This is a genomic window from Micromonospora sp. R311 (assembly GCF_056780015.1).
This window is the reverse complement of record NZ_JBSWCE010000048.1, coordinates 1-43,671: the sequence shown is the minus strand read 5'-3', so window position 1 is coordinate 43,671 and position 43,671 is coordinate 1. Positions and strand designations below refer to the sequence as shown.

Genomic DNA, 43,671 nt, shown 5'->3' with positions numbered 1-43,671 from the left:
CGGCCACCTCCGAGTGATCCCCCCCAACCACTAACCCCCGCCCACCCGGCCCCCCACCGGCCCCCACCCGCCGGGTCTCCGACGTTGATCATGGAGTTAGCGGCGTTTTCGATCTCCAATGCCGCCGCTAACTCCATGATCAACGGGCTTGGACCCAGGGGGTTAGTGGCCGAGGAGGCGGGAGAAGGTGGCGGCGCGGCGGGAGGGGCGGCCCTTGCGCAGTTCGGCGGCGTCGGCGGAGAACATCAGGCGCAGGCCGGCGTTGACGGCGAGCCAGCGCAGTGGCTCCGGCTCCCACTTGGGCGAGCGGTGGTTGACCCAGGGGAGGGTGGTCAGGTCGGTGCGTTCGCGCCGGATCAGGTCGGCGAGCGTACGGCCGGCGAGGTTGCTGGTGCCGACGCCGTCGCCGACGTAACCGCCGGCCCAGCCGAGCCCGCTCGCCGGGTCGAAACCGACCGAGGCCGACCAGTCCCGGGCCACCCCGAGCGGCCCGCCCCAGGTGTGGGTCACCGGCACGTCCGGGCCGAGCGCCGGGAAGAGTTCGCCGAGCGTCCGGCGCAGCGCCGCGAAGACCCGCGGCTCCCGGTCGTGCCCGGGGACCACCCGGGAGCCGAAGTGGTACGGGGCGCCCCGCCCGCCGAACGCCAGCCGCCCGTCGGCGGTGCGCTGGCCGTAGATGATGACGTGCCGGTGGTCGGAGAAGGTCTCCCGCTCGGCCAGCCCGATCCGGTCCCAGGTCTGCGCCGGCAGCGGCTCGGTGGCGACCATCAGCGAGTAGACCGGCGCCACGGTGCGCCGCTGCCCGGGCAGCATCGGCGTGTATCCCTCGGTGGCCCGGACCACCACCGGCGCCCGTACCGTGCCGGCCGGGGTGACCGCCGCGCCGGGCCGGATCGCCGTCACCCCGGTCCGCTCGTGGATGGTCACCCCGCGCCGCTCCACCGCGCGGGCCAGGCCGCGGACCAGCCGGGCCGGGTGCACCGCGGCGCAGTGCGGGGTGTACGTCCCGCCGAGCACGCCCTCGGCGGCGCACCGGGCCGACGCCTCGCCGGCGTCGAGCAGCGCCAGATCATCCGGCTCGAGTCCGAACGCCCGGGCCTCCCCGACGGCAGCCCGGGCGCGAACGAGCTGCGGGGCGGTCCGGGCGAGCACCACCGTCCCGCCGTACGCCCAGTCGCAGTCGATGCCCTCGGCGGCGACCACCCGGCCGACCTCGCGGACCGTGGCCTGCATGGTGCGCTGCATGGCCAGCGCGGCGTCCCGGCCGTGCCGGCGGGCCAGCGCGGGCAGCGAGGTGGGGAAGAGCGCCGAGCACCAGCCACCGTTGCGCCCGGACGCCCCGTAGCCGGCGATCTCGGCCTCCAGCACGGTGATCCGCAGGGTCGGATCCGCCCCGGCCAGGTAGTACGCCGTCCACAGCCCGGTGTAGCCGGCCCCGACGATCACCACGTCGGCGTCGGCGTCCCCGGGCAGCGGCGGGCGCGGGGTCAGCGGCTCGTCCACGCTGGACAGCCAGTAGGACAGCTCCGGGTAACCCATCACCACTCCGGAGGTGGCAGGTCGAAGCGGAGGGCCGGGTCGGGTTCCGGGCGGCCGTACGACTCCACCAGCGGCAGCACCCCCGCCCAGACCGGGAGGTCCAGGTCTTCGGCCGGGTCGTCCGGCGGGCCGGCACTGATCTTCACCGAGCACTCGGTCAGGGGCAGCGCGAGCACCAGCGTGGCGGCGAGCTCCTTCGCCGACGGCGGCCGGATCACCGCCCAGCGGCCGGGCAACAGGTGCTCGGAGAGCCGCTCCAGCGCCGCCAGCTTCTCCTCTCCGTCCAGGCTGACCGGGGTGCCGAGCACCATCGCGCAGCGGTAGTTCATCGACGACGCGAAGGCGCTGCGGGCCAGCACCAGCCCGTCCAGCAGGGTGACGGTCAGGCAGGCCGGGGCGCCGGCGGCGAGGTGCCGGAACAGGCGGCTGCCGGTGGAGCCGTGCACCAGCACCCGGTCGCCGTCGCGGGCGTAGCCGACCGGCAGCGCGTACGGCTGGTCGCCGTCCACGATCGCCAGGTGGGCGACCCGACCGGCGTCGAGCACCGCGTGCAGGCTCGCCCGGTCGTGCGCCGCCAGCTCGGGCAGCCGGCGTATCCGGGTGCGCGCGGTCCGCCCGACCTCGGCGTCGGCCGGTGGCCGGGCCCCGGCGGACCGGGACCCGGACCCGCCGGTCAGAGGCGTGCCCATGCCTCGGTGAGCACCGCGCGCAGGATCTGCTCGATCTCGTCGAACTGCTGCTGCTCGGCGATCAGCGGCGGGGCGAGCTGCACCACCGGGTCGCCCCGGTCGTCGGCGCGGCAGTAGAGCCCGGCCGAGAAGAGCGCGGTGGAGAGGAAGCCGCGCAGCAGCCGCTCCGACTCGGCCTCGTCGAAGGTCTCCCGGGTGGTCTTGTCCTTGACCAGTTCGATCCCGTAGAAGTAGCCGTCGCCCCGGACGTCGCCGACGATCGGTAGGTCGTGCAGCTTCTCCAGGGTGGCGCGGAACGCCGCCTCGTTGGCCCGGACGTGCCCGACCAGGTCCTCGCGGGCGAAGACCTCCAGATTGGCCAGCGCCACCGCGCAGGAGACCGGGTGCCCGCCGAAGGTCACCCCGTGGGCGAACATGCCGGTCTCGGTGAGGAACGGCTCCATCAGCCGGTCGCTGGCGATCATCGCGCCGAGCGGGGCGTAGCCGGAGGTGATGCCCTTCGCGGTGGTGATGATGTCGGGCTGGTAGCCGTAGCGGACGGCGCCGAAGTATTCGCCGAGCCGGCCCCAGGAGCAGATCACCTCGTCGGAGACGAGCAGCACGTCGTACGCGTCGCAGATCTCGCGGACCCGCTCGAAGTAGCCGGGCGGCGGCGGGAAGCAGCCGCCGGAGTTCTGCACCGGCTCCAGGAAGACCGCCGCGACCGTGTCCGGCCCCTCCCGCTCGATCGCGCGGCCGATCTCGTCGGCGGCCCAGCGGCCGAACGCCTCCGGGTCGTCGCCGTGCTCCGGCGCCCGGTAGAAGTTGGTGTTCGGCACCTTGATCCCGCCGGGCACCAGCGGCTCGAAGTCGCTCTTGATGCCGGGCAGCCCGGTGATCGACAGCGCGCCCATCGAGGTGCCGTGGTAGGCGATGTAGCGGCTGACCACCTTGTACTTGTTCGGCTGGCCGGTGCGCTTGAAGTAGGCCCGGGCCAGCTTCCACGCCGCCTCGACGGCCTCGGAGCCGCCGGTGGTGAAGAAGACCCGGTTCAGGTCGCCGGGGGCCAGCGCCGAGATCTTCTCGGCCAGCTCGACCGCCTTCGGGTGGGCGTACGACCAGAGCGGGAAGTAGGCGAGCTCGCCGGCCTGCTTGGCGGCGGCCTCGGCCAGCTCCGCGCGGCCGTGGCCGGCGTTGACCACGAAGAGCCCGGCGAGCCCGTCGAGGTAGCGGCGGCCCTGGGCGTCCCAGACGTACGCGCCCTCGCCGCGGACGATGGTCGGCACCTCGCCGGCGGAGTAGCTCGCCATCCGGGTGAAGTGCATCCAGAGGTGGTCGGTGGCGTTGGCCATGTCAGCCCCATCGGGTCTCGGGCCGGTCAGGGGACACCGGCCGCTCTGCCCACGGTTATCCCACAGCTCAAGCCCGGAAAGCAAGTGGGATCGGTGGTGTATGGCCGGAACGGCAACGGAATCAGCGAGCAGCCAGAGTGTGGGCAACGGAATCCGTATCGGGTTGACTACGGCTCAGGCGGCCGGGCCGGGATGGTCCGGGGCAGGTGGTGCGCCGCGGGCACTGTCGAGCTGCCCCACCTGTGCGCCCGGGCCCGATGTGCCCGCGCTGCCGGCCCTGCGTGCTCAGGTCCGAGGCGTCTGGTGCGGGTCGGCCCTCGCGCTCGCCGCGACCGCACCTGGTGTGCGGGCCGTCGTTGCGCCCGGCCGTGACCGGGCCGGGTGCGCGGGTCGTGGTTGCGCCCGGCCGTGACCGGGCCGGATGTGTGGACTGTCCTTGCGCCCGGCCGGACCGGGTGTGCGGGCTGTCCAATGCGCCGGCCGGACCGGGTGCAGGGTGCGCCCTGTGGAGCTGAATCGTTTGCGACATCAGGCTGTCGAGGCCGCTTAGGCCGAGTCGTCTGCGACGTCAGCTCCAAAGGGCGTGTCCACCGGATGGCTGGGCAGATCCAGGGCCTTCTCCGGGCACCGGCCGGCCATCGCGGACGCGCGAAACAGATCCCGCCGCAACACGCCGGTTCGCTCGGGACATCGACACGCAGCGTCGCTACTGTGCGCCGGAGCGTGAGTCCCGGGTGGAGGGTGGAGCCGATGGCGAACGAGGCGCTGCGGGTGGCGATGGCCGAGAAGGGCGAGACCGTCGAGTCGTTGGCGGCGAAGGTCGGCGTCGACCCGAAGACGGCCGGCCGGTGGCTCACGTCGGGGCGGATCCCGCATCCGCGCACCCGGCTCGCGGTCGCCGAGGTGCTCGGCCGGGACGCCGCCGAGCTGTGGCCCGAACCCTTCCGCCGCCGCGACCTGCCCTGGTTCCGCCCCTGGGCCGAACTCGAACAGGACGCCGTCTCGATCCGGTCATACGAGCCGTTGTTGGTGCCGGGCCTGTTGCAGACCGAGCGGTACGCCCGTGCGGTGCTGGGGACCGGTGGCCTGCTGCCGGTGGCCGAGGTGGACCAGATCGTGGCGGGCCGGCTGGAGCGGCAGGTGATCCTCTGCCGCGATGAACCTCCGCAACTCGTCGTTGTGATCGACGAGGTGGTGCTGCGCCGTTTGGTCGGCGACCGCGAGGTGATGGCTGAGCAACTGAGCCATCTGGTCGCGATGGCGCAGCGGGAGCAGGTGCAGATCCGTGTGATCCCGGCCGAGAGCCCGTGGCACACCGGGCTGGCTGGGCCATTCGTGCTGGCCCGCCTCCCCGACGGAGCAGAAGTGGCCTATCTGGACAATCAGCTCCGTGGTCAGATGGTGACCGACGGCAGTGACATTGCTAGCCTGAGCCGGAGGTGGGAGAGCGTCACCGGTGAGGCGTTACCCCGCCGCCGGTCGATCGCACTGATCCGGGAAGTGGCGCAGACATGGACCTGACCGACGCCCGCTGGCGTACCGCGACCCGCAGCAGCAACAACGGCGGAAACTGCGTCGAGGTGGCCGACAACCTGCCGGGCCGGGTGCTGGTCCGGGACAGCAAGCACCGCGACGGCGGCACGCTCAGCTTCACCCCCGGCGCCTGGCGCGCGTTCGTCGGGGCGGTCGGGCGTCGGGGAGACAAAGACTGATCAGGCGGTGCCCCAGGTGTAGGTCTGCTTGCGCAGCTTGAGGTAGACGAACGCCTCGGTGGAGAGCACGCCCTCGACCGCGCGCAGCCGCTGGAGGATCTCCAGCAGGTGGTCGTCGTTGCGGCAGACCACCTCGGTGAGCAGGTCGAACGAGCCGGCCGTGATCACCACGTAGTCCACCTCCTCCAGCTCGGCGAGCCGGTCGGCCACCGCCTCCAGGTCGCCGTTGGTTCGCAGTCCGATCATGGCCTGGCGGGGAAAGCCCAGCTGGAGCGGATCGGTCACCGCCACGATCTGCATCACCCCGGCGTCGAGCAGCCGCTGCACCCGCTGCCGCACCGCGGCCTCGGACAGCCCGACCGCCTTGCCGATGGTGGCGTACGGCCGGCGGCCGTCCTCCTGGAGCTGCTCGATGATCTGCTTCGCCACATCGTCGAGCAGAGCGTGACTGGCCCCTTCACGCACGGCTACCCGCCGCCCGCCGTTGCCGTTGTCCTGCTGCCGGTTCGTCATCGACCGCTCCCCATGTCCGTTCCCGGGCTGAGCCTAATGCCCCCGCGCAGTGTGGCGTATTTCGTCGTCCAGAGCTAATCCCGCAACGGAATCCCTTGTAAGGAAGGTCACCTCATGTCAGGATCAGTCGTCCACCGCACCTGACCCTCCCGCCGGCGCGCCCCCCCGTCCTGCCGCCGACGATGACCCCTAGGAGTCGTCACATGCGTACTCCCCACCGATCCCTCACCCGGCGTGGACTGCTCACCGGCACTCTCGGTTCGGCGGCACTGCTCGCCGCCGGCGGCGCGCTGGCCGGCTGCGGCACCAAGGGCGCCCAGCAGACCGAGGCCGGCTGCGTCAGCGACGACCTCTCCGGCACCGAGAAGAAGCTGGCCTTCTCCAACTGGCCGCAGTACATGGACGTCGACGAGAAGGATGAGTCGAAGCGGCCCACCCTCGACGCGTTCATCGCCAAGACCGGCATCGCGGTCACCTACACCGAGGACGTCAACGACAACAACGAGTTCTTCGGCAAGGTGCAGAACCAGCTCGCCGCCTGCCAGGCCACCGAGCGGGACATCATGGTGCTCACCGACTGGATGGCCGCCCGGATGATCCGGCTCGGCTGGATCCAGAAGCTGGACAAGTCCAAGATGCCCAACGTCGAGGCCAACCTGCTGGCGTCGCTGCGCGGGCGCTCCTTCGACAAGGACAACCAGCTCGCCGTGCCGTGGCAGTCCGGACTGGCCGGCCTCGCCTACAACGGCAAGGTGACCAAGGAGATCCGCACGGTCGACGAGCTGCTCACCCGCCCCGACCTCAAGGGCAAGGTGACCGCGCTGTCCGAGATGCGCGACACCATGGGGCTGCTGCTCCAGTCCAACGGCCACGACCCCGCCAACTTCACCGCCGCCCAGTTCGACGACGCGCTGAACAAGCTCAAGAAGGCCGTCGACTCCGGGCAGATCCGCAAGTTCACCGGCAACGACTACGCGCCCGACCTGGCCAAGGGGGACATCGCGGCGTGCATCGGCTGGTCCGGCGACGTCATCCAGCTCGGCTTCGAGGACGAGAAGGTCAAGTTCGTGGTGCCCGAGTCCGGCGTGATGCTCTGGTCGGACAACATGCTCGTGCCGAACAAGGCCACCCACAAGGGCAACGCCGAGCAGCTCATGAACTACTACTACGACCCGGCGGTGGCCGCCCAGCTCGCCGCGTACGTGAACTACATCTGCCCGGTGCAGGGCGCCCAGGCCGAGATGGAGAAGATCGACCCGGAGCTGGCCGCCAACCCGCTGATCTTCCCCGACGAGGCGATGCTCGCGAAGTCCAAGGTCTTCATGGCCCTGGACGAGAAGCAGGAGCGCGAGTACGAAGGCAAGTTCCAGCAGGTCATCGGGGCGTGACGGGAGTGGGCGTGGCATCTGTGGGGCGCGAGACACCGGCCGGCGACCTGCGGCTGGCCAACCTCACCAAGCGGTTCGGCATCTTCACCGCGGTCGACGATCTCAGCCTGACCATCCCGCAGGGCTCGTTCTTCGCCCTGCTCGGCGCGTCCGGCTGCGGCAAGACCACCACGCTGCGGATGATCGCCGGCCTGGAGGAACCGACCAGCGGGCAGGTGCTCCTCGGCGACCGGGACATCGCCCGGCTCCGCCCGTACAAGCGGCCGGTCAACACGGTGTTCCAGAGCTACGCCCTCTTCCCGCACCTGGACATCTTCGAGAACGTGGCGTTCGGCCTGCGCCGGCGCGGCATCCGCAAGGTCGACGACCAGGTCGAGCGGATGCTGGCGCTGGTGCAGCTCGACGGGTACGGCCGGCGCCGCCCGGCCCAGCTCTCCGGTGGCCAGCAGCAGCGGGTCGCGCTGGCCCGGGCGCTGATCAACCATCCGCAGGTGCTCCTGCTGGACGAGCCGCTCGGCGCGCTCGACCTCAAGCTGCGCCGGCAGATGCAGATCGAGCTGAAGCGGATCCAGACCGAGGTCGGGATCACCTTCGTGCACGTCACCCACGACCAGGAGGAGGCCATGACGATGGCCGACACGGTCGCGGTGATGAACGCCGGGAAGATCGAGCAGCTCGGCGCCCCGGCCGAACTCTACGAGTTCCCGGCCACCGCGTTCGTGGCGAACTTCCTCGGCCAGTCCAACCTGCTCGCCGGCGAGGCCGCCGGCGCCGCCGGGGGCGAGGTGCCGGTCGCCGCGCACGGCGCCCGATTCGCCGTGCCCGCCGACCGGGCCCGGGTCGACCGGGGCCCGGTCTATCTGGGCGTACGCCCGGAGAAGCTGCACCTGGTCGGCTCCGCCGACCAGGTCCCCGCCGGGCACCAGCACGTCACCGGGATGGTCACCGACGCCTCCTACGTGGGGGTGAGCACCCAGTACCTGCTGCGCACCGGCTGGGGCAGCGAGCTGTCGGTCTTCGTGGCGAACAGCGGCGCGACCGGCCAGCTGGCGGTCGGCACCGAGGCGGTGGCGCACTGGGACCCCCGGCACGCCTTCCTGCTGCCCCGCGAGCCCGGCGCCGACGACCGGACCAGCCCGGTGCTGGACGAACCGGTGGGGGCCTCCTCGTGAGCGTGCTGGCCCACGTGCCGACCGGGTCGGGGCAGCCGGCGGCGGCGGAGCGGGCCGCCCGGTCCGGGCGGTACCGGTTCCTGCCGTACCTGCTGCTGCTGCCCGGCGCGGCCTGGCTCTTCCTCTTCTTCGCCGTGCCGCTGTTCCAGCTCGCCGCGGCCAGCCTCTACGACCCCAGCGGCTCGCTCTCCACCGGGTACGCGCTGACCTGGGCGTTCGGCAACTACCCGGACGCGTTGCAGGCGTACTGGCCGCAGTTCACCCGGTCCTTCCTCTACGCCGGGATCGCGCTGGTGCTGGCGCTGCTGATGGGCTACCCGCTGGCGTACGCCATCGCGCAGAAGGCCGGCCGGTGGAAGAACCTGCTGCTGGTCTGCGTGATCGCGCCGATGTTCACCAGCTTCCTGGTGCGCACCCTGGCCTGGAAGACCATCCTGTCGGACAACGGAGCTCTGGTCGGGCTGCTGCGCGACGTGCACCTGCTCGGCCCAGACGGCCGGCTGCTGGCCACCCCGGTCGCGGTGGTGCTCGGCCTGACGTACAACTTCCTGCCCTTCCTGGTGCTGCCGCTGTACGCGAGCCTGGAGCGGCTGGACTACCGGCTGCTGGAGGCGGCCAGCGACCTCTACGCCAGCCCGGTGCGGGCGTTCCGCAAGGTCACCCTGCCGCTGTCGATGCCCGGCCTGGTCGCCGGCACGCTGCTCTTCTTCATCCCGGCCAGCGGCGACTACATCAACGCGGAGCTGCTCGGCACCCCGAACGAGTACATGATCGGCAACGTCATCGACTCGGCGTTCCTGGTCCGACTGGACTACCCGCAGGGCGCGGCGCTGTCCTTCCTGCTGATGGCGGCGATCCTCGCGGTGGTCTTCGTCTACCTGCGCCGGGCCGGCACCGAGGAGGTGGTGTGACCGTGGGACACCGCTTCGGTCGCTGGCTGGCCGACCACTGGGTGCTGGGGGTGGGGTTGCTGGTGCTCGGCTACCTCTTCCTGCCCATCGCCGTGGTCGCCGGTCTCTCCTTCAACCGCCCGTCCAGCCGGCTGTCGTACGACTTCCACGAGTTCACCCTGGACAACTGGCGCAACCCGTGCGCCACCTCGGACATGTGCGACGCGGTGGTGCGCAGCGTCCAGATCGGGTTCATCGCCACCGCCGTCGCCACGGTGCTCGGCACCCTGATGGCGTTCGCGCTGGTGCGGCACCGGTTCCGCGGCCGGTCCGGGGTCAACGTGCTGATCTTCCTGCCGATGGCCACCCCGGAGCTGGTGATGGGCACCTCGCTGCTCGCCCTCTTCGTCTCCGCCGGGGTGCCGCAGGGCTTCTGGACCATCGTGATCGCGCACGTGATGTTCTGCGTGTCGTTCGTGGTGGTCACGGTCAAGGCGCGGCTGGCCGGGATGGACTCGCGGCTGGAGGAGGCCGCGATGGACCTCTACGCCAGCGAGTGGCAGACCTTCCGGCGGATCACCCTGCCGCTGGTGATGCCCGGCATCGTGGCCGCCGCGCTGCTCGCCTTCTCGCTGTCGTTCGACGACTTCATCATCACCAACTTCAACGCCGGGACCACCGTCACCTTCCCGATGTACGTCTGGGGCGCCGCCCAGCGGGGCATACCGCCGCAGGTCAACGTCATCGGCACGGCGATGTTCGTGATCGCGCTGCTGCTGGTGCTGGCCAGTTCGCTGCGCGGCCGGCGAGGTCGCCGCGCCGACCTGCGGGTCGGACCGGTGGCCGGCGGGCCGACCCGGCGACCGTCATGACCGGCCCGCATCCCGGCCGGGCGCTCGCCGACGCGGCGCCCGTGCCGTACTGGCTGGACCGTCCGGAACGCCCGGACCCGTTGCCGCCGCTGACCGGCCCCGACACCGCCGACCTGCTGGTGGTCGGCGGCGGGTACGCCGGGCTGTGGAGCGCGCTGCTGGCCAAGCGGGACGACCCCGGCCGGGACGTGCTGCTGGTCGAGGCGGGCACCTGCGGCTGGGCGGCGTCCGGGCGCAACGGCGGGTTCTGCGCCGCCTCGCTCACCCACGGGCTGGCCAACGGCGTCGAGCGCTTCCCCGACGAGATCGACGTGCTGGAGCGGCTCGGCCGGGAGAACCTGGACGCCATCGCGGCGACCGTCGAGGCGTACGGCATCGACTGCGACTTCGCGCGCACCGGCGAGCTGGCGGTCGCGGTCGAGCCGTACCAGCTCGACGGGCTCGCCGAGGAGGCGGAGCTGGCCGGCCGGTACGGCCACGACGTCCGGCTGCTCGACCGGGACCAGGTACGCGCCGAGGTGAACTCGCCGACGTACCTCGGTGGGCTCTGGGACACCGACCGGGTGGCCATGCTCGACCCGGCGAAGCTGGCCTGGGGGCTGCGTCGCGCCTGCCTGACCGAGGGGGTGCGGATCGCCGAGCACACCCGGGTGACCGGGCTGCGCCGCGACGGCGCCGGCCTGCGGGCGAGCACGGCCGGTGGCCGCGACCGGGCGCCCGGCCGGATCCGGGCCGGTCAGGTGGTGCTGGCGACCAACGGATTCCCGCCGCTGCTGCGCCGGCTGCAGGCATGGGTGGTGCCGGTCTACGACTACGCGCTGATGACCGAGCCGCTCGCGGACGACGAGCTGAAGTCGATCGGGTGGGCGAACCGCCAGGGGCTCGCGGACACCGGCAACCAGTTCCACTACTACCGGATCACCGCCGACAACAGGATCCTGTTCGGCGGGTACGACGCCGTCTACCACTACGGCAACCGGGTGGCCCCCGCCCTGGAGCAGAACTGGGACACCTTCTGCACCCTCGGCGCGCACTTCTTCACCACCTTCCCGCAGCTCGACGGCCTGCGGTTCAGCCACCGCTGGGGCGGGGTGATCGACACCTGCACCCGGTTCTGCCCGTTCTTCGGCACCGCGTACGACGGCCGGCTGGCGTACGCGGCCGGGTTCACCGGGCTCGGCGTCGGGGCGACCCGGTTCGGCGCCGGGGTGATGCTCGACCTGCTCGGCGGCGGGGACACCCCGCTGACCCGGCTCGACCTGGTGCGCCGCAAGCCGCTGCCGTTCCCGCCCGAGCCGGCCCGCTCGGTCGGCATCAATCTCACCCGCTGGTCGCTGGCCCGCGCCGACGCGCGCCAGGGCCGGCGCAACCTCTGGCTCCGTACGCTCGATCGTTGTGGTTTGGGGTTCGATTCCTGATGCGCATCCTGCTCGTGGGGGCCGGCGGTGTCGGCTCCGCCGCGGTCGCCATCGCCGCCCGCCGCGCCTTCTTCGAGACCATGGTGGTCGCCGACCACGACCCCGCCCGCGCGGCCCGGGCGGTGGCCGGCCACGGTGACCGGTTCGTCGCCGCCACCGTCGACGCCTCGTCCGCGGACGCGGTGGCCGCGCTCTGCCGGGAGCACCGGATCACCCACGTGCTCAACGCGGTCGACCCGCGCTTCGTCATGCCGATCTTCGACGGGGCGTACGCGGCCGGCGCCGACTACCTCGACATGGCCATGTCGCTGTCCCGGCCGCACCCGGAGCGGCCACACGACGAGACCGGGGTGAAACTCGGCGACGAGCAGTTCGCGGCCGCGGAGAAGTGGTCGGCCGCCGGGCGGCTGGCGCTCTGCGGCATCGGCGTCGAGCCGGGCCTCTCCGACGTCTTCGCCCGGTACGCCGCCGACGAACTCTTCACCGGAATCGACGAGATCGGCGTCCGGGACGGGGCCAACCTGACCGTGGACGGCTACGACTTCGCGCCGTCGTTCTCCATCTGGACCACCATCGAGGAGTGCCTGAACCCCCCGGTGGTCTGGGAGGCCGGCCGGGGCTGGTACACCACCCCGCCCTTCTCCGAGCCGGAGGTCTTCGAGTTCCCCGAGGGGATCGGCCCGGTCGAGTGCGTCAACGTCGAACACGAGGAGGTGCTGCTCATCCCGCGCTGGGTCGACGCGAGGCGGGTCACCTTCAAGTACGGCCTCGGCAACGAGTTCATCGAGGTGCTGAAGACGCTGCACAAGCTCGGCCTCGACTCGACCGCGCCGGTGCGGGTCGGCGGGGTCTCGGTGTCCCCGCGCGACGTCGTCGCGGCCTGCCTGCCCGACCCGGCCACCCTCGGCGACAGGATGCGCGGCAAGACCTGCGCCGGCACCTGGGTGCGTGGGACGGGCGTGGACGGCAGCCCGCGCGAGGTCTACCTCTACCACGTGGTGGACAACGAATGGTCGATGAAGGAGTACGGCCACCAGGCGGTGGTCTGGCAGACCGCGGTGAACCCGGTGGTGGCGCTGGAACTGCTGGCCGGCGGCGCCTGGGCCGGCGTCGGGGTGCTCGGCCCGGAGGCGTTGCCGCCGAAGCCCTTCCTCGACCTGCTCACCGGTTACGGCTCGCCGTGGGGGGTGGCGGAGCGATGACCCGGTACGGCCCGATGTACGGCCCCGACGTCACCTTCCTCGGCGTCCCCCGCTGCTCCCTCGACGAGCCGGCGACGTTCGCCGACGCCGACGTGGTCGTCGTCGGCGCGCCCTTCGACGGCGGCACCTCGCACCGGCCGGGCACCCGGTTCGGGCCGTCCGCCATCCGGCAGGCCTGCTACCTGCCGCACGACGGCTCCCGCCCGTCGCTGGCGCTGCGCGTCGACGGGCTGCGCGACCTGCGGGTGTACGACGCCGGCGACGTGGAGATGTTCTCCGGCGACATCGAGCGGTCCCTGGCCGCCCTGGAGTCCGCGGTCTTCGCGGTCGCCGCGGCCGGCGCCATCCCGATCGTGCTCGGCGGCGACCACTCCATCGCGCTGCCCGACGCCACCGGGGTGGCCCGCCACCACGGGCTCGGCCGGGTGTCGCTGGTGCACTTCGACGCGCACGCCGACACCGGGGACATCGAGTTCGGCTCGCTGCACGGCCACGGCCAGCCGATGCGCCGGCTCATCGAGTCCGGCGCGGTACGCGGCGACCGGTTCCTCCAGATCGGACTGCGCGGCTACTGGCCGGGCCCCGAGGTCCTGTCCTGGATGGCGGAGCAGCGGATGCGGTCGTACGAGATGACCGAACTGGTGTCGCGCGGCCTGGACGAGTGCCTGACCGAGGCGTCCGGGATCGCGGTGGACGAGTGCGAGGGGGTCTTCCTCTCCGTCGACGTGGACGTGGTCGACCCCGGCATGGCACCGGGCACCGGCACCCCCGAGCCGGGCGGGCTGACCTCCCGGCAGCTGCTCGACGCGGTCCGCCGGATCTGTTACGAGCTGCCCGTGGTCGGCGTCGACGTGGTCGAGGTCGCCCCGCCGTACGACCACGCCGACATCACCGCGTACCTGGGCAACCGGGTGGTGCTGGAGGCGCTGTCGGCCATCGCCCGCCGCCGTAACGACGCCGCCGGCGGTCCGGCCTGGGACCCCCGCCAGCCCCTGCTCGACGGCCGCTGACCCCGAGCGCCCGTGCGCTGACCGCACCCACGGCAACCCCGGGAGCCCCGCCTGCGCATCGCCTTCGACCACGGCAACGACCTGCGTCAGATCGGGTGAGCCCGCCACCTGTCTCGGGCAGCCCGCCACGGGTGGAGACGGTGATACCTGTGAGTCATCAAAATGACTCACAGGTATCACGCCTGCGGGTGGTGGCGTCCCCAGCCGTCTCACTCTGCGTTACGTCGCCCGTCCGTCGAGCGGCGGGGTCCGGGTCAGGCGGCCAACTGGGAGCGGATGAGGAAGCGGACGCCTTCCGGGGCTTCGAGGGAGAAGCCGCTGCCCCGGCCGGGGACCACGTCGACCGTGAGCCTGGTGTGTTTCCACAGCTCCCACTGCGCGGTGGACATCCAGAACTCGACCGGCTCCGGGACGCCCTCGATCGTCAGGGCGGCGAGCAGCACGTCCGAGCCGCCGGTGCGGAACTCGCCGGCCGGGTAGCACATCGGGGCGCTGCCGTCGCAGCAGCCGCCGGACTGGTGGAACATCAGCGGCCCGTGCTGCTCCCGCAGCGACCGGATCAGCTCGACCGCGGCCGGCGTCACCGACACCACGTCACCCATCAGAAGAAGCCGAGCTTCTTGGGGGAGTAGCTGACCAGCAGGTTCTTGGTCTGCTGGTAGTGCTCCAGCATCATCTTGTGGTTCTCCCGGCCGATGCCGGACTGCTTGTAGCCGCCGAACGCCGCGTGCGCCGGGTAGGCGTGGTAGCAGTTCGTCCAGACCCGGCCGGCCTGGATCGACCGTCCGGCCCGGTACGCGGTGTTGATGTCCCGGGTCCAGACGCCCGCGCCGAGGCCGTAGAGCGTGTCGTTGGCGATCTTGACCGCGTCGTCGAGGTCGGCGAAGGAGGTCACCGAGACCACCGGACCGAAGATCTCCTCCTGGAAGATCCGCATCGAGTTGTCGCCCTCGAAGATGGTCGGCTCGACGTAGTACCCGCCGGAGAGTTCGCCGTCCAGGTCCGCCCGGGCACCGCCGGTCAGCACCTTCGCGCCCTCCTGCCGCCCGATGTCCAGGTAGGACAGGATCTTCTCGAGCTGGTCGTTGGACGCCTGCGCCCCGATCATCGTGTCGGTGTCCAGCGGGTGCCCCTGCTTCACCCGGCGGGTCCGGTCCACGGCGGCGGCGAGGAAGTCGGCGTAGTGGCCCTGCTGGATCAGCGCCCGGGACGGGCAGGTGCAGACCTCGCCCTGGTTGAGCGCGAACATGGTGAACCCTTCGAGCGCCTTGTCGAAGAAGTCGTCCCGGGACGCGCTGACGTCGTCGAAGAAGATGTTCGGGCTCTTGCCGCCCAGCTCCAGGGTGACCGGCTTGATGTTCTCGCTGGCGTACTGCATGATCAGCCGCCCGGTGGTGGTCTCGCCGGTGAACGCCACCTTGGCCACCCGGGGCGAGGAGGCCAGCGGCTTGCCCGCCTCGACGCCGAAGCCGTTGACGATGTTCACCACGCCCGGCGGCAGCAGGTCGGCCACCAGCGAAAGCCAGTAGTGGATCGACGCCGGGGTCTGCTCGGCCGGCTTGAGCACCACCGCGTTGCCGGCGGCGAGGGCCGGGGCGAGCTTCCAGGTCGCCATCAGGATCGGGAAGTTCCACGGGATGATCTGCCCGACCACGCCGAGCGGCTCGTGGAAGTGGTAGGCGACGGTGTCGTCGTCCAGCTCGCCGAGGGAACCCTCCTGGGCCCGGATCGCCCCGGCGAAGTACCGGAAGTGGTCGATCGCCAGCGGGATGTCGGCGGCCAGGGTCTCCCGGACCGGCTTGCCGTTCTCCCAGGTCTCCGCGATCGCCAGGGATTCCAGGTTCTCCTGCATCCGGTCGGCGATCCGGTTGAGGATCAGCGACCGTTCGGCGACCGGCGTGCGGCCCCACGCGTCAGCGGCGCCGTGCGCGGCGTCGAGCGCCTTCTCGACGTCCTCGGCGGTGCCCCGGGCCACCTCGCAGAAGGTCTGCCCGGTGACCGGCGTGGGGTTCTCGAAGTAGCGACCGCCGTGCGGCGTGACGTACTCGCCGCCGATGAAGTGGTCGTAGCGGGACTGCCAGTGGGTGGGCGCGTCGTAGCGCGTCATGGTTACCTCCGCCGTCCGATCGGGTGACGGCGGAGAAGCTAGTTTCCGGGACGTTGCAGCAACGTTGCGCGCGGCAGGTCGTACTCCCGGGACAGCTGCTCGACGCGGGCCAGCGCGAGCGGCCGGCGCGGCGCGCCCGGCGGCGACGCCGCGGCCAGCGCCTGCCAGGCGGTCAGGTCGTCGGCGCCGGCGGGCGTCGCGGTCCAGGCCGCGAGCAGCGCCGGGTCGCGGGTGGCCAGCACGGCCGCGCGGAGCTGGCCGTCGAGCAGCCGGCGCAGTCGGGTCACCCCCGGCGCGTCCGAGCAGGGCAGCAGCGGCCCGGCGTACGCGTCGAGCGCGCCCGCCGGATCGCCACGTTCCAGCAGCTCGCCGACGGTGCGGAAGTCGGCCCGGACGGTCCCGCGCAACCGGTACGGCCGGGAGTCGAGCAGGTCGGGGCCGAGGATGCGGCGCAGCCGGGACAGCTCCGCGCGCAGGGTCACCGGGTGCAGCCGCTCGTCGCCGTAGAGGTCGAGGCCGAGTTGCTCGCCGGTGCGTCCCTCGGGGTGGTCGAGCAGCAGCACGAGCAGTTCGCTGTGCCGGCGGCCGAGCCGGAGCCGGCGCCCGTCGACCCGCAGCTCCGCCTCGTCCCGGCCGAGCGCGGCGACGGCGACCGTCCCCGGCTCGACCGGCCGGTCGGCGGCGAGCTGTGCCTCGGCGGCCCGGGCGGTGGCCCGGACCAGCGCCAGGCTCTGCGGGTTGGCCAGGTGGTCGCCGCCGGTGATGTCGACCGCCCCGAGCAGCCGCCCGGTGGCCGGGTCGTGGATCGGCGCGGCGGCGCAGGTCCACCGCTGCACCGGCCGGCTGAAGTGCTCGGTGGCGAAGATCTGCACGCTGTGGTCGATCGCCAGGGCGGTGCCCGGGGCGTTGGTGCCGGCGTGCGGCTCGTCCCAGCGCGCTCCGGGAACGAAGTTCATCCGCTCGGCGTGCCGGAGCACCCCCGGATGCCCCTCCACCCAGAGCAGCCTCCCGTTGGCGTCGCAGACCGCCATCAGGTGCGCACCGTCCTGGGCGATGCCACCGAGCAGATCGCGGAAGAGCGGCAGCACCCGGGCGAGCGGGTGGGCGGCGCGGTAGCTCTCCAGCGCGTCGTCGGTCAGGTCGACCGGTGGGGTGGTCTCCGGGTCGAGCAGCGCGGCCGAGCGGCGCCACGAGTGGGCGACCACCTCCCGCAGCCGCCGGTCGGTACGCCGGGCCGCCTCCGGCCCGCCGGCGAGGAACGCCTCGTGGGCGGCGCCGACCTGCGCGATCCGCTCCGCCGGATCCACGCCGAATTCCAGGGCGAGCCACGGGTCGGCCATCGGCGACCTCCTCGCGCCCCATCGTGACGCAGCTCACCCCGGATCGCCAAGTGCGATCCCGGACCGGGGACGGACGCTCCCAGACGGCGTACCGGGGCGGCAAGCTCCCCCGTCCGGCTCGCGGGTGTTTGTGCCGGGATCGCCGCCGTGGAGGATGGCTCCTGCGGGTGCTTACAGAACCCTTAGCTCCAGCCTGAGACGGTGTCCGGGACAACGAGGAACCACGGGGAGAGCAAGCGTGCGGGTGTTGGTGGCGGACGACGAGCGGTTGCTGGCGGACACGGTCGCCGAGGGGCTGCGCCGCCTCTCCATGGCGGTCGACGTCTGCTACGACGGCGACGGCGCGCTGGAGCGGATCGGGGTGAACCGGTACGACGTCGCCGTGCTGGACCGCGACATGCCCGGGCACACCGGCGACGAGGTGTGCCGCAGCATCGCCGACTCGGACGCGGGCACCCGGGTGCTCCTGCTCACCGCCGCGGCCGGCATCCGGGACCGGGTCGAGGGGCTCGGGCTGGGCGCGGACGACTACCTGACCAAGCCCTTCGCCTTCGCCGAGCTGGTCGCCCGGGTGCAGGCCCTCGGCCGGCGCTCCGCCCCGGCGGTCCCGCCCGTGCTGGCCCGGCACGGGGTGGTGCTGGACGTGGCCCGGCACGTCGCGACGCGGGACGGCCGCCCGCTGAACCTGAGCCCGAAGGAGTTCGCCGTGCTGCACGTGCTGATGCGCGCGGGCGGCCGGGTGGTCAGCGCGGAGGAGCTGCTGGAGCAGGCCTGGGACGAGTTCGCCGACCCGTTCACCAACGCCGTCCGGGTCACCGTGATGACGCTGCGCAAGAAGCTCGGCCCGCCGGCCGTCATCCACACCGTGCCGAAGGCCGGCTACCGGATCGGCGGCCCGGAGTGACCCCGCGCCACCGGGTCGCGCTGGTCGGCGTACTCGCCCTGCTCGTCGGGTACAGCCTGCCCGGCCTCGGCAAGTGGCTGCTGAGCTTCGTGTGGCTGCGCGGCCGGGAGTTCTGCGACCTGCCGCTGCCCGGGTCGGGGCTGGTGTGCCAGCCGGCGCGCGACCTCGGCGTGGCCCTGTACCCGCTGACCATGCTCGGTGTGCTCGCGGGCGTGGTGGTCGCGATCTGGGCGGCGGCGGTGTGGTGCCTGCGGCCGGTGCGGGACCTCGCCGAGCCGATCGCGCACGTCGGTCCGCAGAACCTCGGGCACCGGATCCGCCGGCCGGGCCACGACGAGCTGGCCCGGCTGTCCCGGGCGATCGACGAGATGATGGAGCGGATCTCCGCCGGGTACGAGGGGCAGCGACGGTTCGCCGCGAACGCCTCGCACGAGCTGCGTACCCCGCTGGCGGTGCAGCGGACGCTGATCGAGGTCGGCATGGCGCAGTCGCTCACCGCCGAGCAGTTGGAGCTGCTGACCGCCCAGCTGCTGCAGACCAACGAGCGCAACGAACGGCTGATCGAGGGGCTGCTCACGCTGAGCGAGAGCGACCAGGGCCTGCGCTCCCGGACGCCGCAGCGGCTCGACGAGATCGTGGCCGGGGTGCTGGCCGGGTACCAGGACCGGGCCCGGGCGGCCGGCGTGACGATCGGGAGTCACCTCACCCCACGGGTGGTGGCCGGGGAGCGGGTGCTGTTGGAGCGCCTGGTGACCAACCTGGTGGAGAACGCGATCAAGTACAACCGGCCCGGCGGAACCCTCACCGTCGCGGTCGGCGGCACCCCGGCGCTGACCGTCGTCAACACCGGTCAGGTGGTGCCGGCCGAGGCGGTGGCCGGCCTGTTCGAACCGTTCCGGCGGTTGGCCGCGGACCGGACCGGTCACGGCGGCGGCGCGGGCCTCGGCCTGGCCATCGCCCGGTCGATCACCCAGGCGCACGACGGCATCATCGCCGCCCGTCCCGCCGAGTACGGCGGCCTGCGGGTCGAGGTCCGCCTGCCGCACTGACCCGGCCGGCCGGCACACAACCCGGTGAGAAGCCCCTCGGGGGCCGCGCAGCGCGGCACCCCGTCAACCGGCGTGCCCGAAAACCGAAAGGAGACGACATGTCCCAGAGCGACGCACCGGCCCAGGCCGGTCCGGTCCGGGCCGACGTCGAGGAGGCCGCGCGCTGGCTGGCCGGCCAGGTGGTGCGCACCCCGGTGCTGCACTCCCCGGCGATCGACCGGCTGGCCGGCGTCCGGATGCTGATGAAGGCGGAGAACCTGCAGAACGGCGGCTCGTACAAGATGCGCGGCGCGCTGCTGGCGGTCGGTCGGCTCGCCGCGGCCGGCGGGCACGGCGGCGTGGTCGCGCAGAGCACCGGCAACCACGCGGTGGCGGTGGCGCTGGCCGCCCGCCGGCACGGGATGGCCGCCACCGTGGTGCTGCCGGTGGACGCGGCGCCGACCAAGGTCGCCCGGGCGAGGGCGGCGGGTGCGCGGATCGTCCTCGCCGGCACCGCCGAGGAGCGGCTCGCGGTGGCCCGCGACGTCAGCGACGCCACCGGGCATCCCGTCGTCGACGCGTACGACCACCCGGACGTCATCGCCGGTCAGGGCAGCGCCAGCCTGGAGCTGATCGAGGAGGCCGAGCAGGCCGGCACCCCGCTGGACGCGCTGGTGCTGCCGGTCGGCGGCGGCGGTGGGGCGGCCGGCGCCTGCCTGGCCGCCGCCGGTCGGCCGATCGAGGTGTACGGCGTGGAGCCGGTCGGCTGCGACTCGCTGGCCCGGAGCCTGGCGGCCGGCCGGCCCACGCCGGTCGCGCCGGCGCCGACGATCGCCGACGGCCTCCGGCCGTCCTGCGTGGGGGAGCTGCCGTTCGCGATCCTGCGCACCGCGCTGCGCGGGGTCGTCCGGGTGGACGACGAGGAGATCGCGGCGGCGTTCCGGCTGCTGCTGCTGGAGCTGAAGGTGTTGGCCGAACCGTCCGGCGCGGCCGGCCTCGCCGGGGCGCTGCGGATCGCGGCCGACGGCCGGCACCGCACCGTCGGCGTGGTGCTGACCGGCGGAAATGTCGAGGCGGACCTGGTGGCCCGGTTGGCGGCCCACCGGCAGGCCGACGTCACGAGTGTGGAAGGTAGGGCGGCATGAGCGCGCCGGTCCGGATCGGAATCCTGTTCGGTGGCCCGTCCGCGGAGCACGAGGTGTCCTGCGCCTCGGCTCTCGGCGTGGCCCGGGCCCTGGCCGGCGGCGGGTACCGCACGGTCGCCATCGGGGTGACCCGCACCGGGGGCCTCCGGCTGGTGCCGGACGCCGTCCTGGCGGAACTGCGGGACGGCGCCGGGGCGGACCGCGCCATCGACGACCGGTTGGCGGTGACCGGGCCGGCGGTCGAGCTGCGGGCCGGACCCCGCCCCGGGACGGCGGTGGTGTCCGCGGCGAACGCGTCCGGCGCGGTGCACGCCGAGCTGGACGTGGTCTTCCCGGTGCTGCACGGCCCGTTCGGCGAGGACGGCGTGGTCCAGGGGCTGCTCGAGTCGCTGGGCGTGCCGTACGTCGGGTGCGGCATCCTGGCCTCCGCGGTCGGCATGAACAAGGTGGCGATGAAGCGGGCGCTGCGCGCCGAGGCCGTGCCGATCACCCCGCACGTGGCGTTCGACGCGCCCACCTACCGGGCGGCCGACGACCTGGAGAAGCTGGTGGTGGGGCTGCGGCGGCCGCTCTTCGTCAAGCCGGCCAGCATGGGCTCGTCGATCGGGATCTCCCGCGTCGACGAGGGTGACGACCTGGCGGCGGCGGTCGAGGAGGCGTTGCGCCACGACCACCTGGTGCTGGTCGAGCAGGGCGTGACCGGCCGGGAACTGGAGTGCGCGGTGCTCGGCGGGTGGCGGCCCGAGGCGTCGGCGGTGGGCGAGGTGCGGGTCTCCGGCGGCTGGTTCGACTACCGGCAGAAGTACTTCGGCGACGCCGATCCGATGGTCGTCCCGGCCGCGCTGCCAGAGGACGTCACGGACCGGATCCGGGAGCTGTCGCTGCGGGCGTTCGCCGCGATCGGCGGCTGGGGCCTGGCCCGGGTCGACTTCCTCTACGACGAGGCGTCCGGCGACCTCTACGTCAACGAGCTGAACACCATGCCCGGCTTCACCGCGCACTCGATGTACCCGAAGGTGTGGGCGGCCGTCGGCGTCGGCTATCGGGAGATCGTGGACCGGCTGGTCGAGCTGGCCTTCGCCCGGCACGCGGAGCGCTCCGCCACCGCCCGCATCGCCACCGGGAGCCAGCGATGATCCTGCTCGCCGATCCCCGGGTGGCGGCCGTGCCGAGCGCCGACGACGGCGAGCCGCTGGTGGACCTGCGCGAGCTGCCGGAGCTGCGGCTGGATCCCCGGGCGGCCGACCCGGCCGGCGCGTACGCCCGGCTGCGCCGGGGGGTCGCGGACCGGTTGCTGGCCGCGCAGCGCGCGTTGCCGGCCGGTCTGCGCCTGCTGGTCATCGAGGGATACCGGCCGTACCGGGCCCAACTGGAGATCTTCACCGGCTACCGGGAGGAGTTGCGCCGGGCGCACCCGGACTGGTCTCCGGAACGGCTGCACCGGGAGACCACCAAGTTCGTCTCGCCGGTCGAGGTGGCGCCGCACAGCACCGGCGGGGCGGTCGACCTGACCCTGTGCACCGAGGACGGCGTCGAGCTGGACCTGGGCACGGCGGTCGACGCCACCCCCGAGGCCAGCGGCAACGCCTGCTTCACCGACGCGCCGGCCATCCCGGCGGCCGCTCGCCGGCACCGGCGGATCATGGGCGACGCGCTGCGCGGCGCGGGCCTGGTGAACTACCCGACCGAGTGGTGGCACTGGTCGTACGGCGACCGGTACTGGGCGCTGCTGACCGGCGCCCCGCACACCCGCTACGGCCCGGTGTGACCCGGCGGCCGGGGGCGGCTCAGCGGAAGGCGTCGGCGTGGGCGCGGGCCCAGTCGGCGAAGGTCCGGGGCGGCCGGCCGAGCAGCCGCGCGACGGTGTCGGTGACGGTGTACGCGACCGGCGGCGGGTCGCCCTGCCAGGACGCGAGCAGGTCGACCAGTTCGTCGTCGTAGCCCGCCTGCCGCCACCGGGCGCGGGCCTGCTCCTCGGTCAGCTCGACGAAGCGGAGGTCACGGCCGATCGCCTCGGCGACGGTGGCCAGCCGCTGGCGCGGGGTGAGCGCCTGCGGGCCGGTGAGGGTGTAGACCCGGCCGGCGTGCCCGTCGCCGGTGAGCACCTCCGCCGCGACCGCGCCCACGTCGGCCTCGTCGACCTGCGCGCTGCGGACGTCGGCGAACGGCTCGCGTACCTCGCCGGCGTCGCGGATCGACCCGGCCCAGCCGAGGGTGTTGCCCATGAAGTCCACCGGCTGGAGCATCGTCCACTCCAGAGACCCGGCCCGGGCGGCCTCCTCGACCGGGCCGGGTCGGCCGTTCCAGAGCACGGCCAGCCGCCGGACACCGGCCCGCTGCGCGAGGGCGACGATCTCCGGCCCGGTACGGAGCGTGGCATAGTCGTCACCTCCGACGGTCAGCAGGTGCACGCCGACGACGCCCTCGAACGCCGTCGCCAGCGTGGCCGGGTCGGTGAGGTCGCCGGCCACCACCTCCACCCCGGCCGGCAGCACGGCGGCCCGGGCCGGTTCCCTGGTCAGGGCGCGTACCGGCACCCCGCGCGCCAACAGTTCGGACACCACGTGCCGGCCTGCCTTGCCCGTCGCGCCGGTCACCAGATACGTCATGGAACCCCTCCTTTTCCCCGGCTCGACGCTAGAACCTGAACCCGGCTTCAGGTCAACATCCGGGACCGCGGTGAACGGTGCAGCGCTCCCAGTCCGTACCAGGCGTCGAACGACACCACCGGACGACGGGAGAGACAACGGTGAGGGTGCAGCGGAAGCACGTGCTGGCGGCGGGTGTGGCGGTGGTCGCCTCGGCGGTCGTGGCGGTGGGCACCGGGCTCGGATTCGCGGACAGCGCGCCCGCGCGCGCCTCGGTGTGCCAGGGTTCGGTGACCTTCTCGGCCGAGGGCGGAGCGCCGGCGGCGACCAGCGACCGGTTTCCGGTGGGTACCCGGCTGCGGGTGACCAACCTGGACAACAACCGGTCGACCACGGTGACGGTGACCGGCCCGTCGGGCAGTTGCGTGCTGCTCAACGCGGCCGCCATGGACCAGGTGCGCGAGCCGGGCAAGAACGTGATCCGACGCAACGTGGTGGAGCGCCTGGACGGCGGCGCGGCGCAGCCGGGCGGTGGCGCGGCGCAGCCGGGCGGTGGCGCGGCGCAGCCCGGCGGCGGGGCGGCGCAGCCGGGTGGTGGGGTGGCGCAGCCGGGTGCCGGCCAGCCGGGTGGCGCGTCCGCCTGCCCGGGGTCGGTGACCTTCTCGGCCGAGGGCGGGGCGCCGGCGGCGACCAGCGACCGGTTTCCGGTGGGTACCCGGCTGCGGGTGACCAACCTGGACAACAACCGGTCGACCACGGTGACGGTGACCGGCCCGTCGGGCAGTTGCGTGCTGCTCAACGCGACCGCCATGGACCAGGTGCGCGAGCCGGGCAAGAACGTGATCCGACGCAACGTGGTCGAGGTGCTGCGCTGACCTGATGGACGACGGGCCCCTCGCCGCACGGCGAGGGGCCCGTCCCGGTGCCACCGGTGGTGGCCGCGCTGCTGACAGGGAGCCGCGCCGAGCACCCGCCCGGCCGGCCCACCCGGGTGTCAACCGCCGAAGGCGGCATCCAGGATGTCCAACCCCCGGCGCAGGTCGGTGGCGGAGATGACCAGCGGCGGCAGGAAGCGCAGCACGTTGCCGTACGTGCCGCAGGTGAGGGTGAGCAGGCCGGCGGCGTGACAGGCCGCCGACACCGCCGCCGTGGCGACCGGGTCGGGGGTGAGCGTGCCGGATCGGACGATCTCCACGGCGAGCATCGCGCCCCGGCCGCGTACCTCGGCGATCACGCCGGTGCGCTCGGCGATGGCCTGCAGCCGGGGCACCATGGTCGCCTCGATCCGCCGCGCGGCGCCGGCCAGGTCCAGCTCGTGCATGGTCTCGATGCTGGCCAGGGCGGCGGCGCAGGCGAGCGGGTTGCCGCCGTACGTGCCGCCGAGGCCGCCGACGTGCACCGCGTCCATCAGCTCGGCCCGCCCGGTCACCGCGGCCAGCGGCAGCCCGCCGGCGATGCCCTTGGCCAGGGTGACCAGGTCCGGCTCGACCCCCTCGTGCTGGCAGGCGAACCAGTCGCCGGTGCGGCAGAACCCGGTCTGGATCTCGTCGGCGACGAAGACCACCCCGGTCGCGGTGGCCCACTCGCGCAACGCCGGCAGGAACCCCGGCGCCGGTACGACGAACCCGCCCTCGCCCTGGATCGGCTCGATCAGCAGCGCGGCGACGTTCTCCGCGCCGACCTGCTTCTCGATCATCTCGATCGCCCGGGCCGCGGCGGTCGCGCCGGCCAGGCCACCGTCGCGCAGCGGGTACGACATCGGCACCCGGTAGATCTCCCCGGCGAACGGCCCGAACCGGTGCTTGTACGGCATGTTCTTCGCGGTCAGCGCCATGGTCAGGTTGGTCCGGCCGTGGTACGCGTGGTCGAAGACCACCACCGCCGGCCGCCCGGTGGCGTGCCGGGCGATCTTCACCGCGTTCTCCACCGCCTCGGCGCCGGAGTTGAACAGCGCCGAGCGCTTCTCGAAGGCGCCCGGGGTGAGCGCGTTGAGCTGCTCGCAGACCGCCACGTACGACTCGTACGGTGCGACCATGAAGCAGGTGTGGGTGAAGCGCTCGACCTGCGCGCGGACCGCCTCCACCACCTTCGGGGCGGAGTTGCCGACGTTGGTCACCGCGATGCCGGCGGCGAAGTCGATCCACTCCCGCCCGTCGACGTCGATCATCGTGCCGCCCGACGCGCGGTCCACGTAGGACGGGATGACGCTGCCGACGCCCCGGGCGACGGCGGCGCCGCGTCGCTTGTGCAGCTCCTCGCTCGACGCCACGGCGCCGCCTCCCGTTCGCGACTGCGGGGCTCGCAGACCCGGCTCACTCCTCGCGGTCACCGATCAGCCCTCGATGTTGTGCATGACGTGCTTGATCCGGGTGTAGTCCTCCAGGCTGTAGACCGAGAGGTCCTTGCCGTGCCCGGAGTGCTTGAAGCCGCCGTGCGGCATCTCGGAGACGAACGGGATGTGGGTGTTCACCCAGACGCAGCCGAAGTCGAGCCGGCGGGTCATCCGCATCGCCCGGCCGTGGTCCCTCGTCCAGACCGAGGCGGACAGGCCGTACTCGACGCCGTTGGCCCAGCGCACCGCCTCGTCCTCGTCGGTGAAGCGCTGCACGGTGATGACCGGGCCGAAGACCTCGTCCTGGATGATCTCGTCGGCCTGGCGCACGCCGGAGACGACGGTCGGGGCGTAGAAGTAGCCGCGCTCGCCGATCCGCGAGCCACCGGTGTGCAGCTCCGCGTGGTCGGGGAGCCGGTCGACGAAACCACTGACCCGGGCCAGCTGGTTGACGTTGTTCAGCGGGCCGTAGAGCACGTCCTCGTCGTCCGGCGCGCCGGTCTTCGTGTTGCGGGCCTGCTCGGTCAGCGCCGCGACGAAGTCGTCGTGGATGCCGGGGCCGGCGAGCACCCGGGTCGCGGCGGTGCAGTCCTGCCCGGCGTTGAAGTAGCCGCCGACCGCGATCGCCTCGGCCGCCGCCGCCACGTCCGCGTCGTCGAAGAGCACCACCGGGGCCTTGCCGCCCAGCTCCAGGTGGGTCCGCTTGAGATCCGGCGCGGCCGCGGCCGCCACCTCCATGCCCGCCCGGGTCGAGCCGGTGATCGACACCAGCTGCGGGGTCGGGTGCGCGACCAGGCTACGGCCGGTGTCCCGGTCGCCGCAGACCACGTTGAACACGCCCGGCGGGAAGAACTCGGCGGCGATCTCGGCCAGCAGCAGCGTGGACACCGGGGTGGTGTCCGACGGCTTGAGCACCACCGTGTTGCCGGCGGCCAGGGCCGGGGCGATCTTCCAGACCGCCATCATCAGCGGGTAGTTCCACGGGGTGACCTGGGCGCAGACGCCGATCGGCTCGCGCCGCACGTACGAGGTGTGCCCGGCCAGGTACTCGCCGGCCGAGCGCCCCTCCAGCAGCCGGGCCGCGCCGGCGAAGAACCTGAACTCGTCCACCGCCGGCGGCAGTTCCTCGTCGGCGGTGAGCTGGCGCGGCTTGCCGGTGTTGCGGACCTCCGCGTCGACCAGCTCGGCCGCCCGGGCCTCGACCGCGTCGGCGAGCTTGAGCAGGGCCTTCTGCCGCTCGGCCGGGGTGGCGTCGCGCCAGCTCTCGAACGCGCCGGCGGCGGCCTTCATCGCCGCGTCCACGTCGGCGGCACCGGAGACCGGGGCCTGCGCGAAGACCTCCCCGGTGCAGGGGTCGATCAGGTCGGCGTAGCCGCCGTCCACCGGCTCGACGTACTCGCCGTTGACGAAGTTGCGCAGCTGCTGCTGGTCACTCATGACTCGATCTCTCCGAAGGGGGGCCGGGGGTGCGGGTCTGCGGCGGTAATCGCAGTCTGTGTGCCATCTTCGCTACTGAATTCGCGGCAGACAAGGGTTAAGGCGACTGTTTCCGTGGACTGCTCGGTCGTCTAGGCTGCTCAGCGTGGAGCCCGTAGCCTTCTATGTCGCCGGCCGTCCCGCCCACGGCGAGGGTGAGCTGACCGTGCACCACCCGTACGACGGACGGGCCGTCGGTCGTACCACCCATGCCACGCCCGACCAGGTCGAGACGGCCGTCGCCGCGGCGGCCGAGGTGGCCCGGGCGGCCGCGGCCCTGCCCGCGCACGCCCGCGCGGCGGCCCTGGACCACGTCTCCCGGCGGCTCGCGGAGCGGGCCGACGAGGTCGCCCGGCGGATCACCGCGGAGAACGGCAAGCCGCTCAAGTGGGCCCGCGCCGAGGTCGGCCGGGCGGTCTCCACCTTCCGGTGGGCGGCCGAGGAGGCCCGCCGGTTCTCCGGCGAGCTGCAACGCCTGGACACCGACCCGGCGGCCACCGGGCGGATCGCCCTGGTCCGGCGGGTGCCCAAGGGGCCGGTGCTCGGCATCGCGCCGTTCAACTTCCCGCTCAACCTGGTCGCGCACAAGGTCGCGCCGGCCATCGCGGTGGGCGCGCCGATCATCGTGAAACCGGCCCCGGCCACCCCGCTGTCGGCGCTGCTGCTGGGCGAACTGCTCGCCGAGACGGAGCTGCCGGCCGGGATGTTCTCGGTGCTGCCGCTGCCCAACGAGCGGGCCGCCGAGCTGGTCACCGACCCCCGGCTGCCGGTGGTGTCGTTCACCGGCTCCGGACCGGTCGGCGCGGCGATCCGCCGGTCGGTGCCCGACAAGCACGTCACCCTGGAGCTGGGCGGCAACGCCGCCGCGGTGATCTGTGCGGACTGGAACACCGACGAGGACCTGACCTTCGCGGCGCACCGGATCGCCACCTTCGCCAACTACCAGGCCGGGCAGTCCTGCATCGCGGTGCAGCGGGTCTACGTGCACGAGTGGCTCTACGACGGCTTCCTGCCCCGGCTGGTCGCCGCGGTGCAGGAGCTGCGCACCGGCGACCCGGCCGACGAGCGGACCGACGTCGGACCGCTGGTGTCGGAGGACGCCGCCCGCCGGGTCGAGGCGTGGGTGGACGAGGCGGTCACGGCCGGCGCGACCATCGAGGTCGGCGGCCGGCGGGAAGGCGCGACCTACCCGCCGACGGTGCTCTCCGGAGTGCCGGCCGACGCCAAGGTCAGCGCCGAGGAGGTGTTCGGGCCGGTGCTGGTGGTCGCCCGGGTCACCGACGACCAGGCCGCGTTCGCCGCGGTCAACGACTCGGCGTACGGGCTGCAGGCGGGGGTCTTCACGCACAGCCTCCAGACGGCCTTCCTCGCCGGGCGGGTCCTGGAGGTGGGCGGGGTGATCGTCGGGGACGTGCCGTCGTACCGCGCCGACCAGATGCCGTACGGCGGGGTGAAGGGCAGCGGCGTCGGGCGCGAGGGGCTGCGCAGCGCGATGGAGGACTACACCGAGCCGCGGGTCATGGTGCTGACCGGGTTGACGTTGTAGCTCACCAGGTGCCGTCGTCGCGGACCCGGGCGGGGGCCCGGCCGAGCAGCAGGGTGGTCAGCGCCCTGTCGACGTCCGCGCCGAGGAACCACTCGCCGGCCTGGTCGAGCGCGAAGATCCGGCCGTGCTCGTCCACGGCGATGATGCTGTCCTGCTGCTCGGTGCCGATCGGGAAGAGCCGCGCGCCGAGCACGGCGGCGAAGTCGGCGAGGGTGTCCGCGGTGTGCGCGACCTGCCGCGGGCGGATGTCGAACCGGGAGATCCACACCTGCTCACCGGGGCCACGCCGGGCGCCGACGAGGCTGGGGAAGGCGGTGAGCGTCGACGTGGCGGCCGGGAAGGCGGCGTGGCCGTGGGTCCTGCCGCGGACGGCGCTGACGTCCCGGACGGCCGACGCCGCGACGATCATGTCTCCCTCGTGCGGCCGCCAGCCGGCTGCCACGAGCGCCTGTGCGACATCGGGCGGAAAGCGACCCGGCTCGGGGTCGGGCTGCGGCTCGGGACGCCAGGGCACGGTGTAGCCCCGCTCGGACCACGGCAGGACGTTGAAGTCGACCAGCACGTCGACACACGAGTCGCACGGGCGGTCGGCGGGACCGCCGTGCGGGTCACCCGGCTCCCGTACCCGGAACACCTCGAACCGGGCGGACCGGAGGAGGTCCCGCGCCTCGGCCATGCCCATCGGGGCGATGCCCTCGGCCGCGCGACGGTGGTCGTACTCGTGCAGGACGTCGGAGACGACGACGAGCTCGGCGTGCCGGTCGCCGCCGCGGACCAGGTGGCCCACCGGCAGATCCGCGAGGTACCGCCGGACCAGCGGGTGGTGGTTGAGCCTGAGATCGCCCTTGGCGCCCCGGGCGGTGTGGATCCGGCCGTGGATCGTCAGGTGGGCGGCCGTGTCCGGGGTGGGGAGCCGGCGGATCTCGCGGAGCAGGCGGCTGGCCGGGTCGACGGTGCGCGGGGCGCTCGGCCCGGCGGGCCGGCTGCGCCGGTACATCTCCGCCACGTCCGGCGTCGGCACCCGTGGCCAGGTGGTGATCTCGCCCGTCTGCTTGTCGACCACGGTGGTCGGCAGGTCACCCGGCACCGTCCGTGCGGCCAGGGCCACAGTGGACGTGATGACGTAGCCGAGGTCGAACTCGTCGACCGTCGGGGTGCACTCGTAGCCCAGTCGCTGTGAGTCACGTCGCGCCCACACTGCGGCGAGCTGCTCGGCGTGCTGGCGGTCGATCACCCCTCCGAAACTACCGGACAACGCGATTCCGTGGCACCCGGTATGGTCCACCCTACTGACGGTGACGGGGAGGCCGCGTTGGCAGAGAGCGTGGACCGCGACGCCAACCGCGCGCTGCGGGCGCGGTTCGACGAGGTGTACGGGCAGTACCAGCGGTTACGGTCCGGTTTGGACGAATTGCAGGCCCGGCTCGCCGAGCTGTGCGTCACCCGGCGCTCCGCCGACGGGCAGGTCACCGCGACCGCCGGCGCCCGGGGCGAGCTGATCTCGGTGGAGCTGACCGCCGCGGTCTACCACGACCGGGATGCGGCGGGATTGAGCCGGAAGATCACCGAAACGGTCCATCGGGCCAGCGCCGCGGCGGTGGCGGCCAGCCAGGAAATGGTGGCCGGGCACCTGCCCGCCGGCTCCGGGTCGCTCGATTTCGTGCGTACCGGTGACTTCGGGGCGCTGCTCGGCCGGGCCGACGCCGCGCTGCGCGGAGAGCGGTGATGGACGGCCAGCTCTGGCTCGATCCGCGGCGTGCCCGACGCGCCGGCGCCGACCTGTCACACGCGGGCGAGGCGGTGACCGCGCGCCGCGAGCAGCTCGGCGCGGCGATCGCGGCGGCGAGCGCGCAGCGACCCTGGGGCCGGGACGACATCGGGGCCGCGTTCGAGCAGCGGTACCGCGGCTTCGAGGAGACGGTGCTGCGCGCCTGGGAAGGGGTGGGTGGTCACCTGGCCGGGCTCGGTGCCGACGTGGTCCGCTCCGTCGAGGCCGACCTGGCGGCCGACGCGGCGGGCGCCGGCCGGCTCGACCGGGTCGCCGACCGGCCGCAACAGTGCTGATCCGCTCTGGAGAGCCGGATGAGTCTGCTGCCGAGCCCTGTCCCGCACCCGCTCGACTACTCGCCCTGGGAACTGCCCGGCTGGGTCTACGAGGCCCTCGACTGGGTGGTCGGGGTGGAATGGCCGGAGGGGAACGAGCGGGCGGTCTGGGACCTCGCCGACCAGTGGTACGCCGTGGCGGGCGCGCTGGCCGGCCCGCAGGCCGACGCGGTCGCCGCCGCGACGGAGGTACGCGACGGGTACGGCGGCGTGGGCGCCGTCGCGGTCGCCTTCGACACCGCCTGGCGCCGGGTGGCCGAGGGGGACGAGGCTCCGCTGCCGGTGCTGCTGGCGATCAGCACCGACCTGGGCCGGCTGGTGGAGGAGTGCGGCTGCGACATCGAGGCCGCCAAGCTCGAGGTCTGGATCGAGCTGGGCATTCTGGTGGTCGAACTGCTCTCGCTGGCGGTCGCGACCGTGCTCACCGCCGGTGCGGCGTCGCCCGCGGCCGGTGCGGCGATCACCGCGACCCGGTTGGTCGTGCGGCAGATATTCAAGCGGCTGATGGGCCAGCTGGCCCACAAGTCGCTGCGGCAGGGGCTCAAGGAGGCCGGCGAACGGGCGGCCAGGGAGGTCGCCCGCGACGGTGCGCGGGGGATGGCCCGGCGCGCCGCTCTCGGCGGGCTCACCGAGGCGGGCGAGGAGGCGGGGGTCAACCTTGCCACCCAGGCCTACCAGAACTCGACCGGCCGCCGGCACGGACTGGACGTCACCGACCTGGGCACGTCCGCGGTCGGTGGCCTGGCCGGCGGGGCGGTGGCGCCGCTCGCCGGGCTGGGCCGGCACGCCACCGGGCGCGGAGCGCGGGTCGGCGAGCACGTGGTCCGGGAGATGACCGGTGAGGTGCTGGCCGAGCAGGCCGCGGGTCTGGCCACCGGCCAGGGGCCGACCTCGCTGGAGGATGCCGCCCGCGCCGCCGTCTCGGGCGCCCGTGGGTCCGTCACCGGGCAGGCGGACGCGGCGCTGCGGAGCCGGCTCGACGGGCAGTTGAGCGCGCTGGCCGGGGTGTCGCTCGCCCCGATGGACCCCGGGACGACCGTGCCGGGCCGAGGGGTCGAGGTGCCGCCCGCCCCAGCCGTCCAGGCCAGCGCCGAGTCGTCGGCGGGCGGTGCCGAACAGGTACGCCAGGCGGCGGAGCAGGCGATTCCCGCCCAACGAAGCGTGCCCGGTGCCGACGCCGTCCCTGCACCGGTGGACGGTGCAGGGACGGACGATCCGACGAGCCGCTCCGCCGACCGGAGCCCCGCGGCCGAGATGGGCGACGGCCGGCTCGCTACGCACGAGGTCCTCCGCGGTGGGCCGGCGGCCGTGGACGTCGCTGTCGCCACTGCGGCGGGGCCCGCGACCAGCCCGACTCTCTCCGCAGTCGGGCCGGTCCAGCCGGCGACCGGCGCGAGTGGATTGACGGCGGCTGGCGCCGATGTCGGGATCGGTGCCGGTGCCCCGGCGACCGGCAACGCCACGTCGACCGGTCCGACGCCGACCACGTCGAGCAGCGGGTCGAGTGGGGTGGTCACGACCGGGCCGGCGCTTCCGGTGGCTGGTGCGACACCGCTTGACGACGGGACGAATCGGATCGCGCCTCCGCGTGCCATGGAGAGCGGTAGCTCGGCGCTGATGACCGGCGGCACCGTCGAGCAGAGGCCGGCGTCTTCGTCTGCCCGGTTCCCCCTGCTCGACGCGCTCGCGTCCACGCGTACGCCGGCGCGTGCGGTACCGCCCTCGCCGACGTCGGAGCGGAGCGACTTCGCCCCTCCGCCGGGCGCTCCGAACCGGGATGCCCGACAGTGGGCCATCGATCGCGAGGCGTTCGAGCGACACCGGTACCGGGGCTACTACGAATCCCAGCGAGCGTGGTTCGAGGAGAACCGCCGGCTCGACGAGGCTGCCCGACTGTGGGCGCGCGCCGAGGAACACCACCAGCGGGCGCGGGACTACACCGCGTATGCGGTGCACCTGCACCGAACGGGCCACGAGTACCTGGCCGGGAACTGGCAGCGGAACGCCGACGACGAGACCCGGGCGTACGGCGAGTGCCTGGACCTCGCCGACGCGGTGTTGGCCGGATCCGCCGTGCCCTCCGTGGTCGGCGTCCACGACCCGGCGGACTTCCGGCGGATCAACGACGACGTCGGCGACCTCGCCGTCGGCGCGGTCGAGACGGCCGACCGGTCGGCCCTCACCGGCGACGACGACCCGCCGCCGATCGACCGGTCCCGCAACTACGGCCGGCCGGGCGGGCTGCGCCCGCCGCTGGCGCTGCACCAGACCGACGTCGAACGGCGGGTGCCCCGGGAGCCCGACGGGAGCGTGACCCGCACCGCCGACCCGAGGCGGGGCGACTGGTTCCGGCTGCTGAACGACGGCGGGCCGGCCGCCGACCCGACCCGCGGCATCAACTGCCTCGACTGCACCCTGTCGCTCTTCGACACCTGGGTCCACGGTCGGCCCCGGGTGTCCGCTCCCCGCACCTTCGACGCCTACCAGGTGGGCGACGTGACCCGGCCGCTGGACGGTGAGCGCGACGGTGTGGGGCGGATCGAGGACGTCACGGGGGGCCGCTTCCAGCGCCTCTGCCAACCGGAAGCCGGGATGACGCCCGGCGAGCGACGACGTGCCATGGAGACCGGCTATCGCAACCTCCACGACCAGTTGCTCCTCGGTGGCCACGGCAGTTTCGCCTACGTCATCAACAGTTGGGAGCAGGGCGGGTCCCACATCTGGGTGGCCCTCAACCAGAACGGGACGGTGCTCTACCTCGACCCGCAGACCGGCCGGATCGGCGACCAGCCGCTGTACCGGCACTCGGGCGTCCCGCATCCCCGCAACGCGGTGGACGCCGACATCCTCGTCCTGGGCCCGGACGCGCGGCCGATGCCGATGGCCGGGCTGCGTCGGGGGCGGTTCAGCGCCCGCCCCGACCTGCCGGAGTACCCGCCGGCCGTCGACGACGAGGGGTACGGCGAGCCGTACATCAACCGCATGCACCTGCTGGACGGCCCCGGCTCGGTGGCTCCCGGTGGCCCGGTCGGCGGCAGCACTCCGGACGACGGCGAGCACGGGAGCGGGTCGACCACCGGTGAGACAGTGCCCGACCCGGCGCGGTTGCGGGAGAGCCGCGAGCGTGCACACCGGGAGAGGGTGGCGCACGGTGTGCCGATCGGCGACGTCCTGGCCGCCGGCCCGGATCTCGTCCACGTCTTCGCCGCCGGAGTCACCCCGACCGAGCTGGTGGCGGAGCTGGACCACCCGTCCCTGCGACGACTCGTACCGCACCTCGACGATGCGGCAGCGCATGATCTCGTGCGGCTGTGCGCGGATCCGCGGACACGGACCATGCTCGACGGTGTGTGGCGGGAGCCGCCCCGCGGTGAACCGATGCTCGCCGAGACGCTGGTCCGGCAGTTGGTCGAGCGGCCGGACCTGGTGCGGATGATGCTGGCGACACCGGAACTGATGGCCTCGTTGACAGCCCGGCCGCTGACCCTGCACCACCTGGCCAGCCACCAACAGGCAATTGACGTCCTCAGCTCGGCGTTGAGCCGCGTCGCCGAGGATGGCGTGGCGGTCACCGCGACGGACGTCCTCCCGCCGGAAGGAGCGATCAGTGTCGAACAGCAGGCAATAACGAATTCCGTGAATCCTCCCAAGCGCAAGCTGACGCAGCCCGGATTCGACCCTCTTCGTCTCCATGACGAAGGCTACCGGTGCAGCTATCTGGACACGCTCTACTCCGGGGCCACGGCCGCTCAGCAGGAGCTCAACGAGTTGGTGGTCGCGGTTGCCGGCGAGGATGGTGCGCCGGACTGGCGGAGGAAGCCGAAGGATCGTCAGCGGACGCTGGACAAGATCGCTGAGTATGGGAATGACGTGTCCTTGCTCAAGGACCTGGCGGCCGCCCGCGTCCAGTTCACAGACCTTGACGCGCTGTATCAGGGACTCCAGCGTGTGAGCCGGGCGGACGGTGTCGTCGTGCTGGCGAAAAAGGACCGTTTCCTGCAGCCCCAGGTGAGCGGCTACCGCGACGTGCTGCTGAGTCTGCGGATGTCGAACGGACACATCGCGGAGCTTCGCCTCCAGCTCGCTGTCCTCGATGACGTCGCTGAATGGGAGCATGCCCTCTACGAGATCCGCCGCGACCTCGACTCGATCGCTGAGGAGGGCGGCCGCTCACTGACCATTGCCGAGGTTGCCATCCAGAATGAGCTGCTGCGACGGGAGCAGCGAGCTTTCGAGTCAGCTCTTGAACGTCGAGAGGCGGAGCGGTGAGCGCATCAGGCGTCGGTCGGGTGCCGGCCTTCTTCAGTTACTACGAGTCTCCTGTGAAGTTGGTCGCCGATCCAGACGGCGGCGTCGTGGCGTATCGCCTGTCGAAGGACACCGGGGGTTGGTATCGAGCAGACAATCTCATCAATCGGTTGCTCAACGTCGGTGGCGACGAGATTGACCGGTTGACCCGCGACGAGTTCATCCAGTACACGGAGTTCGATCGCGCCCGGTATCTGCGGGGGGAGGGCCCGGTCTTCGCCCTGTACGAGACGGTCCGCGCGATCGAGGACGTCGCGGATGCTGAGCGGCGTTCGTTGACCGGATCGGAGGCTTCGCTGGTTGCCGGCATCCGGCGACGCACCTTCGTCATGTTCGAGGAGCAGCTTCAACGCGCCGGCGACCCGGGTGCCGACCCGTCGCTGGCCGAGGAGGGCTAGACGCTCCCCGCCGGACACGGGAAACCGCGTTGCGGACCGCGTCCGGCTGAAGCAGGGTCGCTGGCATGGCCGACTCACCCGCAGACCACGACACCCCCGCCACCGACCGGCCCGTCCGGCGCTTCGCCTGGTCGAACATGTTCGTGCACCCCGACCACGATCCGCGTTCCGACGGGGGCTTCGACGACGAGCGCACCATCCTGGTGGAGTACCTCCGCGACCAGCGCCTCACGTTGGAACTCAAGTGCGCCGACCTGGACGCCGAGGCGCTGGCCCGGCGGGCCGTACCGCCGTCGACGCTGTCGCTGCTCGGCCTGGTCCGGCATCTGGCCGAGGTGGAGCGCGGCTGGTTCCGGCGGGTGATGGCCGGCCAGGAGGTGTCGAAGGTCTACCCCTCAGAGACCGATCCGGACCTGGACTTCAACGGTGCGGTGGCCGGCCCCGAGGTGGTCGCCGAGGCGTGGCGGAACTGGCGGGCCGAGGTGGAGTTCGCCGAGCGGCTGGTCGCCGAGGCGCCCGATCTGGGGGTGAAGGGCCGGAAGCGGGACGGCAGTGAAATCTCGCTGCGCGAACTGCTGGTGCACATGATCGAGGAGTACGCCCGGCACAACGGCCACGCCGACCTGCTCCGTGAGCTGATCGACGGCCGCGTCGGCCAGTAGTGGACCACCGCCGGCCGGAGACGAGTGGGCGCGACGGACCGGCTCGGGCGCTCGGCGGACGCCCGCCAGCCGGACCGGCATACGCTCAGGCGGTGGCGCAGGAGGACCAGCGGTCGAGTTCAGCGGAGCGCCAGCGCGGTGATCGACACGGATTCCCGGATGTCGCGGTATCCAGGGCATCGGGGCACCGCGATATCCCGCAACCGGAGTCGACCATGACGGTGCTCGTTCCGCCGGAGAGTGTCGCGGAGGCGATCGCCGTACAGGACCGGCTGCGGCCGCTGGTGGACCTGGCCGGGCCGGGGCCGGCCGCGCCCGCGACGGTGGCCGGCCTGGACGTCGCGTACGCCGAGAGCGGCGACCGCCTCGCGGCGGCCGCCACCGTGCTGGATGCCCGGACCCTCGCGGTGGTGGACAGCGCGGTCAGCGTCGGCCGGCCCGCGTTCGGGTACGTCCCGGGGCTGTTCGCGTTCCGCGAGCTGCCCGCCCTGCTCGACGCGCTGGACCGGCTGACCATCCGTCCGCAGCTGCTGGTCTGCGACGGGCACGGGCTGGCCCACCCGCGCCGGTTCGGGCTGGCCTGCCACCTGGGTGTGGTCACCGGCCTGCCGGCGATCGGGGTGGGTAAGACGCCGCTGGTCGGTGGGTGGACGCCGCCGGCCGAGGGGCGGGGCGCGTGGTCGCCGCTGCGCGACGCCGACGAGATCGTCGGGCGGGTGCTGCGGACCCGGGACGGGGTGAAGCCGGTCTTCGTCAGCGTCGGCCACCGGATGAGCCTCGACAACGCCACCACCCAGGTGCTGGCCCTGACCCCGCGGTTCCGGCTGCCGGAGACCACCCGGACCGCCGATCGGCTCTGCCGCCAGGCACTGGCCGCCGCCGCGTCGTCCTGACGCCCTTGGCCGCGCCGAGCCGGGCGGCGCCGCGCCGAGCAGGGCCGCGCCGGGCCGCGCTCGCGGCGCCACGCCGGACAATCCCGCTCGCCACCTCGTCGGAACACGCGCCGCCGGCGGTGGGTCGCCATCCTCGTGGGACGACTTCGCCGGACCGCTTCGACGACGTCGACGGTGGGTAATACGGCGCACATCTGGGGCGCTCTATGACCAGGGCCGGTCCGGCCCCGGTAGTAGCCTGACCGACGGTCCCCCGCAGGGGGAGGAACGGCGAGGTGATCATGGCGGTGCGTCACGCAGCGCGGTTGGCGACGGTGTGTGCGTTGCTGGGCGGCCTGGTGGCGCTCGGCGGGTCGCCGGCGCTGGCCGACGACGACCAGGTCCGGGTGCGCTCGGCGGGCAGCTTCACCGCCGGTGGTTCCGCCGAGGGCGTCTCGGTGGAGGTACGCCGGCGCAAGGACGGCTGCGTGCTGCTGCGCACCGCGCTCGGGCTCCGCCTCTCCGGCGTCCGGGCCGACCAGGTGACCGTGCAGGTGAACTACGGCGGTCGCTGGTTCCCGGTGCCGGTCTCCGGTGGCGGGGGCAGCGTGGCCAGCACGACCACCTCGCCGCCGAACCCGCGGCTGTGCAAGGGCAAGAGCATCACGGTGCGCTACCGGGTGGCGTTCGCCGCCGCCGCGCCGAGCGGCCGGCTGACGGTCGCCGGTGAGGCGACCGGTGCCATGGGCCAGCTGCTGGGTCGGGGTGCGGACGCGTCCCGGGTGGTCGGCGGTCGCGCCTCCGCGTCGCCGACGCCGTCGAAGAAGCCGTCGCCCACGCCGAGCGCGCCGCCCACCGAGGAGGCCGTCGAGGACGTGTCGCCGGTGGCCGCGCTGGCCGCCGGCGGGGCCGCCTCGAACGCCGCCGAGGAGTCGTCGGGCGGTTCCCTGGTGATGTTCTTCGGCATTGCCATGGTGGCCGTCGGGATCCTGCTCATCGTGCTGCTGTTCCGCCGCTCCCGGGTCGACAGGGAGCACGTCGACGGCGTACCGCCGGTCCCGCTGCCGGGGAACCCGGGCGGCACCACCTACCGCTCCGGGCAGGGCCCGGCCGCGCCGGTCCGGCCCGGCCCGGTCTACGGCCAGCAGCCCCCGGCCACCGGCGGGGTGTACGGCGGCACGCCCGCCCCGCGTCCCGCCGGTGGGGTGTACGGCGGCCGCCCGACCGCTCCGCCCGAGGCGACCCAGGTGATGCCCGGCCGGCACGCCGCTCCCGCCCCGCCGGTCTCCGGTCCGCCCGCCCCGCCGGTCTCGGGTGCACCCGCTCCGCCGGCCTCCGGCCCGCCGCACCCGCCCGAGCCCCGGCAGCCCGGGGGGTCGCCGGCCGCACCGTCCTCGGCGCCGCCCGGGCGGCCCGGCACCCCGCCGGAGCCCGACGACGGGGGCGACCACACCGCCTTCATGCCTCGGCTACCCGGCTGAGCCGGGCAGCCCGGCGGCCCTCCGATACGCTCAGGCCGTCGATGACGTGCGGCTGAGGAGTGGAACCGGTGTCTGATCTGTCCCAGATCGTGAAGGCTTACGACGTCCGCGGGACGGTGCCTGACCAGTGGGACGAGCGTGCCGCCGAGGCGCTCGGGGCGGCCTTCACCCAGGTGCTCAACGACGCCGGGGAGCCGGGCGAGGCGGTCCTCATCGCGCACGACATGCGCGCCACCGGGCCCGGCCTGGCGGCCGCCTTCGCCGCCGGCGTACGCGCCGAGGGGCGCTCGGTGATCGAGCTCGGGCTAGCCTCCACCGACCTGCTCTACTACGCCTCCGGCTCGCTCAACCTGCCCGGCGCGATGTTCACCGCCAGCCACAACCCCGCCCAGTACAACGGGATCAAGATGTGCCGCTCCGGCGCCCGCCCGATCGGGCAGGACAGCGGGCTGGCCGAGATCCGTGACCGGGCCCAGGCGCTGCTCGACAAGGGGGAGACCCGTCCGGCGGGCGAGCCGGCCGCGCCCGCCGAGCGGCGCGACCTGCTCCCGGACTACGCGGCGTACCTGCGGGAGTTGGTCGACCTCTCCGGCATCCGGCCGCTGAAGGTGGTCGTCGACGCCGGCAACGGGATGGGCGGCTACACGGTGCCGACGGTGCTCGGCGATGCCGCCCTGCCGGCGCTGCCGCTGGAGATCGTGCCGCTCTACTTCGAACTCGACGGCACCTTCCCCAACCACGAGGCCAACCCGCTGGACCCGGCCAACCTGGTCGACCTGCAGCGCGCGGTGGTCGAGCACGGCGCGGAGATCGGGCTCGCCTTCGACGGCGACGCCGACCGCTGCTTCGTGGTGGACGAGCGCGGCGAGCCGGTCTCGCCGTCGGCGATCACCGCGCTGGTAGCCGCCCGCGAGCTGGCCAAGCACCCCGGCTCCACGGTGATCCACAACCTGATCACCTCCAGCGCGGTGCCGGAGATCATCCGTGAGCACGGTGGCGAGCCGGTGGTGGCCCGGGTCGGCCACTCCTTCATCAAGGCGGAGATGGCCCGGACCAACGCCGTCTTCGGCGGCGAGCACTCCGCGCACTACTACTTCCGGGACTTCTGGTTCGCCGACACCGGCATGCTCGCCGCGATGCACACGCTCGCCGCGCTCGGCGAGCAGTCCCAGCCGCTGTCCGTGCTGGCCAGCGTGTACGAGCGGTACGTCGCCTCCGGCGAGATCAACTCCACGGTGGCCGACCAGGCGGCGAAGGTCGCCGAGGTGCGGGCCGCGTACCCGGAGGCGGAGGCCGACGAGCTGGACGGCCTCACCCTGCGCTTCCCGGACGGCGCGTGGTTCAACCTGCGCGCCTCCAACACCGAGCCGCTGCTGCGGCTGAACGTCGAGGCGCCCACCGCGGAGCGGATGACCGCCCTCCGTGACGAGGTGCTCGACCGGGTTCGCCGATAAGATCGCCTGCGCCGGTCGGCACCGCCGCCCGTGACGCCGCATACGTGGAAGGAGCCGCGCCGTGGCCCTGGACCCGCAGTTGCTGGAAATCCTCGCCTGCCCGGACACGCACCACGCCCCGCTCGACTACGACGCGCAGGCGCAGACGTTGACCTGCACCGAGTGCGGCCGGATCTTCGAGGTCCGCGACGACGTGCCGGTGCTGCTGCTGGACGAGGCGCGCGGCCCCGCGGAGCGGTCGTGATCGACGGTACGGCCGGGGTCAGCGGCCAGCGTGACGCCGACGAGGCCCTGCTCGACGACCCGGAGGCGCTCGCCGAGCGCGACCCGGGCGGCATGCTGCGGCACACCGCCTCCGCCGGGGCGCAGGTCCGCGAGTCGGCCGCACTGGCGGCCGAGGCCAACCTCCAGGTGCTGGCCGACGAGGGGCGGCCCCGAGCGGTCGTCATCGCCGGCATCGGCACCGCCGGGCGTACCGGTGACGTGCTCGCCACGGTCGCCGGTCCGCGCTGCCCGGTGCCGGTCATCCCGCACCGCAGTGCCGGTGTGCCCGGCTGGGTGGGCGCCGCCGACGTGGTGATCGCGGTCAGCGCCTCCGGCCGCAGCCCCGAGGCGCTCGGCGCCGCCGAGGCGGCGCACCGGCGGGGTGCCCGGCTGGTGGCCGTCGGCGCGCCGGATTCGCAGCTCCAGTCGGTGGCCGAGCGGGCCCGCGCCCCGTTCATCCCGGTGCCGCGGCGCGCGCCGGCCCGGGCCAGCCTCTGGGCGCTCACGGTGCCGGTCCTGCTGGCCGCCCGTACGCTCGGGCTCGTCAAGGTCAACGAGGCGGACCTGGCGGAGACCGCGGCCCGGCTGGACGCGGACGCCGACCGGTGCCGGCCCACCGCGGAGTCCTTCGTCAACCCGGCGAAGTCGCTCGCCCTCGGCCTGGCCGGGTCGATCCCGATCGTCTGGGGGTCGTCGCCGCTGGCCACCGTCGCCGCCCGCCGGTTCGGCGACACGCTCTCGGCGAACGCCCGCTACCCGGTGGTCAGCGGGGCGCTCGGCGAGGCCGGTCGGGGACGGGTCGGCCTGCTCGACGGCGTCTTCGGCGGCCTGGTCGAGGGGGGTCGGGACATCTTCGCCGACCCCGAGGAGAGCACCGGCGACGCCACCCGGCTGCGGCTGGTGCTGCTGCGCGACGGCGGGCTCAACGCCGAGGACGACACCGACGAGCCGCTCGCCGTCGAGGAGCGCCGCGCGGAGGCGGTGCAGACCCTCGCCGAGCGGCGGGGGGTGCGCTGCGACGTGGTGACCGCCGAGGGCGGCTCGGCGTTGGAGCGGCTCGCCTCGCTGATCGCGGTGCCGGACTTCGCCTCGATCTACCTCGCGCTCGCGCACGGACTGGACCCGATGGCGGTGCCCGCCATCACCGAGATGAAGGAGCTGGCAAACCAGTGAGCGAACGCAGTGAGCGAGCCATCCGGCTCGGCAGCGCGGCGCCTCGCGCCGCCGCGCGGCGGAGCGGAGCGGCGGCGTGAGCGCCAATGGTGGGACGAAGGCGATCGTCGCCGCCCTGTTGGCCAACGTCGGCATCGCCATCACCAAGTTCATCGCGTTCCTGCTGACCGCCTCGTCGTCGATGCTGGCCGAGTCGATCCACTCGGTCGCCGACTCCGGCAACCAGGCGCTGCTGCTGCTCGGCGGGCGCCGGGCCAAGCGGGCGGCCACGCCGCAGCACCCCTTCGGCTACGGCCGGGAGCGGTACATCTACGCGTTCATCGTGTCGATCGTGCTGTTCAGCGTCGGCGGCCTCTTCGCGCTCTACGAGGCGTACCACAAGTGGTCGCACAAGGAGGGCATCCACGAGTGGCAGTGGGTTCCGGTCACCGTGCTGGTGGTCGCCATCGTCATGGAGTCGTTCTCCTTCCGTACCGCGATCAAGGAGTCCAACCTCGTCCGGGGCAAGCAGTCCTGGGTGCACTTCGTCCGGCGGGCCAAGGCCCCGGAGCTGCCGGTGGTGCTGCTGGAGGACCTGGGCGCGCTGGTCGGTCTGATCTTCGCGCTCTTCGGCGTCGGCATGACCCTGATCACCGGCAACGGCCGGTGGGACGCCGTCGGCACCGCGATGATCGGCGTCCTGCTGGTCGTCATCGCGATCGTGCTGGCCATCGAGACCAAGAGCCTGTTGCTCGGTGAGGGCGCCGAGGCGCACGACGTCGCCGCGATCGAGAAGGCGATCACCGACGGCCCCGAGGTCGAGCGGATCATCCACATGAAGACGCTCTACCTCGGCCCCGACGAGCTGATGGTCGCCGCGAAGGTCGGTGTGCCGGCGTGCGACAGCGCCGAGGAACTGGCCCGGGGCATCAACGCCGTCGAGGCCCGGATCCGTGCCGCCGTGCCGATCGCCCGGGTCATCTACCTCGAACCGGACATCTACAGCGCCGCCGCCGCGCAGGCGGGCACCGGCACGGCGGCGCACACCGCCTCGCCGCAGCCGGAGTCTGGTTCGGACGAGGTCGCCGGGCGGCCCGGAAGCTGATTCGTGGAACTGCTGTATGGGCCGATCAAGGACTACGCCTGGGGGTCCCGCTCGGCGCTCGCCGAGCTCCAGGGGCGCCCGGCGCCGGCCGACGGTCCGGAGGCCGAGCTGTGGCTGGGCGCCCACCCGGGCGCCCCGGCCACGGTCGATCGGGGCGGCGCCCGGGTCAGCCTGGCCGAGCTGCTGCGCGCCGAGCCGGGGCACTGGCTCGGCGCGCCGGTGGTCGACCGATTCGGCGCCCGGTTGCCGTTCCTGCTCAAGGTGCTGGCGGCAGACGCGCCGCTGAGTCTGCAGGCGCACCCGGACGCCGAGCAGGCCCGGGCCGGGCACGCCGCCGACGCGGTCCGCACCGACGGGCACCGCAACTACGTGGACCCGTACCACAAGCCGGAGCTGCTGGTCGCGCTCACGCCGTTCGAGGCGCTCTGCGGTTTCCGGGACCCGGCGGTGTCGGCTGCGGCGCTGGCCGCGTTCGGCGTACGCGAGCTGGACCCGGTGGTGGCGGCAATGCGGGCCGGGCCGGCGGGCCTGCGTGACGCGGTACGGCTGCTGCTGACCTGGCCGCGGGCGGAGCGGGAGGCGCTGCTGGCGGCCGTACGGGCGGCGGGGCTCACCGGGCCGGACGCGGAGCTGGCGCAGGCGTTGGCCACCGCCTACCCGGGCGACCCGGGCGCCCTGGTCGCGCTGCTGCTCAACCGGGTGCGGCTGGCGCCGGGCGAGGCGATCTGGATGCCGGCCGGCAACCTGCACGCCTACCTGCGCGGCACCGGCGTGGAGATCATGGCGGCCAGTGACAACGTGCTGCGGGGCGGCCTGACGCCCAAGCACGTGGACGTGCCCGAACTGCTCCGGGTGCTGCGGTTCGAGGTGCTGGCGGATCCGGTGGTCCCGCCGCGTCCGGTGGCGCCCGGGGTGGTCTGCTGGCCGGTCCCGGTGGAGGATTTCGCACTGCACCGGGTGACCGTGGGCCCGGAGGTGCCCGAGGTGAAGCTGGCGCTGGCGGGGCCCCGGGTGGTGCTCTGCTGCGGGGGCGAACTCGTGGTGGACGACGGCTCGGGGGCGGTGACGCTGGGGCCCGGCCGGGCCGCGATCGGCTCGGCCGCCGCCGGTCCGCTGGTCGTCGCCGGAGCGGGTCATGCCTACGTGGCGACCACCGGCCTGCGCTGAGCGGCCCGGCCCTGAGCAGGCGTTCCGCGCGGTGAGCCGGCACCTCAGCCGAGTGGCAAGTCCGACTTTCCCGAAATAGCTTGACGCGCTCCTCGCTCAGTGTGACTCTATGGGTGCGCAGCGTTATCGCGACGACGGTCCGAGAACGCGCGGGGGAACCAAACCGGGGGGATGCACGGGGCGGCCGGCGAGTGGATGGAAAGTCCGTCCACGACCGACCGCCCCGTGCGCTGTCCGCCGGCCGGCTCCGTCGACGCCCCTGCCCGCTGTCCGCCGGCCGCCCCCTGCGCCGTCCACCGAGACGCGTAAGGTGGGGGGTCGCGCAGGACAACGTTCGACAGGAGCTTCCATGACCAGCACCCTCCCGGCGTCCGCCAGCGGCACGCCGTCCGAGGCCCGGCCGCGCACCCTCGCCGAGGGCGACTACAAGGTGGCGGATCTGTCGCTCGCCGAGTTCGGGCGTAAGGAGATCCGGCTCGCCGAGCATGAGATGCCGGGTTTGA

At 73.3% G+C, this 43,671-nt stretch carries 40 protein-coding genes; 29 read left to right on the top strand and 11 right to left on the bottom strand.

The genetic code is table 11. The features are described 5' to 3' along the window. Positions 1-162 precede the first annotated feature (162 nt). From AC1WTP_RS30465 to AC1WTP_RS30455, 3 genes are read right to left on the bottom strand one after another with little or no spacing between them, the layout of a single operon-like run. A complete protein-coding gene (locus AC1WTP_RS30465; RefSeq protein ID WP_481652692.1) occupies positions 163-1,539 on the bottom strand; it encodes an NAD(P)/FAD-dependent oxidoreductase in 1,377 nt (458 codons plus the stop codon). Next, the gene (locus AC1WTP_RS30460) at positions 1,539-2,228 is read right to left on the bottom strand and encodes a pyridoxamine 5'-phosphate oxidase family protein (RefSeq protein WP_481652691.1); all 690 of its coding nucleotides are present in this window, start codon (positions 2,226-2,228) and stop codon (positions 1,539-1,541) included. Before AC1WTP_RS30460 ends, AC1WTP_RS30465 begins: the two co-directional genes overlap by 1 nt. Continuing rightward, positions 2,213-3,559 carry an aspartate aminotransferase family protein gene (locus tag AC1WTP_RS30455; protein WP_481652690.1) on the bottom strand — a complete coding sequence of 449 codons (1,347 nt, stop codon included), beginning with the start codon at positions 3,557-3,559 and terminating at the stop codon, positions 2,213-2,215. Before AC1WTP_RS30455 ends, AC1WTP_RS30460 begins: the two co-directional genes overlap by 16 nt. 750 nt (positions 3,560-4,309) lie before the next feature. Here AC1WTP_RS30455 and AC1WTP_RS30450 point away from each other — a divergent pair. Together AC1WTP_RS30450 and AC1WTP_RS30445 are read left to right on the top strand one after the other, a co-directional pair. Continuing rightward, positions 4,310-5,080, top strand: coding sequence for a helix-turn-helix domain-containing protein (locus AC1WTP_RS30450; protein WP_481652694.1), 771 nt, complete (start codon positions 4,310-4,312; stop codon positions 5,078-5,080). Further along, complete coding sequence (locus AC1WTP_RS30445; RefSeq protein ID WP_481652689.1) at positions 5,071-5,271, top strand: DUF397 domain-containing protein; 201 nt, start codon at positions 5,071-5,073, stop codon at positions 5,269-5,271. Before AC1WTP_RS30450 ends, AC1WTP_RS30445 begins: the two co-directional genes overlap by 10 nt. Here AC1WTP_RS30445 and AC1WTP_RS30440 read toward each other — a convergent pair whose 3' ends face one another. After that, a complete protein-coding gene (locus AC1WTP_RS30440) occupies positions 5,272-5,784 on the bottom strand; it encodes an Lrp/AsnC family transcriptional regulator (RefSeq protein ID WP_481652688.1) in 513 nt (170 codons plus the stop codon). Positions 5,785-5,987: 203 nt separating this feature from the next. Between AC1WTP_RS30440 and AC1WTP_RS30435 the strand changes: the two genes are divergently transcribed. From AC1WTP_RS30435 to speB, 7 genes are read left to right on the top strand one after another with little or no spacing between them, the layout of a single operon-like run. After that, a complete protein-coding gene (locus AC1WTP_RS30435) occupies positions 5,988-7,172 on the top strand; it encodes a polyamine ABC transporter substrate-binding protein (protein ID WP_481652687.1) in 1,185 nt (394 codons plus the stop codon). A gap of 11 nt (positions 7,173-7,183) precedes the next feature. Further along, complete coding sequence (locus AC1WTP_RS30430; protein ID WP_481652686.1) at positions 7,184-8,344, top strand: ABC transporter ATP-binding protein; 1,161 nt, start codon at positions 7,184-7,186, stop codon at positions 8,342-8,344. Further along, a complete protein-coding gene (locus AC1WTP_RS30425; RefSeq protein ID WP_481652685.1) occupies positions 8,341-9,255 on the top strand; it encodes an ABC transporter permease in 915 nt (304 codons plus the stop codon). Before AC1WTP_RS30430 ends, AC1WTP_RS30425 begins: the two co-directional genes overlap by 4 nt. Continuing rightward, a complete protein-coding gene (locus AC1WTP_RS30420; RefSeq protein WP_481652684.1) occupies positions 9,252-10,106 on the top strand; it encodes an ABC transporter permease in 855 nt (284 codons plus the stop codon). The genes AC1WTP_RS30425 and AC1WTP_RS30420 overlap by 4 nt, the downstream gene beginning before the upstream one ends. Next, entirely contained in the window at positions 10,103-11,524 is a 1,422-nt protein-coding gene (locus AC1WTP_RS30415) for an NAD(P)/FAD-dependent oxidoreductase (RefSeq protein WP_481652683.1), read from the top strand. Before AC1WTP_RS30420 ends, AC1WTP_RS30415 begins: the two co-directional genes overlap by 4 nt. Further along, positions 11,524-12,726, top strand: coding sequence for a saccharopine dehydrogenase family protein (locus AC1WTP_RS30410; protein ID WP_481652682.1), 1,203 nt, complete (start codon positions 11,524-11,526; stop codon positions 12,724-12,726). Before AC1WTP_RS30415 ends, AC1WTP_RS30410 begins: the two co-directional genes overlap by 1 nt. Continuing rightward, on the top strand, positions 12,723-13,736 hold the full coding sequence (speB, locus tag AC1WTP_RS30405; RefSeq protein ID WP_481652681.1) for an agmatinase: 1,014 nt from the start codon (positions 12,723-12,725) through the stop codon (positions 13,734-13,736). The genes AC1WTP_RS30410 and speB overlap by 4 nt, the downstream gene beginning before the upstream one ends. A gap of 254 nt (positions 13,737-13,990) precedes the next feature. Here speB and AC1WTP_RS30400 read toward each other — a convergent pair whose 3' ends face one another. Genes AC1WTP_RS30400 through AC1WTP_RS30390 form a run of 3 tightly spaced genes read right to left on the bottom strand, consistent with a single transcriptional unit; the run spans position 13,991 to position 17,183 of the window. Continuing rightward, positions 13,991-14,338, bottom strand: a complete 348-nt coding sequence (locus AC1WTP_RS30400; RefSeq protein WP_481652680.1) for a DUF779 domain-containing protein — start codon at positions 14,336-14,338, stop codon at positions 13,991-13,993. After that, positions 14,338-15,843: an aldehyde dehydrogenase gene (gene adh, locus AC1WTP_RS30395; RefSeq protein ID WP_481652679.1), complete on the bottom strand. Its 1,506-nt coding sequence runs from the start codon at positions 15,841-15,843 to the stop codon at positions 14,338-14,340. The genes AC1WTP_RS30400 and adh overlap by 1 nt, the downstream gene beginning before the upstream one ends. Positions 15,844-15,881: 38 nt before the next feature. Then, on the bottom strand, positions 15,882-17,183 hold the full coding sequence (locus AC1WTP_RS30390; RefSeq protein WP_481652678.1) for a GAF domain-containing protein: 1,302 nt from the start codon (positions 17,181-17,183) through the stop codon (positions 15,882-15,884). A gap of 238 nt (positions 17,184-17,421) precedes the next feature. Here AC1WTP_RS30390 and AC1WTP_RS30385 point away from each other — a divergent pair, with 238 nt between their 5' ends. From AC1WTP_RS30385 to AC1WTP_RS30365, 5 genes are all read left to right on the top strand, one after another. Beyond that, the gene (locus tag AC1WTP_RS30385) at positions 17,422-18,087 is read left to right on the top strand and encodes a response regulator transcription factor (RefSeq protein ID WP_481652677.1); all 666 of its coding nucleotides are present in this window, start codon (positions 17,422-17,424) and stop codon (positions 18,085-18,087) included. Then, complete coding sequence (locus AC1WTP_RS30380) at positions 18,084-19,136, top strand: sensor histidine kinase (protein WP_481652676.1); 1,053 nt, start codon at positions 18,084-18,086, stop codon at positions 19,134-19,136. The genes AC1WTP_RS30385 and AC1WTP_RS30380 overlap by 4 nt, the downstream gene beginning before the upstream one ends. A 98-nt stretch (positions 19,137-19,234) precedes the next feature. Further along, on the top strand, positions 19,235-20,260 hold the full coding sequence (locus tag AC1WTP_RS30375; protein WP_481652675.1) for a threonine ammonia-lyase: 1,026 nt from the start codon (positions 19,235-19,237) through the stop codon (positions 20,258-20,260). Further along, entirely contained in the window at positions 20,257-21,396 is a 1,140-nt protein-coding gene (locus AC1WTP_RS30370; RefSeq protein ID WP_481652674.1) for a D-alanine--D-alanine ligase family protein, read from the top strand. The genes AC1WTP_RS30375 and AC1WTP_RS30370 overlap by 4 nt, the downstream gene beginning before the upstream one ends. Next, positions 21,393-22,028 (top strand): M15 family metallopeptidase, encoded by a 636-nt coding sequence (locus AC1WTP_RS30365; RefSeq protein ID WP_481652673.1) that lies wholly within the window; start codon positions 21,393-21,395, stop codon positions 22,026-22,028. Before AC1WTP_RS30370 ends, AC1WTP_RS30365 begins: the two co-directional genes overlap by 4 nt. A gap of 19 nt (positions 22,029-22,047) precedes the next feature. Here AC1WTP_RS30365 and AC1WTP_RS30360 read toward each other — a convergent pair whose 3' ends face one another. Then, positions 22,048-22,869, bottom strand: a complete 822-nt coding sequence (locus AC1WTP_RS30360) for an NmrA family NAD(P)-binding protein (RefSeq protein ID WP_481652672.1) — start codon at positions 22,867-22,869, stop codon at positions 22,048-22,050. A gap of 140 nt (positions 22,870-23,009) precedes the next feature. Between AC1WTP_RS30360 and AC1WTP_RS30355 the strand changes: the two genes are divergently transcribed. Further along, on the top strand, positions 23,010-23,723 hold the full coding sequence (locus tag AC1WTP_RS30355; RefSeq protein ID WP_481652671.1) for an RlpA-like double-psi beta-barrel domain-containing protein: 714 nt from the start codon (positions 23,010-23,012) through the stop codon (positions 23,721-23,723). A gap of 119 nt (positions 23,724-23,842) precedes the next feature. On the opposite strand, the gene gabT is transcribed toward AC1WTP_RS30355, so the two are convergent. Together gabT and AC1WTP_RS30345 are read right to left on the bottom strand one after the other, a co-directional pair. Beyond that, the gene (gene gabT, locus AC1WTP_RS30350; RefSeq protein WP_481652670.1) at positions 23,843-25,117 is read right to left on the bottom strand and encodes a 4-aminobutyrate--2-oxoglutarate transaminase; all 1,275 of its coding nucleotides are present in this window, start codon (positions 25,115-25,117) and stop codon (positions 23,843-23,845) included. Positions 25,118-25,180: 63 nt separating this feature from the next. Then, the gene (locus AC1WTP_RS30345) at positions 25,181-26,617 is read right to left on the bottom strand and encodes a gamma-aminobutyraldehyde dehydrogenase (RefSeq protein ID WP_481652669.1); all 1,437 of its coding nucleotides are present in this window, start codon (positions 26,615-26,617) and stop codon (positions 25,181-25,183) included. Positions 26,618-26,762: 145 nt separating this feature from the next. On the opposite strand from AC1WTP_RS30345, the gene AC1WTP_RS30340 reads away from it, so the two are divergent. Further along, the gene (locus AC1WTP_RS30340; RefSeq protein WP_481652668.1) at positions 26,763-28,202 is read left to right on the top strand and encodes an aldehyde dehydrogenase family protein; all 1,440 of its coding nucleotides are present in this window, start codon (positions 26,763-26,765) and stop codon (positions 28,200-28,202) included. Between the two features lies 1 nt (position 28,203). On the opposite strand, the gene AC1WTP_RS30335 is transcribed toward AC1WTP_RS30340, so the two are convergent. Next, positions 28,204-29,436, bottom strand: a complete 1,233-nt coding sequence (locus AC1WTP_RS30335) for an SUKH-3 domain-containing protein (RefSeq protein WP_481652667.1) — start codon at positions 29,434-29,436, stop codon at positions 28,204-28,206. Between the two features lie 78 nt (positions 29,437-29,514). Between AC1WTP_RS30335 and AC1WTP_RS30330 the strand changes: the two genes are divergently transcribed. The 13 genes from AC1WTP_RS30330 to AC1WTP_RS30270 all read left to right on the top strand — a co-directional run. Then, on the top strand, positions 29,515-29,928 hold the full coding sequence (locus tag AC1WTP_RS30330) for a YbaB/EbfC family nucleoid-associated protein (RefSeq protein WP_481652666.1): 414 nt from the start codon (positions 29,515-29,517) through the stop codon (positions 29,926-29,928). Continuing rightward, positions 29,928-30,266 carry a hypothetical protein gene (locus AC1WTP_RS30325; RefSeq protein ID WP_481652665.1) on the top strand — a complete coding sequence of 113 codons (339 nt, stop codon included), beginning with the start codon at positions 29,928-29,930 and terminating at the stop codon, positions 30,264-30,266. The genes AC1WTP_RS30330 and AC1WTP_RS30325 overlap by 1 nt, the downstream gene beginning before the upstream one ends. A gap of 18 nt (positions 30,267-30,284) precedes the next feature. Then, complete coding sequence (locus AC1WTP_RS30320; protein WP_481652664.1) at positions 30,285-34,574, top strand: toxin glutamine deamidase domain-containing protein; 4,290 nt, start codon at positions 30,285-30,287, stop codon at positions 34,572-34,574. Next, complete coding sequence (locus AC1WTP_RS30315) at positions 34,571-35,011, top strand: hypothetical protein (protein ID WP_481652663.1); 441 nt, start codon at positions 34,571-34,573, stop codon at positions 35,009-35,011. The genes AC1WTP_RS30320 and AC1WTP_RS30315 overlap by 4 nt, the downstream gene beginning before the upstream one ends. A gap of 65 nt (positions 35,012-35,076) precedes the next feature. Then, positions 35,077-35,673, top strand: coding sequence for a DinB family protein (locus AC1WTP_RS30310; protein WP_481652662.1), 597 nt, complete (start codon positions 35,077-35,079; stop codon positions 35,671-35,673). Positions 35,674-35,888: 215 nt separating this feature from the next. Then, entirely contained in the window at positions 35,889-36,566 is a 678-nt protein-coding gene (locus AC1WTP_RS30305) for an endonuclease V (protein ID WP_481652661.1), read from the top strand. 281 nt (positions 36,567-36,847) lie between these two features. Continuing rightward, positions 36,848-38,026 (top strand): hypothetical protein, encoded by a 1,179-nt coding sequence (locus tag AC1WTP_RS30300; protein ID WP_481652660.1) that lies wholly within the window; start codon positions 36,848-36,850, stop codon positions 38,024-38,026. 68 nt (positions 38,027-38,094) lie between these two features. Beyond that, complete coding sequence (locus AC1WTP_RS30295) at positions 38,095-39,480, top strand: phosphomannomutase/phosphoglucomutase (protein WP_481652659.1); 1,386 nt, start codon at positions 38,095-38,097, stop codon at positions 39,478-39,480. A 61-nt stretch (positions 39,481-39,541) separates the two neighbouring features. Beyond that, positions 39,542-39,724 (top strand): Trm112 family protein, encoded by a 183-nt coding sequence (locus tag AC1WTP_RS30290; protein WP_013731721.1) that lies wholly within the window; start codon positions 39,542-39,544, stop codon positions 39,722-39,724. Beyond that, on the top strand, positions 39,721-40,917 hold the full coding sequence (locus AC1WTP_RS30285; protein WP_481652658.1) for an SIS domain-containing protein: 1,197 nt from the start codon (positions 39,721-39,723) through the stop codon (positions 40,915-40,917). Before AC1WTP_RS30290 ends, AC1WTP_RS30285 begins: the two co-directional genes overlap by 4 nt. 76 nt (positions 40,918-40,993) lie before the next feature. Then, positions 40,994-42,001: a cation diffusion facilitator family transporter gene (locus tag AC1WTP_RS30280; RefSeq protein WP_481652657.1), complete on the top strand. Its 1,008-nt coding sequence runs from the start codon at positions 40,994-40,996 to the stop codon at positions 41,999-42,001. Between the two features lie 3 nt (positions 42,002-42,004). After that, entirely contained in the window at positions 42,005-43,168 is a 1,164-nt protein-coding gene (gene manA, locus AC1WTP_RS30275) for a mannose-6-phosphate isomerase, class I (RefSeq protein WP_481652656.1), read from the top strand. A gap of 349 nt (positions 43,169-43,517) precedes the next feature. Next, positions 43,518-43,671: adenosylhomocysteinase (locus AC1WTP_RS30270; protein ID WP_481652693.1), on the top strand; the 154-nt coding region annotated here is incomplete at its 3' end.

Coding starts and splice junctions, on each gene's coding strand:
- AC1WTP_RS30465 (WP_481652692.1), bottom strand. CDS start 1,539: ATGGGTTACCCGGAGCTGTCCTACTGGCTGTCCAGCGTGGACGAGCCG.
- AC1WTP_RS30460 (WP_481652691.1), bottom strand. CDS start 2,228: ATGGGCACGCCTCTGACCGGCGGGTCCGGGTCCCGGTCCGCCGGGGCC.
- AC1WTP_RS30455 (WP_481652690.1), bottom strand. CDS start 3,559: ATGGCCAACGCCACCGACCACCTCTGGATGCACTTCACCCGGATGGCG.
- AC1WTP_RS30450 (WP_481652694.1), top strand. CDS start 4,310: ATGGCGAACGAGGCGCTGCGGGTGGCGATGGCCGAGAAGGGCGAGACC.
- AC1WTP_RS30445 (WP_481652689.1), top strand. CDS start 5,071: ATGGACCTGACCGACGCCCGCTGGCGTACCGCGACCCGCAGCAGCAAC.
- AC1WTP_RS30440 (WP_481652688.1), bottom strand. CDS start 5,784: ATGACGAACCGGCAGCAGGACAACGGCAACGGCGGGCGGCGGGTAGCC.
- AC1WTP_RS30435 (WP_481652687.1), top strand. CDS start 5,988: ATGCGTACTCCCCACCGATCCCTCACCCGGCGTGGACTGCTCACCGGC.
- AC1WTP_RS30415 (WP_481652683.1), top strand. CDS start 10,103: ATGACCGGCCCGCATCCCGGCCGGGCGCTCGCCGACGCGGCGCCCGTG.
- AC1WTP_RS30410 (WP_481652682.1), top strand. CDS start 11,524: ATGCGCATCCTGCTCGTGGGGGCCGGCGGTGTCGGCTCCGCCGCGGTC.
- speB (WP_481652681.1), top strand. CDS start 12,723: ATGACCCGGTACGGCCCGATGTACGGCCCCGACGTCACCTTCCTCGGC.
- AC1WTP_RS30400 (WP_481652680.1), bottom strand. CDS start 14,338: ATGGGTGACGTGGTGTCGGTGACGCCGGCCGCGGTCGAGCTGATCCGG.
- adh (WP_481652679.1), bottom strand. CDS start 15,843: ATGACGCGCTACGACGCGCCCACCCACTGGCAGTCCCGCTACGACCAC.
- AC1WTP_RS30390 (WP_481652678.1), bottom strand. CDS start 17,183: ATGGCCGACCCGTGGCTCGCCCTGGAATTCGGCGTGGATCCGGCGGAG.
- AC1WTP_RS30375 (WP_481652675.1), top strand. CDS start 19,235: ATGTCCCAGAGCGACGCACCGGCCCAGGCCGGTCCGGTCCGGGCCGAC.
- AC1WTP_RS30370 (WP_481652674.1), top strand. CDS start 20,257: ATGAGCGCGCCGGTCCGGATCGGAATCCTGTTCGGTGGCCCGTCCGCG.
- AC1WTP_RS30365 (WP_481652673.1), top strand. CDS start 21,393: ATGATCCTGCTCGCCGATCCCCGGGTGGCGGCCGTGCCGAGCGCCGAC.
- AC1WTP_RS30360 (WP_481652672.1), bottom strand. CDS start 22,869: ATGACGTATCTGGTGACCGGCGCGACGGGCAAGGCAGGCCGGCACGTG.
- AC1WTP_RS30345 (WP_481652669.1), bottom strand. CDS start 26,617: ATGAGTGACCAGCAGCAGCTGCGCAACTTCGTCAACGGCGAGTACGTC.
- AC1WTP_RS30325 (WP_481652665.1), top strand. CDS start 29,928: ATGGACGGCCAGCTCTGGCTCGATCCGCGGCGTGCCCGACGCGCCGGC.
- AC1WTP_RS30320 (WP_481652664.1), top strand. CDS start 30,285: ATGAGTCTGCTGCCGAGCCCTGTCCCGCACCCGCTCGACTACTCGCCC.
- AC1WTP_RS30310 (WP_481652662.1), top strand. CDS start 35,077: ATGGCCGACTCACCCGCAGACCACGACACCCCCGCCACCGACCGGCCC.
- AC1WTP_RS30305 (WP_481652661.1), top strand. CDS start 35,889: ATGACGGTGCTCGTTCCGCCGGAGAGTGTCGCGGAGGCGATCGCCGTA.
- AC1WTP_RS30300 (WP_481652660.1), top strand. CDS start 36,848: ATGGCGGTGCGTCACGCAGCGCGGTTGGCGACGGTGTGTGCGTTGCTG.